Source organism: Acidiphilium cryptum JF-5, assembly GCF_000016725.1.
Classification (GTDB): Bacteria; Pseudomonadota; Alphaproteobacteria; order Acetobacterales; family Acetobacteraceae; genus Acidiphilium; species Acidiphilium multivorum.
The window spans coordinates 3,262,596-3,317,784 of the sequence record NC_009484.1 but is presented as its reverse complement, the minus strand read 5'-3'; the positions used below and the strand labels follow the sequence as shown (position 1 = coordinate 3,317,784).

The window sequence follows — 55,189 nt, the reverse complement described above, 5'->3', positions numbered from 1 at the left end:
GCGCAGCAGCAGGTCCTGCCAGCAGGCAAACGCCAGCGGCACCAGCATCGCGATCTGCACCACATGATCCATCCACCTGTCCGAGACTTGCGGCGGCGCCGCTGTTGATGCGGCGCAGATTGGCAGGCGATGACCAAGGATGGGTTAACGCGGCGGCCCGGAAAGCTGGTCGAATGCCTCGAGCGCCTCGGCGGCATACATCGCCGAGGGACCGGCGCCCATATAGACCGCCATGCCGAGCGTTTCGGCGATTTCGGCGCGCGTGGCGCCGGCACGCGCGGCATCGCGCGCATGATAGGCGATGCAGGGCTGGCAGCGCGTCGCCACCCCGATCGCCAGCGCGATCAGTTCCTTGGTCTTGCGGTCGAGCGCATCGCCCGCGCAGGCGGCTTTCGCCAGGGCCGAGAAGCCGGCCATCGCCTCCGGCGCCGCCTTGCGCAGGTCGGCGACACCGCCATTCACCGCGCCGATCAGCGCGCTCCAGTCCTCGATCATCGGTATCGGCTCCTTTAGTCGGACGTGCCAGCCAGCATCAGCGCCACGGCGCAGGAGGCCAGGCGGGTGCGGGCGTCATCGGCCCGGCTGGTCAGAACAATGGGGATGCGCGCGCCGACGACGACGCCGGCGGCATCGGCGCCGGCCAGGAAGGTGAGCTGCTTGGCGACCATGTTGCCGGCCTCGATATCCGGCACCAGCAGGATGTCCGCCCGGCCGGCGACCGGCGACTCGATTCCCTTCTCGGCCGCGGCGCGCGCGTTCACCGCATTGTCGAACGCGAGGGGGCCGTCGATGATGCCGCCGGTGATCTGGCCGCGCTGGCCCATCTTGCAGAGTGCAGCGGCGTCGAGGGTCGAGGGCATCGCCGGGTTCACCGTCTCCACCGCCGACAGCACGGCGAGGCGCGGCGACTCGATCCCGATGGCACGGGCAAGGTCGATCGCGTTCTGGGCGATGTCGCGCTTGGTCGCGAGATCAGGGGCAATGTTGATCGCCGCATCGGTCACCAGCAACGGGCGCGGATAGCTCGGCACGTCCATGACATAGACGTGCGACAGCCGCCGTCCGGTGCGCAGGCCGTTCTCGGCCAGCATCACCTCGTGCATCAGCTCGTCGGTGTGCAGCGCGCCCTTCATCAGCAGCTTCGCCGTGCCGTCGCGAACGAGCTGGACGCCGCGGGCGGCGGCCGCGTGGCTGTGCGGCACCGCTTCGATCCGCATGTCAGCAAGATCGAGTCCGGCCTTTTCGGCGGCGGCACGGATCTTCGCTTCCGGCCCGACCAGGATGGGCACGATCAGCCCGGCCGCGGCGGCATCGAGCGCGCCGCGCAGGCTGACCTCGTCGCAGGGATGCACCACGGCGGTTGCCAGCGGGCCGCGCGCCTTGGCCGTGCCCAGCAACGCGTTGAACCGCTCGTGCCGGCTGAGCCGCACTTCCGGCAGCGGCATCGCCGGCCGCCGCACCTTCTCGGTCGGCGCCGCGACCAGGGCGGTGCCGCGCAGAACCTCGGTGCCCGACTGGTTGACCGCCGTGCACGCGAGGGTGACCCGATGCCGCGCCGGCTCGAGCTCGGTGACCGTCACCGTCGCGGTGATCTCGTCGCCGGGCCCGACCGGGGCGCGGAACTGCAGACTCTGGTCGAGATAGATCGTACCCGGCCCGGGCAGCCTGGTGCCCAGCACCGCCGAGATCAGGCCCGCCGTCCACATGCCGTGGACGATGATGTGGTGGAACATGTCCCCACGGGCGTAGTCGGGGTCGAGATGTGCCGGATTGATGTCTCCTGAGATATAGGCGAACAGCGCAATGTCATCGGCCCGCAGAATGCGGCGCACGCTCGCGGTATCGCCGACCTTCAGCTCGTCGAAGGTGCGGTTCTCGATCATCGGCGCCGCGAGGGAGGCGGGCACCGGCGCGATATCGTTCATGGCGGCCTCCGGTCAGCGTTCGTGGATGTAGTGCCCGGGTGCTGCGCCGAGCACCGGGTAGCCGGCCTCCTCGCGGCCGAGCGGCGGCGGCGCGGCCGGCGGGCCGGAACGAGCGCCGAGAAAGGCGACCCATTCCGGCCACCAGGAACCGTCATGCTTCGGCGCCTCGTCCTGCCACGCCTCCGGCGCGAGATAGGGCTCGCCGGGGGAACGATCGAGAATCGCGTAGTGGCGATGCGGGTGGCCCGGCTCGCTGACGATGCCGGCATTGTGCCCGCCGGAGGTCAGCACGAAGGTGATGGGACCGCGGTTGAGCAGGTGAAGCTTGTAGACCGAATGCCATGGCGCGATGTGGTCGCGCTCGGTGCCGACGACGAAGAACGGCACGTCGATGTCACCGATGGCGACCGGCCGGCCGCCGGCGGAAAGCCGGCCCTCGGCGAGGTCGTTGTGCAGAAAGAGATGGCGCAGATATTCGGCGTGCATCCGGTAGGGCATGCGCGTCGCGTCCATGTTCCAGGACATCAGGTCGTTCGGATGTTCCTGCTCGCCGATAAAGTAGCGGCGGATCATGCGCGACCAGATCAGGTCGTTCGAGCGCAGCATCTGGAAGGCGCCGGCCATCTGCTTGGTGTCGAGATAGCCCTGCTGCCACATCAGGTCTTCCAGGAAGGCAAGTTGCGCCTCGGTGATGAAGAGCTGGAGTTCGCCGGCCTCGGTGAAATCGGTCTGCGCGGCGAAGAGCGTGACGGAGGCGAGGCGGCTGTCATGATCGCGGGCCATGGCGGCGGCGGCGATCGAGAGCAGCGTGCCGCCGAGGCAGTAGCCGGTGGCGTGGATCTTCCGCGCGCCGGTGATGGCGCTGACGGCGTCGAGCGCGGCCATCACGCCATCGGCGCGGTAGTCGTCGAGCGAAAGGTTGCGGTCTTCCTTGTCCGGATTGTGCCAGGAGATCATGAACACCGTGTAGCCCTGCCCGACCAGGTAGCGGACCAGCGAATTCTCCGGCGAGAGATCGAGGATATAGTATTTCATGATCCAGGCCGGAACGATCAGCACCGGCTCCGGCCGCACCGTTTCCGTCACCGGGCTGTACTGGATCAGCTCGATCAGCCGGTTGCGGTAGACCACCCTGCCCGGCGTCACCGCCACGTCGCGCCCCGGCGCGAGCGGGAGCCGGTTCTCCTGGTTCAGCGCGATCTCGGTGTCCTTGAGCAGGTTGCGCAGGCCGGCCCTGACCGAATCCCCGCGGCTCTCGCGGGCCGCGTGCTCGACCTCGGGGTTGAGCATCGGCAGGTTGGCGGGGGCGACCGCATCCAGCGCCTGGCGGATCATGAAATCGACGATGCGTTCATGCGCGGCGTCGACCCCGGCGATGCCGGTCGCGGCATCGTGCCACCAGCGCTCCATCCGGAGGAAATACTCCTTGTAGAGCCGGTAGGGCATGTCCTGCCAGCGGGGATGATCGAAGCGATGGTCATTGTCGCAGGGCGGCGTCACCGCCTCCTCGAGGCCAAAGGCGACGCGCCAGACCGCCGCCCAGTCCTCCATCGCGCGGCGGGCAAGGTCCATCCGCCTTGTCGGCTGGTTGGCGAGATGCACGGCCCAGTCGCGCCAGGCGAGCGCGATGCCGGCCGGGGCGAGGCCTGCGGTCAGCCGTGCTTCGGCCGCATGCAGCGAGCGGTCGAGCGCATCGGTGGTGGAGACCGGCTCGTTCGGCGCCACCGAGGCGGGCGGCGCCGGCGGCGGCAGGGCCGAGACCCGGGCCCGGGCGGCTTCGGCCGGCGGTTTCGCGTGGCCGGTGGTGCGGGAGCGGCTGGTTTCGGTGGTCACTTTACACGTATCCTCGCAGGGTGGAGATCATCAGGCCATGATGTGCTGGCCGCCATCGACCGGGACGACCGTGCCGGTGATGCGGCCGGCGGCAGGACTGGCGAGGAAGGCGGCGAGGCCGCCGACATCCTCGATCGTCACCAGATGGTGTTCGGGCGCGAGGCGTGCGGCCTCGGCCAGAAGATCGTCGAAATGGTCGATGCCGCTGGCCGCGCGTGTAGCGATCGGGCCAGGCGAGAGGGCGTTCACCCGGATGCCCTGCGGGCCGAGTTCAGCCGCGAGATAGCGCACGCTCGATTCCAGCGCTGCCTTCACCGGCCCCATCAGGTCGTAATGCTCGACCACGCGGATCGACCCCTCATAGGAAACGCAGAGCAGCGCCCCGCCGGCGCGCATCAGCGGCTCGGCGAGGCGCGCGCAGCGGATGAAGGAGTGGCACGAGACATCCATCGCCTGGGCGAACCCGGCGGTGGAGGAGTCGATCAGCCTGGCGTGCAAGTCGGCCTTCGGTGCGAAGGCGATGGAATGAAGAAGGAAATCGAGCTTGCCCCAGCGGCGCGCGATCGTGTCGAAAACGGTCTCGAGCGCCCCCTCCTGTTGCACGTCGCAGGGCAGCAGCATCTCGCAGGGCAGGCCGCGCGTGACCGGCTCGACGAAGGATTTCGCCTTGTCGTTCAGATAGGTTGCGCAGAACCGCGCGCCAGCGGCGGCAAAGGCGCGGGCACAGCCGGTGGCGATCGAATGCTCGTTGGCGATGCCGAGCACGAGCCCGACCTTGCCGGAAAGATCGACGACGGGAGGCGCCATCGGCTCAGGCCGCAGTCCGGTCGGTCTCCCGGCGGGCCGCGGTCGGCGGCTGCTGGCCGCCCGAAGACGGAATGCCGGCGCGGAGCATGGCCTCCATCACGCCGAACTGGGCCTGGAAAATCGCCTGCATCAGCGCGAATTCAGCTTCGGCCACGCGCATCATGCTGCCGGCCATCGTCTCGAACAGGACGGGCGAAAAGCTCGATGCGAGGAAGGCGCCCGAGGGTTCGCTCGCATGCTTCGAGTTGAGAGTGCTGGTCATTGTGAACCTCCTTCTTCCCCGAGGCGTCACTGGTGGCACGCAGTCTGGCTGGCGTCGTTGATGCAGGTCAAGCCGGGAACGGGCCTGTCCCGATATGTTCATATCGTCATGTTACACGAGTCCGCGGGACGCTCCGGCGGGCCGGCTGAAAGGAGGCATGATGGGGTGGCGCGCCGGGCTGCGGCGATTGGCGCCGGTCGTGGTGGGGCTGGGTCTCGGGCTCGGCTTCGCGGCACGGCTCGCGGGACAGGAGCGGCTTGCGGCCGGTCTGTGGATCGCGCCGGCCATTCTGGTCGCCGCCGAGGTCGCCGTCGATTTCGCGGCCGGGCTGCTGCGCGGCGCGCTGGGCGTCGACCTGATCGCGCTGCTCGCCATCATCGGCTCGATCCTGCTCGGGCAGAATCTGGCGGGCGTGATCATCGCGGGGATGGTGGCGGGCGGCGCGGCGCTCGAGGATTATGCCGGGGCGCGCGCCCGGCGCGAACTTGCCGCCCTGGTCGGACGCACACCCACCACGGCGCATCGCCACACGGATGGCACGATCGAGGACATTCCGGCCGGCGCCGTCGTCATCGGCGACAATCTGCTGGTCAAGCCCGGCGAGGTGGTGCCGGTGGACGGCGCGCTGGGTGACGCCGCGACGCTCGACGAATCGGCGCTGACCGGCGAGCCGCTGCCGGTGACACGGCACGCCGGCGATGCCGTGCGCAGCGGCGTGCTGAACGCGGGCGGGCCGTTCTCGCTCCGGGCGACGGCGACCGCGGATGCCAGCACCTATGCCGCGGTGATCCGGCTCGTCGCCGCCGCCGAACGCGAACGCCCGCCGATGGCCCGGCTGGCCGATCGCTGGGCGCTCGGCTTTCTCGGCGTGACCCTCACGGTCTGCATCGCCGCCTGGCTGGCGAGCGGCGATCCGGTGCGCGCGCTCGCCGTGCTGGTGGTCGCGACCCCCTGCCCGCTCATCCTGGCCACGCCCGTCGCGCTGATCTGCGGCATTTCGCGGGCGGCCGGGCGCGGTGTGATCGTCAAGGGGGGCGGCGCGCTGGAACGCCTTGCCCGCGCCGACATCGCCCTCTTCGACAAGACGGGCACGCTGACCGCCGGCACCCCGTCGATGACCGGGCTCGCGGCGCTGGACGGGTTTTCTCCGGCCGAGGTGCTCCGCCTCGCAGCCTCGCTCGAACAGGTTTCGCAGCACGGCGTGGCCGAGGGAATCGTCACCGCGGGGCGCGCGGCCGGCCGGCTGGTCACGCCCGTCAACGTGACCGAAACGCCGGGTCTCGGCCTCTCCGGCCTGGTCGGCGCCGACCAGGTGATGGTGGGCGGCGCCCGGATGTTCGAGACGGCGGGAATACCGCTGCCGCAAGACGGGCATGTCGCGGCGCGGGCCAATGGTGCCGAGGCGACCGCCTGGGTCGCCGTCAACGGCCAGCCGGCGGGCGCGATCACGCTGACCGACGCGATTCGGCCGGATGCGCGGCCGCTGATCGCATCGCTCCGCAATCTCGGCTTCCGCCGGCTGGTGATGCTGAGCGGCGATCGGCCGGAACCGGCGGCGCGGGTCGGCGCCGAACTCGGGCTCGATGCCGTTTATGCCGCGCTGTCGCCGGCGGAGAAGATCGGAAGGGCGCGGGAGGAACGCGCTCACGGCATCACGATGATGATCGGCGACGGGATCAACGATGCGCCGGCATTGGCGGCGGCGGATATCGGCATCGCCATGGGCGCGCGCGGCGCCGCGGCGGCGGCAGAAGCGGCAGAGGTGGTGCTGATGCTCGACCGGCTCGACCGCGTCGCCGAGGCGGTGTCGATCGCACGGCGCACGCGGTTCATCGCGCTGCAATCGATCGTCGCGGGCATGGGACTTTCGATGCTGGCAATGACGGTGGCGGCGGCCGGCTACCTGCCCCCGGTTGCCGGCGCGTTGCTGCAGGAGGCAATCGACGTGGCGGTCATCCTGAACGCGCTGCGCGCGCTCGGCGGCGGCGGGCGATAGCGGCCGGGCCGGATTGCCGCGCAGCCGGCCCGCCCTTCGGGTGCGTGATCCTTTGCGCGATCGCCCGAATTGTGGATCATGATATCTCCTGAACGGCGGAGCACCGATCGCGGGATCGGGCGGAGACATGACGTGACGGCAGATGCGGGGCGATCCTCGGCGATGGGATGCGGCGTTGCGGCCGCCGGCACGCCGGCCGGGCCATGACCCTGCCCGCGCGCGAGGACCTCGAATTGCGGGTCGGCGGACGGCGCATCGCCGCGGCGCGCTGGCGGGGTCGTGACGACGCGCCGTCCATCGTCTTGCTGCATGAAGGGCTCGGCGCCATCACGCTGTGGCGCGATTTCCCGCCCGCCCTCGCGGCCGCGACCGGCTGTACGGTGCTCGCCTATGACCGGTTCGGCTATGGCCGTTCCGATCCCGCGCCGCTGCCCTGGCCGGTGCACTACATGCACGATGAGGCACTCGGCGTGCTGCCGCGCCTGCTCGACGCCGTCGGGATATCACGCGCAATCACGCTCGGGCATTCCGACGGCGCGTCGATCGCGCTCATCCATGCCGGGGGCATGCAGGATGGCCGGCTGTGCGGAACGATCCTGATCGCGCCGCATCTCTTCGTCGAGGATATCGCGATCGCGCGGATCGAGGCCGCACGCGGGTCCTATGAAACCACCGATCTGCGCGACCGCCTCGCCCGGCACCATCGCGACCCGGACAACGCCTTTTACGGCTGGAACCGCACCTGGCTGAGCCCGGCATTCCGCGCCTGGCGGATCGACGATCATGTGCCGGCGATCGGGGTACCCGTCCTCGCCGTCCAGGGCAGCGACGACGAATACGGCACGCCGGCGCAACTCGCGCTCCTGGCGGCGAATGCGCGCTGCCCGGTCGAGACCCATCTGATCGCCAGGGCAGGACACGCTCCCCACCTCTCGCAGCGCGACGAGGCGTTGCGCCTGATCATTCGCTTCCTGATGCGGATTTTCCGTCCGGAAAGGTGAACCCGCCGCGACAGCGACCATGCTGCGCGACGGTTTTCATTATGATATCGACACGTTACTGGGACGGTCCATTAGGGCTTGATATAGTCAAAGCCGGCCTTTTCCAGTTGCATGATCCGGACAAGACCGCCCGGAACAATCATCGCCGTGGGCTCCAGTTTCGGCATGTGACCAAGCTTGCGCGCCATCGCCTCCATCGTCTTGTGGCATGCATCGAATTCGATCCCCTCCTGATCCATCGCCGCGACCCGCTTCGCAACGGGCGAGTGCGGAAACAGCATCTTCAATCCCGGGCCGTAGGTGACCACGACGATTTGCACCTTGTCATTACCGAATGCTTCCAGCAGGTTCTGTGCATTGTTCAGCACGAGATTCCAGCGTGCCAGATCGCCCTGGCTGACCTGGATCACCACGTGATGGGTGGCAAAGGCGTGCGGATGTTCGAAAGTCGGATGATCGAAGTTGAAGTTGTTCAGCATCGAGGGATTCGCCCGAGCAATGCCGCGCGACGCGAGAACGGCACAGGCGACGGCAAGCACGAGACCGAAAGCGGATTTCATGGACTGTTCCTCCCAATCCGTTTGTTGATGGAGAACTGTTCCGCCGAGGCAAAACTGTTCTGTTGTGGATCATAGGCGCAACATCGCCGGGGGAACAGCTTAATTGACGCTCCGGCTGGAGCAGTTTCTTATCGGCAAAAACAGGAACGGAATGGAGGAATGCCCATGGACGCAATGGTTTCACCCGCTGCAACCGCGGTTTCCGGCTGGCTCGCCGATTTCGAGGCCGCCCTGGCCAGCGGCGATGCGGCCAAGGTCGCCGCCCTGTTCGGGACCGAATGCTACTGGCGGGATCTGGTCAGTTTCACCTGGAACATCAGGACGATGGAAGGGCATGACGGCATTGCCGACATGCTTCAGGCGAAACTGAGCGAGGTGCAGCCACGGCATTTCGCGATCGACGACATCGCGACCGAGGCAGACGGCGTGACCGAGGGCTGGTTCACCTTCGAGACGGCAGTGGCGCGCGGGCGGGGTCATCTGCGCCTGAAGGGCGGCAAGTGCTGGACGCTGCTGACCACCATGACCGAACTGAAAGGCCATGAGGAACGGCACGGCCGCACGCGCCCGATGGGCGCCGAGCACGGCGTGCATCGCGACCGCAGTTCCTGGCTCGACCGGATCGAGGCCGAGCGCGCCAGCCTCGGCTACACCGAGCAGCCCTATGCCCTGATCATCGGCGGCGGCCAGGGCGGCATCGCCCTCGGCGCGCGGCTCCGCCGGCTCGGCGTGCCGACGATCATCATCGAGAAGAACGAACGCGCCGGCGATTCCTGGCGCCGGCGCTACAAGTCGCTCTGCCTGCACGATCCGGTGTGGTACGACCATCTGCCGTACCTGCCCTTCCCGGATCACTGGCCGGTCTTCTCGCCCAAGGACAAGATCGGCGACTGGCTGGAAAGCTACGTCAAGATCATGGAGCTGAACTACTGGACCAGCACCGAGGCGACCTCCGCGCGCTATGACCAGACGGCGGGCGAATGGGTGGTCGAGGTGATGCGCGAGGGCCAGCCTGTCACGCTGCGGCCGAAACAGCTCGTGCTGGCCACCGGCATGTCCGGCGTGCCGAACCTGCCGGACTATCCGGGCATGGACGAGTTCAGGGGCCAGCAGCACCATTCCAGCAAGCATCCCGGCGGCGAGGCCTGGCGCGGCAGGAAATGCATCGTCATCGGCTCGAACAACTCGGCGCACGACATCTGCGCCGATCTCTGGGAACACGGCGCGGACGTGACGATGATCCAGCGTTCCTCCACGCATATCGCGCGTTCGGAAACGCTGATGGATCTCGCCCTCGGCGGCCTTTATTCCGAACAGGCGCTGGCCAATGGCATCACCACGGAAAAGGCGGACCTGATCTTCGCCTCGATCCCGTACCGGATCATGGCCGACTTCCAGAAGCCGGTCTATGCAGAGATGAAGCGGCGCGACGCCAGCCTCTACGAACGGCTGGAGAAGGCCGGCTTCATGCTCGATTTCGGCGAGGACGGATCGGGCCTGTTCATGAAATACCTGCGCCGCGGCTCCGGGTATTACATCGATGTCGGCGCATCGGAGCTGATCGCCAATGGCAGCATCAAACTGAAATCGGGCGTCTCGGTGAAGGAAATCCGGCCCCATTCCGTCCTGTTCAGCGACGGCAGCGAATTGCCCGCGGACCTGATCGTCTACGCAACCGGATACGGCTCGATGAACGGCTGGGCCGCTCAGCTGATTTCGCAGGAGGTGGCGGACAAGGTCGGCAAGTGCTGGGGCTTCGGCTCGGACACGAAGAAGGATCCCGGCCCGTGGGAGGGCGAGCTGCGCAACATGTGGAAGCCGACGCAGCAGGACGCGCTATGGTTCCATGGCGGCAACCTGCACCAGTCGCGCCACTATTCGCTCTATCTCGCGCTGCAGCTCAAGGCGCGGATGGAAGGGATCGCCGGCAAGGTCTACGGGCTGCAGGAAGTCTACCACAAGGGCTGAGCCGGCTCCGGCACACCGGTGAATCGCCCGGACCGGGTCCGGACGGCTCACCGGCTGCGCCGTTTGCGGGACGTCAATACCCCATCATGCCCGGACCATACCCGCCATAGCCGCCCATCATGCCCCAACCGCCACCGCCGAAGCCGGGATGGCCATACCCCATGCCGAAGCCGTAGCCGATGTTCGAAAGCCCCGGCAGCAGCACGCTGGCCTGGCCTTTCTGATAGTCGGTCAGATGCGGCAACAACGCCTTCGCTGCCGCCTGCTCCCGTTCATAAGCCTTCTTCCGCAGGTCGAACATCTGTTGCATCAAGGCAAGGCGCTGGTCCGGCGAGAGCGACCACATCATGCCTGGCCGCATCACCCCCCGCACGCCGTTCCACACGTTCTGCTGCGCGTCGGTCACGGCCTTGGCGTAGGCATCCCAGGCGGGGCGCTGGCCATCGGTGATCTTGAGCGTCTCGCGCAGCACGTCGAGCCTTGCGCCGGCGAACTGCCGCCCGGCCTTGCCGCTCAAACCGCCGCGCGCCCAGCCGTAGCCCTGCATCATGCCGGGTCCGTAGCCGCCTCCGGGGCCGTAACCGGCGCCCGGACCAGCGCCGGGCCCCTGCGCCACGGCCATCGCCGTGCCCGCCGCCAGCAGGCCTGCGGCGGCCATGGTCTTCCATACCTTGAACATGGACATGCTCCTTCATCGGATGCGGGACGCCAACGGCGTCCATCAACGCGAACAGGCTAGGAGCAAGATGATTTGCGGTCGTTGACCTCGATCAAGCGGCCGTGAGCGGGCGGTTGGCGCGGGCCAGAACCACGTCGAACAGGATCTGCGCGCCGGTCTCCGCCTGATCCTCGGTGATCGATTCCGCCTCGTTGTGCGACAGCCCGTCCTTGCAGGGCGTGAAGATCATGGCGCTCGGCACCACGCGGGCGATATGCACGGCATCGTGCCCCGCCCCGGAGACCATCTCCCGCGCCGCCAGCCCGCGCCGCCGGCAGGCCTCGCGGACGAGATCGACGCAGGCGGCGTCGAACGGCGTCGCCTCGACGCGGAAAACCGGGGTCACCACGATCCCGAGCCCGCGTGCCGCGGCGAGCGCCGCCGCCTGTTCGGGGAATTCCCGCGCGAGGCGGGCGATCTCGGCATCCGACGGGTTGCGGAACTCGGCGGCGAAACGCACCTCGCCGGGAACCACGTTGGGCGAGTTGGGATGAACGCTCAGCCGCCCGACCGTGCCGCGCCCCAACTCACCGCATTCGCGCATCAGCCGCTCGACCAGGAGAACGATCTCCGCGGCTCCGGCCAGCGCATCCCGCCGGGCGGCGGGCGGCGTGGTGCCGGCATGGGAGTCGCGGCCGGTCAGCACGATATCGAACCAGACCTGCGCCTGCGCGCCGGTGACGATGCCGACCGCCTCGCCTCCCGCCTCGAGCAGCGGCCCCTGTTCGATGTGCAGTTCGAAGAACGCATCGGCCGGGCGATGGGTCGCTGGTTCCGCTCCCTCGGCGCCGATCGCGGCCAGTGCCTCGGCGACGGTCACGCCCGAAGCGTCGCGCAGGGCACGGATCGCCGCCTCGGGCTGCACGCCGGCCCAGACCGCGCTGCCCATCATCGCGCGGCCGAAGCGGCAGCCTTCCTCATCGGTCCAGTTGACCAGCTCGAGGGGCGCCTCGGTGACGATGCCGAGCTCATCGAGCGTGCGCATCACCTCGAGCCCGGCGAGAACGCCGAGCGCGCCGTCGAACTTGCCGCCGGTAGGCTGGCTGTCGAGATGCGAGCCGAACATCACCGGCAAGCGGTTCGGATCGCGCCCTTCGCGACGGGCGAACATGTTGCCCATCGTGTCGGTGCGCAGGCTGAGCCCGGCGGCGGCGCACCATTCGGCGAAACGGGCGCGTCCCGCGCGGTCCACCTCGGTCAGCGTCACGCGGTTGACCCCGCCTTTCGGCGTCGCGCCGATCTCGGCCATGTCCATCAGCGCGCGCCAGAGGCGGGCGCCATCGATCCGGTAATTCGTGCCTTGCGTCATGCCGGCATGATGGCCTCCGGCGCCGCCCGCGCGCAAGACCGCCCCTTGCGCAGCCGCGCCGACACGGAACATTATGACGCAACGGAAAACGGGGATACGCCATGAAAACAATCGGTCATTTCATCAACAACGAGACCGTCGCGGGCACGGGGGCGGAGCGTCTGCCCGTCTTCAACCCGGCGACCGGGGCGCAGACCGGCGCGGTGGCGGTGGCGACGGCGGCGGAAATCGAGGCGGCGATCGCCGCGGCGCGCGCCGCCTTCCCCGCCTGGGCCGCCACCCCGCCGCTGCGCCGGGCGCGGATCATGTTCCGCTTCAAGGAACTCGTCGAGCAGCACAAGGACGAGCTGGCGAAGGCGATCACGCTGGAACACGGCAAGGTCATTTCCGATGCCGGCGGCGAGGTCGTGCGCGGCCTTGAAGTGGTGGAATTCGCCTGCGGCATTCCCGAACTGCTGAAGGGCGATTATTCGCGCAATGTCGGCACCAACATCGACAGCTACTCGTTCCGCGCGCCGCTCGGCGTCGTTGCCGGCGTCACGCCGTTCAACTTCCCGGTGATGGTGCCGATGTGGATGTTCCCGATGGCGATCGCCTGCGGCAACTGCTTCATCCTCAAGCCCTCGGAAAAGGACCCCTCGCCCGGCCTGTTGCTCGCCGAACTGCTGAAGGAAGCCGGGCTGCCGGCAGGCGTGTTCAACGTGATCAACGGCGACCGCACCGCCGTCGACGCGCTGCTGACAGACCCGCGCATCGCCGCCGTCAGCTTCGTCGGCTCGACGCCGATTGCCGAGCACATCTACCGCACCGCCTCGCATCACGGAAAGCGCGTGCAGGCGCTGGGCGGCGCCAAGAACCACATGATCGTCATGCCCGACGCCGATCTCGACCAGGCGGTCGACGCGCTGATCGGCGCCGCCTACGGCTCGGCCGGCGAGCGCTGCATGGCGATCTCGGTCGCCGTCGCGGTGGGCGGCATCGCCGACCCGCTGGTCGAGCGCATCGCGAGCCGGGCGCGCAGCCTGAAAGTCGGCCCCGGGCTCGACCCCGAGGCCGAGATGGGGCCGCTGATCACCAGGGAACACCAGGCGAAGGTCGAATCCTATATCGAGGCCGGCATCGCGGAAGGGGCGCGCCTCGTCGTCGATGGCCGCGGCCTGAGATTGCAGGGCCACGAGGACGGCCATTTCGTCGGCCCGACCCTGTTCGACCATGTCCGGCCCGGGATGAAGATCCACCGCGAGGAGATCTTCGGCCCGGTGCTCTCGGTGGTGCGCGAGGCGAATTTCGATGGCGCGGTGAGGATCATCAACGAGCACGAATTCGGCAACGGCACCTCGATCTTCACCCGCGATGGCGACGCCGCGCGCAGCTTCGCCGACCAGATCGAGGTCGGCATGGTCGGCATCAACGTGCCGATCCCGGTGCCGATGGCGTTCCACTCCTTCGGCGGCTGGAAACGCTCGGCCTTCGGCGATCACGGCATGCACGGCCATGAAGGCGTGCATTTCTACACCAAGCTGAAGACCATGACCTCGCGCTGGCCGACCGGCATCCGCGCCGGCGCCGAATTCGCGATTCCGACCATGCGGTAAGCAGAGTCACCGGCCCGATTGTTGCAGGGCCGGCCCTGTGCCGGCCCATCCACGGCTTAACCAGCCTCAGATGACCGACGCGAAATCGGTCCGGTCAGGCGGACCGGGAGCAAAAAGGAAGCGCGCGCGTTCGCCGCCGAGACCGATCAGCGCCGAGGACACGGTGCCGAACCCGCCACGCGGGCCGACATTGAGCGCAGTGTCGGCGGGCGGGGCGCGATCCGCCAGCAGCGCCCGCCAGGCGGTCCACGCATCGGCGGCGGGATCGGGGCGGGGGGCAGCCTCGAACGCACCGCGATAGCGGGCAATGCGCGGGCTGTCCGGATCGTTCGGGTCGTGCGCGGTGATCATGGTGATGCCGGGGTCGAGCCGCATCGTCTCCGGCGCGCCGCGTTCCAACCCGCGCAGGACGTATCCGCCGGCGGCATCGGCGACGAGCAGGTTGAAGCTGCGGTAGCGCCCGGCATCCAGCCGGGCGAGCCGCGCCGCCGCCGCCGCCGCCGAGCGCTCCTCCAGTGCCATCAGCGGCAGCGCGCCCCGGCTCGCCTTGTCCGGCGTGGGGCCGAGGCTGCCGGTGCGGTTGAGCAGGGCGGCGACCACGCCGTGGCGGTTCAGGCCGAGCCAGGTGCCGCCGGCGGTGCGGTCGCGCCCGGCGATCACGCCGGGACGCTCCGGCCAGTGCGCGGCCGGCGGGTCCCACGGCCGCGCCAGCATCTCGTCGCGATTGGCGCCGATCACGACCGGCCAGGCATCGCCCGGCAGGAACGACAGGATCAGCGAGCACATCGCGCGCCGCCGGTCAGTGCGAGCCGAACACCCGGTCGAGAATGGAATCGACCCGGGCGAGATGCAGGCGCGGGTCCATCGCCGCGTCGATCGCCTCCGGGCTGATCCGGCCGGCCACGTCCGGGTCGGCCAGCAGATGGTCGCGGAAGCGGCGGAAATCCGGCTTGCCGAGCGCGGTCCAGGTCGCCATCGCGTTGCGCTGGATGATCCGGTAGGCATCCTCGCGGGAGATGCCGGCGCGGGCGAGCAGCAGCAGCACCTCGCCCGAATGCACGACGCCGCCGAGCGATTCGATATTTTCGGCCATCCGCTCCGGATAGACCGTCAGCTTCTCGATCATGCCGGCCAGCCGGTGCAGGGCGAAATCGAGCGTGATCGTCGCATCCGGCCCGATCACCCGCTCGACCGAGGAGTGGCTGATGTCGCGCTCATGCCAGAGGGCGACGTTCTCCATCGCCGGCACCACGTAGCCGCGCACGATGCGGGCAAGGCCGGTGAGGTTTTCCGACAGCACCGGGTTGCGCTTGTGCGGCATCGCCGACGAGCCCTTCTGCCCGGGGTGGAAGAATTCCTCGGCCTCGCGCACCTCGCTGCGTTGCAGGTGGCGCACCTCGGTCGCCAGCCGCTCGATCCCGGAGGCGATCACGCCGAGGGCGGCGAAGAAGGCGGCGTGGCGGTCGCGCGGGATCACCTGGGTCGAGACCGGCTCGGGCCGCAGGCCGAGCTTCTGCGCCACATGCGCCTCGATCGCGGGGTCGAGATGCGCGAAGGTGCCGACCGCGCCGGAAATCGCGCAGGTGGCGATCTCCTCGCGCGCGGCGAGCAGGCGGGCGCGGTTGCGGGCGAATTCGGCGTAGTGACCGGCGAGCTTGAGGCCGAAGCTGGTCGGCTCGGCATGGATGCCGTGGCTGCGGCCGATGGTCGGCGTGAGCTTGTGCTCGATCGCCCGGCGCTTGAGCGCCGCCATCACCGCGTCGATCCCCTCCAGCAAAAGATCGCTCGCCTGGGTGAGCTGCACGGCGAGGCAGGTATCCAGCACGTCCGACGAGGTCATGCCGAGATGGACGAAGCGCGAGTCCGGCCCGATTCCCTCGGCCAGCCAGGTGAGGAAGGCGATCACGTCGTGCCGGGTCTCGCGCTCGATCTCGGCGATACGCTCGACATCGGCCTCGGTCATCGCGGCGATCCGCGCGCCGCCCTTCTCGCGGATGGCGCGGGCGGCCTCGGCCGGCACGTCGCCGGTGGCGGCCATCGCCTCGGCGGCCAGCGCCTCGATCTCGAACCAGATCCGGTAGCGGTTCAAGTCCTGCCAGATCGCGACCATCTGCGGGCGGGCGTAACGCGGAACCATCGAATTCTCCCATCTTCCAGGCCGGCAGGCGGCGCGGCGCCGTTTTGGGCCGGGGCGGTCCGGTTGACAAGATGGGCCGGCTCCGCGAACCCGATGCAATGGAATTCATGCTCGCCGATGCGCTGGTGCTCGCGCAGGTCCTGATGATCGACCTCGTCCTCGCGGGCGACAACGCGATCGTCATCGGTCTCGCCGTGGCGCGGCTGCCCAAGGCGCAGCAGAAACAGGCGATCCTGATCGGCGTCGCGGCGGCCACCGTCATCCGCATCGCCCTCGCGCTGGTCGCGCTCCGGCTGCTGGCGATCATCGGGCTGACGCTCGCGGGCGGCATCCTGCTGCTCTACGTGGTCTGGAAGTCCTGGCGGGAGTTCAACCACCAGCCGGAGGAGGCGGCGGGAGAAGCCCCCGGCAAGCTGCGCGACGCGGCGCTGCGGATCATCATCGCCGATATCTCGATGAGCCTCGACAACGTGCTGGCGGTCGCGGGGGCGGCGCGCGACCACCCCGCCCTGCTTGCCGCCGGCCTGCTGGTTTCGGTGGTGCTGATGGGCATCGCCGCCAACCTCGTCGCGCGCCTGCTCACGAAACGGCGCTGGCTGGTCTGGGTCGGGCTCGCGATCGTCCTATATGTAGCGCTTGAGATGATCCATGGCGGCATCCTTCAGGTAGCGGCGCGTCTGGGCTGGCACCTTCCGGCCTGGTTCGGATGAGCGAGGCCGCGGTCGAGATCGCGGGCGGCGCGGACGGGCCGGTGATCGCCCTGACCGGGCCGCTCACCGCCGCCGCGCTGACCGAGGCCTGGCCGCGCGCCATCGCCGTCGCCCGCGCGGCGCAGGGGGTGATGACGCTCGACCTCTCGCGCGCGGCGCGGATCGACACCTCGGGCGCGGCGCTGCTGCTCGCCCTCGAACGCGGCCATGACGGGGAAACCCGCTGGCAGGGGCTGACGCCGGCGGCCGAGGGCCTGATCGCCCGGCTGCGCGCCGCCCTGCCCGAGACCGGCGCGCCGCCGCCGCCGCCGCGCACGGTCCGGGGCCCCGGGCCGCTGCGGACGCTGGGCGTGCGCATCGCCTTCTTCGGCGAGACCATCCTCGCCACGACCGGCCTGCCGGCCCGGCGGCGCTTCCTGCGCGGCGGCAATTTCTTCCGCATCGCCGAGCGCGCCGGCGCGCAGGCGCTGCCGCTGGTGATCATGCTCGGCTTTCTCATCGGCATGATCCTCGCCTTCCAGTCGGCGATCCCGATGCGCCAGTTCGGCGCCGACATCTACGTCGCCGCCCTGGTCTCGCTGTCGCTGTTCCGCGAGCTCGGCCCGCTGCTCGCCGCCGTCATCCTCGCCGGGCGCACCGGCTCGGCCTTCGCCGCCGAACTCGGCACGATGATGGTCAACGAGGAAGTCGCGGCACTGACGACGATGGGAATCGACCCCGGCACCATGCTCGTCATTCCCCGGATGGCGGCGGCGATGCTGGTGATGCCGGCCCTCGCCCTCGGGATCGACGTTTCGGGCGTGCTCGGCATGGGCTTCGTGATGGGCATTCTCGGCTTTCCGCCCTCGGCGATCGTCGCGCAGATGCAGATGGCGACCAGCCCGCACGACGTGCTGCTCGGGCTGATGAAATCGGTCGTCTTCGGCGCCGCGGTCGGGCTGATCGGCTGCCGCGCCGGGCTGACGGCCGGCGGCGGGCCGCGCGCGGTGGGCGAGGCCGCGACCTCGGCGGTGGTGGGCGGCATCGTCGCGACCATCCTGCTCGACGGACTGTTCGCGGTAATCCTCTACAGGCTCGGCCAGTGAGCGGCGCCGCCCCCGCCATCCGCGTCGAAGGTGTTGCGCAGAGCTTCGATGCGCGGGTGATCTTCCAGGACGTGAGCTTCGAGGTCGCGCGCGGCGAAGTGTTCGTCGTGCTCGGCGGCTCGGGTTGCGGCAAGTCAACGCTGTTCAAGCAGATGATCGGGCTGCTCCGCCCCACCGAGGGGCGGATCACCGTTGCCGGGCACGACACGGTGGCCGAGGTCGAGGCGGTCCGCCGCGAGATCGGGGTGATGTTCCAGTCCGGCGCGCTGTTCGGCTCGATGACCCTGCTGGAGAACGTGATGCTCCCGCTCACCGTTTTCACCGACCTGCCTTCCGCCGCCCGCGCCGAGATCGCGCGGGTGAAGCTCGCGCTGGTCGGCCTCGCGGAAGCGGCGAACCGGCTGCCGGCGGAGATTTCCGGCGGCATGGCCAAGCGCGCCGCGATCGCCCGCGCGCTGGCGCTCGACCCGCCGATCCTGTTTCTCGACGAGCCTTCCGCCGGGCTCGACCCCATTACCGGCGCCGGGCTCGACCGACTGATCCTCGACCTGCGCGCCGCCCTCGGCTGCACCTTCGTCGTGATCACCCACGAGCTCGCCTCGATCTTCGCGATCGCCGACCGCTGCCTGATGCTCGATCGCGAGGCGCGCGGCATGATCGCGCTCGGCGTGCCGCGCGAGCTCAAGGCCGCGGCCACGCATCCGCGCGTGCGCGCGTTTTTCAACCGCGAGGAGGATCCCGCATGAGCCGGATCACGGGAGGGCGCTGATGGAACCCAGAGGCGCCGCACTGCGCACCGGGCTGTTCGTGATCGGCGCCATCGTCGTGCTGGTCGGGCTCGTCTTCCTGCTGTCGGGCAACATGTTCCGGCCGGGCGCGGTCTATGAATCCTATTTCCGCGAATCGGTGCAGGGGCTCGATGTCGGCTCGGCGGTGAAGTTCCGCGGGGTGACGATCGGCAAGGTGAGCGAGATCGGCCTCGTCGCGGCGGACTATCCGCCACCCGACCCGAAGAACCTTAACGAGAAGGTCTATCACCAGGTCGTGGTCCAGTACCGGATCGACCCGCGCAAGCTCGGGCGCGATGCCGACATCCTCGAAGCGATCCAGCACGGGCTGCGCGTGCAGGTCGCGCCGCAGGGAATCACCGGCCTCGCCTATCTCGAACTCAGCTTCGTCAACCCGCAGAACAACCCGCCGCAGTCCGTGCCCTGGACGCCGCATCATCTCGTCATCCCCTCGGTGCCGAGCACGCTGACCGAGGTGCAGGACGCGGTGCAGGGCTTCCTCAACAACATGCGGCACGTGAAGCTCGGCCGGACGATCGACACGCTGACCTCGATGATCGACACCGTGAACCGCGAACTGACCACCGGCAGCGCTCACGAGGCGCTGGCCAATGTCAACGGGCTGCTGGTCGAGCTCAAGCACCAGGTCAGGCAGGCCGACCTGCCGGCGACGACCCGCTCGATGCGCACCCTGGCCGACGGCACGCAGACCCGCGAGATCCTGCAGCAGCTCGAAACCACGAGTGCCGCACTCGCGAAGGCGAGTGCGGCGATGCCGGCGCTGATCGCCCAGTCGGAGGCGACGATCCGCCACGCCAACGAGGCGACGGCGATGGTCGAGCGGCAGATGCTGCCGATCCTGCAATCGCTGAAGCAGGCCTCGGCCAATCTCGAAGACCTGTCCGACACGCTGAAACGCAATCCCGCCGCCGCGCTGCGCGGCAGGGAACCGCCGAGAGAGACGCCATGACCCCGATCTCCCGCCGCCTCGCCCTCGCCGCCCCGCTGGCCCTTGCCGGCTGCGGCACGGTGCTGTCGGAACAGCCCTACCGCCCGCGCACCGACTGGCCGCTCGCCCCGGCGCCGGATCTCCACCCGGCATCCCGCCCCTCACGCAAGGTGGTGAAGGTTCATGGCCTCGATGCCGGCCCGGCGCTGTCCGATCGCGGGCTGATCACGCTCGAAGCCGATGGGAGCATCCATCGCGGCTATTACAACCGCTGGGCCACGGCGCCGGCGGATGCGGCGACAGCGGCGCTGATGACCTGGCTGCAGGCCTCGGGCGATTTCGCCGCGGTGGTGGGGGATGGATCGTCGGTGACCTCGGATCTGACGGTCGGCGGCACGCTCGACACGCTGCTCGCGGCACCCGCGCGGGGCGAGGCGCGGGCGGCGCTGACCCTGGTGGTCGCGAAGCCGGTCGGCATCGGCGAGCGGCCGCTCGCGCAGAAGCGCCTGACCGCGACGGCACCGCTCGCGGGCGCCGCCCCGGCCGACCTGGTGGCCGCCCAGCGTGCCGCCCTTGCCGGCGTGCTGCGCCAGGCGGTCGCCCTCGTCGCGCGGTTCCGGTAGGCCCGGCCGGTCAGCCCTCTTCCGCGGTATTGGGATCGAGCGTCGCGGCGATGGGCGTGGTGCGCGGCAGGATCTGGTAGGGCTGCTGCTGCTCGTTGGGCACCGGCTCGCGCACGCGCTGGCGCCAGACGCCGAAACCCACCGCCGCCGCGGCCGCGAGGGCCAGGAAATAGAACAGCCCGCCGGGGCCGATCCGCGTCATCGCCATCGCCGCGATGATCGGGCCGATTGCCGCGCCGATGGAATAGACCAGCACGAGGCCGCCGCTGGCCCCCACCCGCTGGTCGGGCTCGAGAAAGTCGTTCGTATGGGCGACGCAGAGCGGGTAGAGGGTGAAGACGAGGCCGCCGAACAGCAGGCCGAGCGTATCCACGACGTCCGGCCGCCGGGCCAGGAGGCCGAGCACGAGGCTGACCAGCCCGGTGCCGGCAAACGTGCCGATGATCACCTTGCGCCGGTCGAACCGGTCGGAAAGCCGCCCGATCGGGATTTGCAGCACCACGCCGCCCAGGATCACGAGGCTCATGAACAGCGCGGTCTGCGGCCTGCCCATGCCGAGCCCGTGCGCGTAGATCGCGCCGAGCGCGTAGAAACCGCCGAGCATCACGCCGGTCACCGCCGCGCCGATGATGCCGAGCGGCGAGATCCGGTAGAGACGGACGAAGGAGAGCGGCGTCGCCCCCCCCAGCGCGGGGCCGGGGATCCGCGTCAGCGCGATCGGGATCACCGCGAGCGAAAGCAGGATCGAGGCGGCGATGAACGGCAGCGCCGGGACGCGGTTGCCAAGGTCGAGCAAAAACTGTCCCGCCCCCTGCCCGGCATAGAGCGCGACCATGTAGAAGGCGAGGATGGCGCCGCGGGTCTGCGGCGTCGCCCGCTCGTTCAGCCAGCTTTCGATGCAGATGAACACGCCGGCAAGCGACAGGCCCTCGATAAAGCGCAGCACCGCCCAGAAGCCGAATTCCTGCCAGACCGTGCAGGCCAGCGTGCTCGCCGAGAACAGCGAGACGAAGGCGGTGAAGGCGCGGATATGGCCGACCCGCTCGATGATCCGCCCGGCGCGCAGCGCGCCCAGCGTCAGCCCGGCGTAATAGGCGGTGCCGATCAGCCCGATGAGCAGCTGCGTCGTGCCCGCGGCTTCGAGCCGCAGGCTCATCAGCGTCGCGAGGAAGCCGCTGCCGGCCATCAGCATGAAGATGGAGAACAGCAGACTGCGGACGGAAAGCAGCGAGGGGACCATCAGAACCTCATCCTGCCGCAAGGCAAAGGAGACGCCAAGGCGACCGACGATCCGTCCCGGACCGGCCCACCGCCTGGAGCACTTCCCGATCCTTCCGGGTCGGCTTTCATGCTCTATTGTATTGATAAATAGAGCATCATCCGATCAGATGACTCCACCCGACCGGATGTTGCTCTAGGCGGTGGGCCGGCTGCGGTCAATGCCGCCGGTGCGGGTCAGCTTCGCCCGCATGCCCGATCAGGCGGCGGTGCGTAGCGTCCCGCCTTTGCCATCCTGCGTCGCCCGGCATTCGACCAGGGCGGCGTGGAGCGCGCGGATCGCGTCGTCGAAGCGGTCGGTATCGAGAATGAACTGGATGTCGACATTGCGCATCTGGTGCTGCATCGCCTTGACCCCGATTCCCGCCGCGCCGAGCGCGTCGAGCGCGCGGCCGACACAGCCCTCCGCGCTGAGATCGCTGCCGATCAGCGCGACCATGGCGAGGCGCGGCGCCGAGACCTCGGCGTTCGGAAATCGCGCCTCCAGATCGGCGATCACCCGGCGCACCGTCGGCCCGCCGGCGGCGAGGTAATGGGTGATGGCGTTGGCGTTGGACGACTTGCTGACGATGCGCGCGCGGTGCTTCGTCAGCGTGTCGAGGATCGCCGCGTCATAGCCCTTCTTGCCGACCATGTCCTGCTCGAAGAACTGAAGCGCGCGCAGCTCGCGGATGCCTGTGACGATCTCGATGCGCGGCGCGGCGGAAACGTAGTCGGCGCAGATCAGCGTGCCCTCGTCGTGCCGGTCGAAGGTGTTGCGCACCCGCAGCGGAATGCCCGCCTGGCGCAGGCCGCGCGCCGCACCGGGATGGATGACCTCGACGCCGAGATTGGCGAGCTGGTCCGCCACGTCGTAATTGGTGCGGCCGATCTTGCGCGCCTTGCCGACGCCGACGACCTTCGGATCGGCGCTGGAGAGATGGAACTCCTTGTGGATGATCGCCTCGCGCGCGCCGGTGAGCACGGCGAGCCGGGCGAAGGTCATCTCGGTGTAGCCGCGGTCGTATTTGCGGACCATGCCGTCGCTGCATTTCACATAGCCGGTGACGATCGGCAGGGTGGTCGCTGAGTCGATCCCGTCGAGCCCGGTGCGGATCCGCTCGTCGAGATCGAGGTTGCGCCCGTCCTGCCAGCCGGTCAGGTCGACGAAGGCCGCGTTGACGCCGCGGGCACGCAGCAGCAGGGCGGTGTTGTGCGCGCTGTGCGCCTCGCCGAGCCCGGCGAGCAGCTCGCGCAGGGTGGCGAGCGGTTCGTCGAGCCGGAAATGGCCGTGGCCGCGCAGGCGGTCGAGATCGTCGAGGCAGGCGCGGGTCTCGCCGATCCGGGCGGCGACGAAGTCATCCGCCACGGCGCGCTCGGGCGACGTGCCGAACACCTCCTCGTTGCGGGCGCGCATCGCGGCGGCGACCGCATCGAGCGCGTCGCGCCAGTCGCCCTTCTCGCCATCGGCGGCGAAGCTGGCATAAAGCCCGGGCGGCTTCGCGGCGTCGGTCTTCTTTTTCGGCTCCAGCAGCAGGTCGGTGATCCCGCCATAGGCAGAGACCACGAAGATCCGCCGGTAGAGATCGCGGCCGGCGCGGCCGGCGATCAGCACGTTGCCGACAACCGCGTCCGTCGCCGCGATCGACGTGCCGCCGATCTTCTCGACACTCGGAGCCATGCTCATGCCGCGCGCTCGCGCCGCACCAGCGGGCCCTTCACGATGTCGACGGTCGTGAACGCGCGGTCGGCGATGAAGTCCGGCCGCCGCGATTTCGGGCCGAACGGCTCGACCAGGCTGTTCGCCTTCGCGTTGAACACGAAGAACGCGTTCGAGCGCGGGAACGGCGTGATGTTGCCGTTCGAGCCGTGCATCGTGTTGCAGTCGAACAGCACCACGGTGCCGGCCTTGCCCGTCGGCGCGACGATGCCGTGATCGCTGGCGAGCGCGGTCAGCATCTCGCGGTCGGGCACGCCGTATTCCTGCTTCTTCAGCGAGGAGCGGTAATGGTTCTCCGGCGTCTCGCCAACGCAGGTGAGATATTTGCGGTGCGAGCCGGGGATGACCATCAGCGGCCCGTTATTCGCGGTATTCTCCGCCAGCAGGATCGACATCGACAACGCGCGCATCCGCGGCATGCCATCCTCGACATGCCAGGTCTCGAAATCGGAGTGCCAGTAGAACTCCTTGCCATCGAAGCCCGGCTTGTAGTTGAGCCGCGACTGATGGATGTAGACGTCGTCATCCAGCAGGAAGCGCGCCACCCCGGCAATCCGCGAATCCGCGGCGAGACGGCCGAGCAATTCGTTCTGCGCGTGGATCGCGAAGATCGAGCGCACCTCGTCGCTGCCGCGCTCGGTGATGATGGTCTCGCGGTCGAGCCCGGCGGGGTTGGCCAGCAGATCCATCGACCCCGACTGCAGCAGCGCGATCTCGGCGGGGTCGAACACGTTCTCCAGCACGAGATAGCCGTTGGTGTCGTAGAACCGCGTCTGCTCGTCGCTCAGCGGCGCGCCGGGCGCCCAGCGCCCATGCACCACCGGATCGTGGCGCGGCAGCAGCGACGGGGTGGGTTCGCGGCGCGACGGATAGAGATCGTCCATTGTCTGTTCTCCCACGTTTCGTTCGTTGCGGACCGGGACCTCAGGCCGCCTCGCCGACCGGGGCGGGCGGATAGGCGCCGGACGCGTCATGCACCTCCTGCCCGGTGACCGGCGGGTTGAACACGCAGGCGGTGACGATATCGGTCTTCGGGCGGACCACGTGACGGTCATGCTTGTTGAGCACGTAGAGCACGCCCGGCTTCAGCTGGTGCGTCTCGCCGGCATCGAGATCCTCGATCATGCCCTCGCCGCTCAGCACGAAGACGGCTTCGTAATGATGCTTGTAGTGCATCCGCAGCTCCTTGCCCGCGTACATCGTGGTGATGTGGAACGAGAAGCCCATGCCGTCGTCGCGCAGCAGCATGCGCACGCTGTCCCAGCCATCGGTGACGACCTTTCGCTCCGAGGCCTGCGCCTCCTTCAGAGTCCGGATGATCATGTTTCTGCTCCTTGCTTCGTGTCGCGGCCCGTCACTCGGCGGCGACGCTGTAGGTGGGCGCGGTGGCCTCGTTCACGGCGCGTTCGAGAATGTCGAGCCCGGCCGCCAGCAGGTCGTCATCGATGGTGAGCGGCGCCAGCACCTTGACGATCTCGCCACCGGCGCCGCTGGTCTCGATCACCAGCCCCTCGCGGAAGGCGATTCCGGTGATGCGCTCGGCCATCTCGCCGGTGCCGGCATCGATGCCCTGCATCATGCCGCGGCCGCGCGTGCCCATCCCATGCCGCGCCGCGATCGCATCGAGCCGGCGGCCGAGCAGGTCGCCGCGCCGGGCGATGTCGGCGGCGAAGGCGTCATCGCTCCAGAAATGGCGGATCGCCGCGGCGGCGGTGACGAAGGCGTGGTTGTTGCCGCGGAACGTGCCGTTGTGCTCGCCGGGCTTCCACTGGTCGAGTTCCGGGCGGAACAGGGTCAGCGCGAAGGGCGCGCCGATGCCGGAGAGCGATTTCGCGAGGGTGATGATGTCGGGGCGGATGCCCATCTCCTCGAAGCTGAAGAAGCGGCCGGTGCGGCCGCAGCCGGCCTGGATGTCATCCACGATCAGCAGCGCGCCGTGGCGCTTCGCGAGCGCGGCGATCTTGCGCATCCATCCGGCGGAGGCGGCGTTCAGCCCGCCCTCGCCCTGCACCGTCTCGACCAGGAACGCCGCCGGCGCGTCGAGGCCCGAGGAGCCGTCGGCAAGGCGCTGCTCCAGCAGGTCGGCGGTGTCGATCTCCGGGCCGTAATACCCGTCATAAGGCTCGTGGCTGACATGGGCGAGCGGCACGCCGGCGCCGCCGCGCTTGCCCTCGTTGCCGGTGCAGGCGAGGGCGCCGAGCGTCATGCCGTGGAAGCCGTTGGTGAAGGCGATCACGGTCTGCCGGCCGGTCACCTTGCGGGCGAGCTTGAGCGCGGCCTCGACGGCATTGGTTCCGGTCGGGCCGACGAACATGGCGCGATAGTCCATGCCCCGCGGCTTCAGGATCACGGTTTCCAGCGCGTCGAGGAACTCGGCCTTGGCGTCGGTATGGAAGTCGAGTCCATGAGCGATGCCGTCGCGGGCGATATAGTCGATCAGCACCCGTTTCAGCACCGGATGATTGTGGCCGTAATTCAGCGACGAGCAGCCGGCGAGGAAATCCAGGTAGCGGCCGCCGTGGCTGTCATGCAGCCAGGCGCCTTCGGCCCGCGTGAACTGGCGCGGGATCGCGGTGCAGTAGCTCCGCACCCTGGACTCCATGCGCTCGTAGATCGCGGTATCCGGCTTGCGCCGGGAGGGGCGCGGCAGATCGGTCATGAGATGTCCTTTCGTGCTGGTTCGGCGACGGGCTGGGGAAGGCCGATCGTCACCTCGAACTCGGTGTCGTGCAGGCCGGCGAAATGGGCGGCGCGGTCGAAGCGCACCGCCCGGGCGAACGAGCCGCCGCGCCGGCGGGCAAGGCTTTCGAACAGCCGCCACGACGCGGTGTTCGCCTCGGTGATGGTGGTGGTCAGGGCGCGCACGCCGGCAATGGCGGGACGGTCGAGCAGCGCATCGAGCATCTGCCCGCCGAGGCCGATGCCCCGCGCCGCGGACGAGACCGCGACCTGCCAGACGAAGATGCGCGAGAGGTCTGACGGCGGGCGGTAGCCCGAAATCCAGCCGACCACCGCGCCCTCGCGCTCGGCGAGCACGCAGGTTTCGGCGAAATCGGTGCATTGCAGCAGGTTGCAATAGGCCGAATTGGCATCGAGCGGCGGGCAGTCCGCGATCAGCGCGGTCACCGCCGGACCGTCGGCCGCGGTCGGCCGACGCAGCGCCACCGCGCTGCCGCACGGTGCCGCCAGATTGTCGATATGGCCCGGAATTATTTCATCCTCCGAAACAGATTTGTCCCGTGTCGCGCCACCACAGGCAGCGACGTGAAACCAGAGATACGAAAATATTTGAAAATATCAAGTTTTTTGTGAATGTTTTCGCCGAAGCGCCCATAATGTCCATGAAATATCTTTCGATTATTGAAATATATTCCCGTTGCAAACGGCGCCGTTCTGAGGCTCCATGCGGGCATGGACGAAGATCTCACCAGCGCGACGCTGCGGGCCATCCGCCGCATTCTGCGGGCCACCGACCAGGGCAGCCACCGCCTCTACGCGGCGACGGGGCTGACCACCTCGCAATTCCTCGTGCTGCAGGAAATCGACCGCCGGGGCGACGCCACGCCGGGCACCATCGCCACGGCGCTGCAATTCGGCCAGGCGACCATCACCAATATCGCCGACCGCCTCGTTGCCGCCGGGCTGATCACCCGCCGCCGCGGCGAGCGCGACAAGCGCCAGGTGATCCTGGCGGCGACGGATGCGGGCCGCGCCGCGCTCGGGCGCGCGCCGGACCTGTTGCAGGAGCGCTTCCGCGACCGCTTCCAGGGCCTGCCGCTCTGGGAGCGGGCGATGATTCTTGCCGCGCTCGAACGCGTCGGCTCGCTGCTCGACGCCAGCGGAATCGACGCCGCGCCACTGATCGCCGCGGGTGCGATCGACCGCGCCGCCGGCCCTCCGGCGGAGGCCGAACCGGCGCCCCGCCAGGACGCGGCCCCGGCAATCGGGCATCCGTCCTGACTTTTTTCGGTCTCCGCCGGCGCCTGCCGGTGAAACAAGGTGATACAATCCATAGATGAGGGTGCGATATGCGGCGCCGGGTCTCGTCGGGCGCCGCTCCGGTCAACCAAGGAGGGGCCATGACCCGGAAGCTGGAACTCCACGTCAACGGGCGGGTGCATACGGTCGAGGCGGAGCCCGACAGCATGCTGCTCTACGCATTACGCGACAATCTCGGCCTGCACGGTCCGAAATTCGGCTGCGGGCTTTCGGAATGCGGCGCCTGCACCGTCATCCTGAACGGCAACGCCGTGCATTCCTGCGTAACACCGCTGCAGGCGGCCGTCGGCCAGAAGATCACCACGCTCGAGGGGCTGTCCTCCGACGGCAAGCCGAACAAGTTGCAGCAGGCTTTCATCGACGAACAGGCCGCGCAGTGCGGCTACTGCATCAACGGCATGATCATGACCGCGCAGGCCCTGATCGATCGCAAGCCGCACGCCACGCGCGACGAGATCAAGACCGCGCTCGAAGGCAATCTCTGCCGCTGCGGCACGCACATGCGCATCCTGCGCGCGGTCGAGCGCGTCACCACGGGTCATGCCGCCCAGGGAGGCACCCCATGAACGCCGTCAACGGCGTCGGCCGCCGCGTCTTCCTGCAGGGCAGCGGCGGGCTGTTCATCGCCTTCAGCCTGTTCGGCCGCGCCGAGGCCGCCGAGGCGCCGCAGAAGATCGGCACCGTCCATGCCCCGCCGCCGGCAGATCGCCTCTATGCCTGGCTCGCCGTGCACCCGGACAACACGGCAACATTGTTCACCGGCAAGGTCGATGTCGGCACCGGCACCGAGACCGCCCTTGCCCAGATCGCGGCCGAGGAACTCGACTTTCCGGTCGATCGGCTCGGCGTGGTGATGGGCAACACCGCGGAAACGGTCAATCAGGGCCCCAGCTATGGCAGCCGCACCATCCGCTATGCCGGCCCGCAGATCCGCCAGGCCGCCGCCGCCGGCCGCGCCGCGCTGCTCGACCTCGCCGCCCGGCATTTCGGCACGAAGGCTGACGCGCTCACGGTGAAGGACGGCGTGGTGTCGGTGAAGGGCGCGCCCGGCAAGACCGTGACCTATGGCAAGCTCGTCGACGGCAAGCGGCTCGACATGAAGATCGGCGCCAGCGGCACCTCGTTCGGCATGAAGGTGGCACCGCAGGCGAAGCCCAAGAACCCGGCGGACTATACGGTCGTCGGCCGTTCGGTTCCGCGCAAGGACATTCCGGGCAAGATCCTCGCCGACTTCACCTATATCCAGGACGTCCGGGTGCCGGGCATGCTGCATGGCCGCGTGGTGCGCCCCTATGGCGTGCATGCGAAGCTGGAAAGCGTCGACGTCTCCGCGGTGAAGGACATTCCCGGCTTCGTGCAGCTTGTCCGGCGCGACAATTTCCTCGGTGTCGTGTGCGAGACCGAGTGGGGCGCCATCCAGGCCGCGGCGAAGCTCGGCTCGGTGCTGCATCCGAAGGGCCCCGATGCCTACCCGGCGAAATGGTCCAAATGGGACGGCCTGCCGCCGATGGACCGGATCTGGGACGTGGTGCGCGATGCCCCCGGCAAGACCACGATGGTCGCCAACCGCGGCTCGGTCGACAACGCGATGGCAACCGCCGCGAAGACGCTGAAGGCCACCTACCAGACGCCGTTCCAGATGCATGGCTCGATCGGCCCCTCCTGCGCGGTGGCCGATGTGAACAAGGAACGGGCGATCTTCTGGTCCGGCACGCAGATGCCGCACGAGGCGCGGCGCGACATGGCGAAGCTGCTCGGCATGAAGCCCGACCAGATCGAACTGCGCTGGTTCGAGGCTGCCGGGGCCTATGGCCGCAACGGGCTCGAACACGCGGTGGCCGACGCGGCGCTGATGTCGCAGGCGGTGGGCCGGCCGGTCCGCGTGCAGTGGATGCGCTGGGACGAGCACGGCTGGGAGCCCAAGGGGCCGCCAATCGCGCAGGACCTCGAAGCGGCGATCGACGCCAAGGGCAACGTCACCGCCTGGCGCCACCGGATGTGGATTCCGACCTTCCTCGACACCACGCTGATCGCCGCCGAGCTGATCGGCCGCCCGGATCTCGTTGGCTCGGTCGGCCACGGCCTGCCGGCGATCACCTATGCCTACCAGTTCGAGAACGCCGAGGTCTCCTCGCATGGCGATGGCAAGGTCGCGCTGCGCACCGCGTGGCTGCGCTCGCCCGCGCAGTACGAGACGACCTTCGCGATGGAATCCTTCATCGACGAACTCGCCGCCGCCACCGGGCAGGATCCGCTGGACTTCCGCCTCAAGCACCTCAAGGATCCGCGCGCGATCGACGTGCTGAAGGCGGCGGCGAAGCAATATGGCTGGAAGCCCCGCCCCGCGCGCGGCCGATCGCCACAGGGCGGCAAGCCCGTCACCGGGCGCGGCATCGCCTGGGTGAACCGCGACGACAGCCGGGTCGCGACCATCGCCGATGTCACGGTCGATCCGCAGAGCGGGACGATCCGGGTCGAGCGCGTCGTCGTCGCGCATGATTGCGGGCTGGTGGTGAACCCCGACGGAATCCGCAACCAGGTCGAAGGCAACGTGATCCAGTCGATCAGCCGCACGCTGCACGAGGAGGTCACGTTCGACCGCTCGCACGTGACCAGCCGCGACTGGGTGGGCTACCCGATCCTGCGCTTCAGCGAGGTGCCGGACAGCATCGAGGTCGTGATCGTCAACAACGATCCGAAATACCCGATGCACGGGGCCGGCGAACCCGCCACCTGCCCGACCGCGGCGGTCATCAGCAACGCGGTCTATGACGCGGTGGGCATCCGGCTCCGCGAACTGCCGTTCCGGCCGGACCGGGTGAAGGCGGCACTCGGCCGGGCCTGACCGCCGGCGCTTCCGCGAGGGCGGCGGGGCGGCCTAGCCGCCCTCCTCCTCCTCGCGGAAGATCGCCTTCGCCATGCGGAAGGCGGAATTCGCCGCCGGCACGCCGGCATAGACGGCAACCTGCATCAGCGTCTCGGCGATTTCCTCCCGGGTCGCTCCGGTGTTGCGGGTCGCGCGCAGATGCAGCTTGAACTCCTCCTCGCGCCCGAGTGACGCGGTGATCGCCAGCACGAGCAGCGAGCGCATCGCCCGCGGCAGGCCCGGCCGGGTCCAGACCTTGCCCCAGGCGGTTTCGGTGATGAAGCGCTGGAAGTCGCGGTCGAACTCCGTCGCCCCGTCCAGCGAACGGGCGACATGGGCGGGGCCGAGCACCGCACGGCGCACGCCGAGCCCGGCCTCATACGCATCGCCGCCGCCGCGGGCGGCGAGGAAGTCGAGCATCGCGCGGGTAACGTCCGCTGACTTCTCGACGGTGGGAATATGCGCGGCATTCTCGATGACGGCGAAGCGCACATCCGGCGCCCCCGCCTCGACCAGCGCCGTCATCAGCGCCTGCGCGCTGGCCACCGGCGTCGAGACATCGCCATCGCCGACCAGCACCAGGGCCGGCACCTTGAGCCGGCGCGTCGTCGGCCCGAGATCGGCCATCGCGATCGCCATCGCGCAGCCCGCATAGCCATCGATGCTGGTGCCGCGCAGCATCGCGCGCAGGCCGCGCGCCGGCGGCGCGTCGATGAAGCCGGGCGTCACCCAGCGCGCCAGCACCCCGTCCTCGATCGCGCTGATTCCCTGCCCGCGCACGCTCGCCACCCGCTCGCGCCAGGATTCGAGCGAGGGGATCGCCATCGCGGTGTCGCAGAGCATCAGCGCCTCGGTGCGGCCGGGATGCCGCGCCGCGAATTCCTGGGCGATCATCCCGCCGATCGAGATGCCGCCGATGACCGCGGCGCCCACGCCGAGCGCGTCGAGCACCGCGGCGACATCGCCGGCGAGTTGCGCCATGGTGTAATCGCCCGGCGTCGACTCGGTCAGGCCATGGCCGCGCATGTCCGGGCGGATGACCCGGAAGCTCCGCGCGAGCGCCGCGGCCTGGTCGTCCCAGACCCGGTGGTCGGTCCCGAGCGAATGCAGCAGAACCAGCGGCGGCGATCCGTCCCGCCCGTCGATCCTGACATGAACATTGATGTCACCCGCCATCACGAACATCGCCCGCTCCTTCCCTCGCGCCGTTGCCCGGACCATAGGGCCGGCGCGCGGCTCCCGGCAACCGCGGACGGGGCTTGATCGCCGCCGCGCCACGTGATCTTGTCATCAATGTGTCACGTTACTGTCATCGCCATGACATGCAGGCGCGTTAACTGGCAGCGCCAATTCAAAAAAGGGGACTCTGCATGAAACGCCGCACCCTGATCGCCTCGGCCCCGGCCACGGCGCTGGTCGCCGCAACCGCGCGCGCCGCAGCGCCCACCCGGGTCGTGCTCTGGCACGCCATGGGTGGCGCGCTCGGCGACAAGCTGCAGTCGATCGTCGACGCCTTCAACAAGAGCCAGGCGGATTTCGCCGTCGACGCAGTCTACAAGGGCTCCTACCCGCAGGTGCTGACGGCCACCATCGCCGCCTGGCGCGCCGGCAAGGCGCCCTCGATCGCCCAGGTGTTCGATGTCGGCACCGCCGACATGCTCGGCGCCGGCCGCGCGGTGGTCGATGTCTACAAGCTCGCGGAGATGACGGGCGTGCCGATCGAGGCATCCACCTATATCCCTGCGGTGCGCGGCTACTATAGCCTCAACGATGGCAAGATGGGCGCTGCACCGTTCAACTCCTCGACCGCGCTGATGTGGATCAACGAGGACGCCTTCGAGAAGGCCGGGCTCGACCCCAAGGCCCCGCTCGCGACCTGGGACGACGTGATCAAGGCCGCCCGCGCGGTCAAGGCGAAGGGTGCCGCTGAAATCCCGGTGATGACCTCATGGCCGACCTGGGTGCATTTCGAGCAGTTCGCCGCCATCCACAATGTCGAATACGCCACGCTGAATGACGGTTTCGGCGGCCCGAACCCGAAACTGCGGCTCGACTCGCATCCCTTCGTGCGCAATCTCGACACGCTGCTGACGATGCAGAAGGAAGGCCTGTTCCACTACGAGGGCCGCGACGGCAAGCCGAGCCCGATCTTCTACGCCGGCAAGGCGGCGATCACCTTCGACAGCTCCTCGATCTACGGCCAGCTGGTGAAGAGCGCGAAGTTCCGCTTCGCCAACGCCTACCTCCCCTACCATCCCTCGATCATCAAGAGCCCGATCAACTCGATCATCGGCGGCGCCGCCTTCTGGGCGATGACCGCGCCGGGCCGTGGCAAGGCGGAATACGAGGCCGTGGCGCGCTTCTTCAAGTTCATCTCCGAACCGCAGAACGATGCCGGCTGGGCCGAGGCCACCGGCTATGTGCCGGTAACGCTGGCGGGGAACGACTACATCGCCAAACAGGGCTTTTACGCAAAGCAGCCGGGCGGCGACCTCGCGGTCAAGCAGCTCACCCGCACGGAGCCGACGAAGTATTCGCGCGGCATCCGCCTGGGCGGCATGCCGGAAGTCCGCGTGATCATCGAGGAAGAGTGGGAAAGCGCGATCCAGAACGGCACGCCGGCCCACAAGGCGCTGGCGCGCGCCCAGCAGCGCAGCCAGGCGGTGGTCGACCGCTTCGCCCGCGCCCTGCACGGCTGACCAGCCGGCGCGATGGAGAGACGCACCCTCTTCGGCGGCCGGCTGCTGCCGGCCGTCCTGGTGGCCCCGCAGCTCGCCATCACGATCCTGTTCTTCCTGCTTCCCGCCTGGCGCGCTTTCTCCGAAAGCGTCCAGGCGACGGACGCCTTCGGGCTGAACACCACCTTCGTCGGCCTCGCCAATTTCCGCGCGCTGCTGGACTCGCCGGTCTATCAGGCGGCGCTGCTGCGCACCGTCGCCTTCTGTGCCGCGGTCACCGTGCTGTCGATGGCGGGCGGCCTCGTCCTCGCCTGCTTCGCCAACCGCGGCATACGCGGCCAGTCGGTCTATCGCGTCCTGCTAATCTGGCCCTACGCGATCGCACCGGCGCTGGCCTCGGTGATCTTCGTCTTCCTGCTCCAGCCGCAGATCGGGCTGCTCTCCAACGGCCTTTCCCGGCTCGGCATCGATTTCAACTACGCCACCAACGGCAACGACGCGTTTGGCCTGATCGTGCTGATCGCCGCCTGGAAGCAGGTGAGCTACAATTTCATCTTCTACCTTGCGGGTCTGCAATCGGTGCCCGCCTCGGTGATCGAGGCGGCGACGCTCGACGGCGCGCGGGGCTTCTACCGGTTCCGCACCGTGATCTGGCCGCTGCTCGCCCCCACCACCTTCTTCCTGCTGGTGATCAACACCGTCTACGCCGCCTTCGACGCCTTCGCGCTGATCTTCGCGCTCACCGGCGGCGGCCCGGGCAGCTCGACGACGACGCTGGTGGTCAAGGTCTATCGCGACGGGGTGATCAATCTCGATCTCGGCGGCTCGGCCGCGCAATCGGTCATCCTGATGGCGCTGATCGTGGTCCTCACCACGATCCAGTTCCGCTATACCGGCAAGCGCGCGACATGAACCGCAAGCCCGACTACCTTGCCCACGCCGTGCTCATCCTCGGCGTGCTGATCTTCATCTTCCCGATCTGGGTCGCCTTTTCCGGCGCCACCCAGTCGGCCGGGGCGATCAACCGCGGCGACCTGTCGCTGATCCCGCGCCTCTCGGGCCTGCCCGTGTTCATAAATGCGCTCGGCTTCGGCAACACGGCGAAGGGCGGCGTGCCGATCTGGCACATGATGATGGTCAGCGCGCTGATGGCGCTCGGCATCGCCCTCGGCAAGATCGCGATCTCCTCGATCTCGGCCTTCGCCATCGCCTTCTTCCGCTTTCCCTTCCGCATGGTCGCCTTCTGGCTGATCTTCATCACGCTGATGCTGCCGGTCGAGGTGCGGATCATCCCGACCTATTCGGTGATGTCGGATTTCCACCTGATCAACACCTTCACCGGCCTGACCATGCCGCTGATCGCCTCGGCGACGGCGACGCTGCTGTTCCGCCAGGTCTTCCTCGCGGTGCCGGACGAGCTGGTCGAGGCGGCGAAGCTCGACGGCGCCGGGCCGATGCGCTTCTTCTTCGACATCCTGCTGCCGGTCTCCGGCGCCAATCTCGCCGCCCTGTTCGTGATCCTGTTCGTCTATGGCTGGAACCAGTATCTCTGGCCGCTGCTGGTCGCGACCAACGGGCGGCTCGACACGATCGTGCTCGGCATCGTGCAGCTGATCACCTCGGACCAGCTCACGCCCTGGAACCTCGTCATGGCGGCGACCATCCTCGCCATCGTGCCGCCGGTCTTCGTCGTGGTGGCGATGCAGCGCTGGTTCGTCGCCGGCCTCACCGAAACGGACAAGTAATGGCAACGCTGGAACTGCAGGGACTGACCAAGAGCTTCGGCCGGACGACCGTGCTGCACGGCATCGACCTGCGCCTCGCCGATGGCGAGATGCTGGTCATCGTCGGCGCCTCGGGCTGCGGCAAGTCGACCCTGCTGCGCCTCGTCGCAGGGCTGGAGGCGCCGAGCAGCGGCCGCATCCTGCTCGATGGGCGCGACATCACCGATGTCGATCCCTCCAAGCGCGACATCGCGATGGTGTTCCAGAACTACGCGCTCTATCCGCACATGAGCGTGTTCGACAACATGGCCTACGGGCTGAAGCTCAAGGGCATGGCGAAGGCCGAGATCGCCCGCCGGGTGGAGGATGCCGCCGACACGCTGGGGCTTTCGGAACTGCTCGGCCGCAAGCCGCGCGCGCTCTCCGGCGGCCAGCGCCAGCGCGTCGCCATGGGGCGCGCCATCGTGCGCGAGCCGAAGCTGTTCCTGTTCGACGAGCCGCTCTCCAATCTCGACGCCCGGCTGCGGGTGCAGGTGCGCGCCGATATCCGCAAGCTGCAGAAGCGCCTCAACGTCACCAGCCTCTACGTCACCCACGACCAGATCGAGGCGATGACGCTCGCCGACCGGCTGATCGTCATGCACCAGGGCCGCGCTGCGCAGATCGCCCCGCCGGTCGAGGTCTTCGCCCATCCGGCCGATACCTATGTCGCCGGTTTCATCGGCGAGCCGGCGATGAATTTCTGCGCCGCCCGCCTCGGGCCCGAGGGCCGCAGCGCGCGGCTCGATGCCGGGCCGGAGATCGCGCTGCCCGCCGGCTCATGGGGGCGCGAGGGCGCGGGGGTGACGATCGGCATCCGCCCGCAGCACGTGACCCTCTCCACATCGGCCGATGCCCTGCGCGTCGCGATCGACCTGTTCGAGCCGCTCGGCTCGGAGACCCTGCTGCACGGCCATCTCGGCAATGGCGAAACCTTCGCGATCCGCGTCAGCGGGCCGGCGCCCGGCGCCGCCGAACTCGGCGCCGAACTGCCCGCCGAACAGCTCCATGTTTTTGACGGCGGGTCCGGCCGGCGCCTCGCGCCCGGCTGACCGTTCAGGCTTTCGGTAGCCGCCCCATCGCGAAGAATTCCGGATTGGGCTGCATCCCGGCCATGTTGGCGAGCCGGTTCGACATCGCGAAGAACGCCGCGATCGCGCCGATATCCCAGATCTCGTCGGCGTCGAACCCCTGTTCGTAGAGTGCCGCGTGATCGTCCGGCCCGACCGTGTCCGAGGCGGTCGCGACCTTCATCGCGTAATCGATCATCGCGCGCTGGCGCGGGGTCAGCCGCGCCTTGCCCGGATTGACCGCCAGCCGGTCGGCGATTTCCGGATCCTTCGCATAGATCCGCAGGATCGCCCCGTGCGCCACCACGCAATAGAGGCAGTGATTGGCGCCCGAGGTCGCAACCACGATCATCTCGCGCTCCGCCTTGCTCAGCCCGGCTGGACGGAGCATCAGCGCGTCGTGATAGGCGAAAAAGGCGCGGAACTCGTCGGGCCGGTGCGCGAGGGCGAGGAACACGTTCGGAACGAAGCCCGCCTTTTCCTGCACGGCGAGGATCTTCTCGCGGATGTCCGCGGGAAGCGCGCCGAGGTCGGGCACCGGAAACCGGCTGATCGCGTCATGCCGCTTGTCGTTCATTGCCACAGCGCCCCTCTCCGGCCTCGTTTCGCGCCACCGCACATTCGGCGCGCGGGGTGGGAAAATCAACCTTGCCGCGGCGGCTCAGAGGCCCCGACCGGCGCGGCAGAGCTTGATGAACCCGGCGACCGCCGGGCCCTGCGGCCGGCCGGCGATCGCGGCGAGGCGCACCTCGCGGCTCAGCGGCGGCTCGGCGAGGCGGCAGGTCACCAGCGGCGAGGGCACCGCCATCCGTTCCGAAAGAAGGGCGATGCCAAGCCCCGCGGCGACGAGATCCAGCATGTGCCCGGTGCCGCCATCGCATCGGCGCAAACGGAACGCCCCGTCGCAGGCCGCGTACAGCGCTTGGGCGAAGCCGCCGCAGCGCTCGCCGTGCAGCAGCACCTCGCCGTTCAGGTCGGCGGCGGTGACGCTTGCGGCATTCGCCAGCCGGTGCTGCGGCGGCATGACCGCGACAGCCCCCTCCTCATAGAGTTTCCAGTGGTTGAAGCGTTCCGGCAGGGCGCAGTCGGCGGGCAGCACCGCGCAGTCGAGCATGTCGGAGAGCATCGATTCGACCAGCATCGCCGCGGCCGCTTCCTCGAAGCGGACCATCAGGTCGGGCATCAGCGTCGCGATCTCGCGCACCGCACCGGCGATCGCCGAGGCGCCGACGCCGGGACCGAGGCCGATCTTCAGACTCGCCATCGGCTGCCGCCGCCGCGCCTCGGCCAGCGCCGCGGCATTGTCGGCCGCGGCCAGCATCGCATCGAGATGCGGCAGCATGGCCCGGCCGAGTTCGGTCAGTTGCGTCAGGTTGCGCTCGCGATAGACGAGCGGGCCGCCCAGCTCGTCCTCCAGCCGCTGGATCGCGCGCGTCAGCGCCGGCTGGCTGACATTGCAGGCCTCGGCGGCGCGCGTGAAGTTCAGCAGCCGGCTCAGCGCGACGAAATAGCGCACTTGGGTCAGCTCCATCGCGTCTACTCCCGTTCCGGCGCGGTGAGGCGGCGCAGCGCGGAGAGGATGCGCTCGGGGGCGGCACGGCGGGTGAAGTCGACATTGACGAAGCGCCAGGCCACGCGGCCATCGGCATCGAGCAGGAACACCGCTGGTATCGGCAGGAATTCCGCGCCGTTGTCATGGCGGTCGGCAAAGTCGATCCCTGCCCGCATCAGCCGCGCCCGGTAGATCGGCGGAATCCTGAACACCACCCCGGCGGCGAGTCCCACCCCGCAATCGACGTCCGACAGCACGTCGAACATCGCGCCGTGGTTGCGCTTCGCCTCCCGCGCCCAGGGACCGATATCGGGGGTGAGGGCCATGAGCGATGCCCCCGCGGCCTCGATCTCCGGCAGGGCGCCCACCAGCGCATCAAGCATCAGCCGGCAAAACGGGCACCATTCGCCGCGAAAGAACTGCACGAGGACCGGCCCCCGCGCGAGGCGGCTGGCGAGCGAGACGAGCCGCCCCTCGGTATCCGGCAGCACGAAATCCGGAAACGTTGCCTCCTCCGGCAGAACGCTGGGCAGGAAGCCGTTGGTGCTGAGTGTGGTGAAGACTTCCTCGTAAGCGAGGCGCACCGCCTCGTCGGCGGTGCGGCGGTCGCGTTCTGCCTGGAGTTGTTCATCTAGGCCCATGGCCGGTTCGGTCTCCGTCACCTGCAGAGTGTAGCAAAGCCGCCATCCCGATCAATTCCCGGCCAGAGCCGGGACGACCGGGCGGCGGCTGCGATGCGTCGGGGCATCGTCCGATCCGACAGGATCGGGCGCGTCCTACGAGGCGGAGTGACCCATTGCGCTGTGACCCATCTTGTCGTGCCCCATCTTGTCGTGACCCATCGCGTTGTGACCCATGGCGGTGCCGTGGCCCATCGCATTGTGGCCCATGGCGGTGGTGTGGCCCATCGCGCTCTGGTGGCTCATCGTGTCATGCCCCATCGCGCTGGTGGTCTGCGCCTGGGCGACGCCGGCGACGAGGCCGAGGGCAAGGGCGGTCGTGGCGAGAATGCGGATCATGGTGGTCTCCTCTGTCTGGGGGGCGGCGCCCCGGTCTGGTTTCTCGCGGACCGGTGATCGTCGTCCGCCCCGCAAACATGACCGGCCCGGCGCAGCCGATCCAATGCCGTTTGGTCATCGTTTCGATACCTCGACCCGGGCACGGCAGCGGGCGCATCACGGCGTCATCGCAACAACAGGCGAGGAAACCGACAATGCGCCGACACCGCCCCATCCACCCCCTGCCGCTGCGCGTCATGCACTGGCTGAACGCGGTCGCCATCATCACGCTGATCGGCAGCGGCTGGGAGATCTACGATGCCTCTCCCTTCCTGCCCTTCACCTTCCCGCAATGGGCGACGATCGGGCAATGGCTGGGCGGGGCGATCGCCTGGCATCTCGCCGCGATCTGGCTGCTGATGCTCAACGGGCTCGCCTATCTCGCCTGGGGCACGGCGAGCGGCCATTTCCGCCGCAAGCTCCTGCCGGTGACGCCCCGCGCCGTGCTGCGCGACATCTGGGCCGCGCTGCGCCTGCGCCTGCCGCACGAGGTCGGCGTCTACAACGCGGTGCAGCGGCTGCTCTATCTCGGCGTCATCGCCCTCGGCATTCTCGCCGTGCTGTCGGGGTTGGCGGTCTGGAAGCCGGTGCAGCTCTGGTATCTCTCCGATCTGTTCGGCGGATTCTTCGATTCCCGCATCGTCCACTTCATCGCGATGGCCGGGATCTCCGCCTTCCTGATCGTCCACGTCCTTCTGGTTGCCCTGGTGCCGCGCGTCCTGCCCGCGATGATCACCGGCGGCCGCCTGCCCGATCCCCTCCCCAAGATGACCGAAGCCGCGGAGTAAGATCCATGAACACGCGCCTCAACCGCCGCGCCCTGCTCGGCCGCAGCCTCGCCTTCGGCGCCGCCGCCAGCCTCACCGGCTGCGACTACGACAACCTCAAACACCCCGACCTCGCCGACCGCGCGCTCACCGCGATGTCCCGCTGGAACGACGAGGTGCAGGCCGCGCTGTTCGATCCGCACACGCTGGCGCCGACCTTCCCGGCCTCCGCCATCACCCGGCCGCCGCGCTTCAACGCCTTCTACGGCATCGACCAGGCGCCCCGCGTCGATCTCGCCACCTGGCGCCTCGGCCTCACCGGCCGCATCGGCGACAAGCGGCCCTGGCGCCTCGCGGAGCTGCGCGCCCTGCCGCAGGAAAGCCAGATCACCCGCCTCGTCTGCGTCGAGGGCTGGCGGGTGGTCGGCCAGTGGGGCGGCGTGCCGCTCGGCCATTTCCTGCGGCGGGTCAATGCCGACCTGAAGGCGCGCTATGTCTCGTTCCACTGCGCCGACGGGTATTACGAGAGCATCGACATGGCCTCCGCCCTGCACCCGCAGACGATCCTGGCGCTCGACTTTCTCGGCGCGCCGCTCACCGCCCCGTTCGGCGCCCCGGTGCGGCTGCGGATTCCGACAAAGCTCGGCTACAAGAACCCGAAATCGATCGTCGCCCTCGGCGTCACCAACACCTTCCCCAGCGGCTACTGGGTGCGGCAGGGTTATAACTGGTTCGGCGGCTCCTGAGCGGCTGCGATGTGTTCGAGCACCACGCGCCGCGGTTCCTCCGGAGCCGCGGCGATCGCCTCGGCCAGCGCGCGCATCCGCCGGCGGGCGTCGTAAAGCTGGTCGAGCAGCGAGAGCACCACCGGCATCGCCTCCTCGTCCACCCGCAGATCGGCGGCGAGCTCGTGGATCAGCCGCACCCGCGCGATGTCGATGCCATGGAACAGCCAGAGTCCCTCCGCCCGCTCCGGCCGCACCCATTCCAGCGCCACCCAGCGTTCGAGATCCGCCCGGGCCAGCCCCGCCACCTCGGCGATCACGACATCGATCGTCACCCCGTCGCTCATGGCGGCACCTCCGTCTCCGTCATCCCGGCGCGCGGATCGGGCGTCTCCTCCGGCGTCCAGCCGCGCAGGAAGGTTTCCAGCGCCGGGTCAGACTTGCCAATCACAACGCGCAGCGTGGCATAGAGATCGCCCGCGGCGGCGGCGCCATGCGCCGGCACGCCGCGCCCGCGCAGCCGCAGCACCGTGCCGCTGTCCGAGCCCGCGGGAATCCGCATCCGCACCGCGCCGCCCGGCGTCGGCACCTCGACCTGCCCGCCCAGCACCGCCTCGGCCAGCGTCACCGGCAGATCGAGCCGGATATCCTGCCCTTCGCGGGTGAAGAAGCGATGCGGCGCCACGCTGACGCGGATCAGCGCATCGCCCGCAGGCCCGCCATTCCATCCCACCCCGCCCTTGCCGCGCAGGCGCAACAGTTGCCCGTCCTCGGTGCCGGGGGGAATCCGCACGTCGAGCGTGCCGCCATCGGGCAGCGACAGCCGCCGCGTGCCGCCGACAACCGCCTCGACGAAGCCGATCGTCATCGAATAATGCCGGTCCTGCCCGCGCCCCGGCCCGCCACGCCGTCCGCCGCCGCCGCCACCGAACATCGAGCCGAACATCGCCTCGAGATCGTCGGTGGTCCAGGCGCCGCCGCCGTAGCGCGCGCCCTCGCCGGTCTCGGCATAGTCGCGCCAGGTGCCGTGCCGCGCGCGTTCCTGCCCCTCGGCATCGATCTCGCCGCGGTCGAAGCGGGCGCGCTGATCGGCGTCGGACAGCAGATGATAGGCCGCCGAGACCTCCTTGAACCGCGCCTCGGCCGCCGCGTTGCCGGGGTTGAGGTCGGGATGATGGTCCTTCGCCAGCCGGCGATAGGCCCGCCTTATGTCATCCTGCCCCGCATCGCGCGCCACACCCAGAACGTCGTAAGGATCCTTCACTCTGCCTCATCCCGGAACAGCGTCGTCTGTCGCGATCAAAGCACGCCGCGGGACGGCTGTCAGCCGCCCCGCCCGGCGGGGCGCACGAGGCTCGCCTGCGGCCCGTCCCGCCCCTCGGCCACGGCGAGGCGCACATCATCGCCCACGCGCAGCCGCGCGAACCCGTTTCCGGCCACGCTGTTGCGGTGGAAATACACCTCGCGCCCGTCATCCGTCGCGATGAAGCCATAGTCGGCATCGGCGACGAACCGGACCACCTGACCATGGACCAGCGCCTCCTCATGGTGCTTCACCGCGTCGTCGAGCCGCCGCGCATGGTCCTCCAGCTTGCGTACCGCGGCATCGAACGCGTCGCGAACCGCGACATACGGATCCTCATGCGCGTGGTTCTCCGGGCTTTCCCGGTTGATCACGATATCGCCCCGCGGCACCGCGATCTCGATCCGTGCGCGGTAGAGCTTGCCCTTGTGGTGATGCCGGTGCGGCGCCTCGATGATGACATGGCAGCGCAGGATCCGCGCCTCGAACCGGCTCAGCGCCTCCGCCTTCTCGCGGATGCGCGCCTCGAGCGCGGGGGAACGGTCGATGTCCTTGAAGGTGATCTGCAGCGGCACGGTCATTGCGACTTCTCCTTGGCTCTTGCCTGTCACATGAACAGCCTAGGCCTTCATCCGCCCGCCGCATTGACCGACGTCAAGACGCGTCCGCCATTCCCAATCTTTCGTTAAGGATTTTCTGTTTCCCTGTGCGCAGTGCACAGACATCGGGAGTATGGCGTGCTTCACAAGCTTTCGATTCGTCATCAATTCGCGGCGATCGGCCTTTTCGGTATCACCATGACGATTGCCGCCCTGGTGATCAGCCTGCTCGGCGCCTATCACCTCGAACTGAACGCGAAGAAGGCGGAAGTCCGCACGCTGGTGAACAATGCCGTCGCCCTCACCGGCTCCTTCGTCCGCCTCGCCAAATACGGCGCCCTGACCGAAGACCAGGCGCAGGGCCTGGCTCTCGAGATTCTCGGCGCCGCCAGGTTCGATCACGGCAACTACTATTTTGTGGACGACAAGGACGGCACGATCATCCAGCACGCCAACAAGGCCCTGATCGGCACGAACCGCAGCAATACCAAGGATGCCTACGGCACCTACATCATCCGGCCGATGCTGAAGGCGGCACTGGCGGGCCACCCGATCTTCCACGAATACTACATTCCGAAGGCCGGCTCGAAGACGCCCGAGGCCAAGATTTCCTACATGGCCAAGGTGCCCGGGTGGAACTGGGTGATCGGCACCGGCATGTATGTCAGCGACCTGCGCACCTCGTTCTGGAGCAACGTTGCCCGTTTCGTCGGCATCTTCATACCGGTCTTCCTGCTCTTCCTGGTCGCGATGTATTTCATCCAGCGCAACATCGCCGGAATCCTGAAGGCCATGACCGGTGCGATGGCGCGGCTCTCGAAGGGCGACCTGAAGGCGGAGGTGCCCTATGTCGCGCGCGCCGATGAAATCGGCGGCATGGCCCGGGCCGTCGAGGTCTTCAAGGCGGCCGGCATCGAGAAAGCCAGGCTCGAAGCCGAGGCGGCCGCTTCACGCGCGGCGCGCGAGGCCGAGGCCGCACGAAGCGCGGCCGAGCGCGAACAAGCGGCGCAGCAACTCGCATTCGTCGTCGAATCCATCGCGACCGGCCTTGAGAATCTCGCTGCCGGGCGAATTACCTATCGCCTCAACACGTCCTTCGCCGCCGAATACGAACGCCTGCGCACCGATTTCAACGCGGCGATGGAGAGGCTTCAGGACACGATGCGGGTGATCGCCGCGAACACCTCGGCAATCCGCTCCGGCACCGGCGAAATCGCCGCCGCCGCCGACGATCTGGCGCGGCGCACCGAACACCAGGCCGCAACGATCGAGGAAACCGCCGCCACTCTCAGCGAAATCACCGAAACCGTCAGCGGCACCGCAACCCATGCCGCCCATGCGCGCGAGGCCGTCAGTGCCGCCATGGCGGATGCCGGGCGCGGAGGCGCCGTTGTCGCCCGCGCCGTGGCCGCCATGGGCGAAATCGAGACCTCCGCCGAGCAGATCGGCAACATCATCGGCGTGATCGACGAAATCGCCTTCCAGACCAATCTCCTTGCGCTGAACGCCGGCGTCGAGGCGGCCCGCGCGGGCGATGCCGGGCGCGGCTTCGCGGTCGTCGCCTCCGAGGTGCGGGCGCTGGCCCAGCGATCGGCCGATGCGGCGAAGGAAATCAAGGCGTTGATCTCGAAATCGAACCAGCAGGTCGCCGCCGGCGTCGATCAGGTCGGGCAGACCGGCAAGGCGCTGGAACGCATCGTGGCCCAGATCGCCGAGATCAACCAGGTCGTCAGCGACATCGCCAGCGGCGCGCAGGGCAATTCCGCCCGCCTGCTCCAGGTCAACGATGCCGTGAGCCAGATGGACCAGGCGACCCAGCAGAATGCCGCGATGGTCGAGGAGTCGACCGCGGCAAGCCACAACCTGGCGCGTGAGGTCAAGCAGCTCGCAGCCCTGATCCACCGCTTCGATATCGAGGAGTCTGCTCCGGCACCGGTGCGCTCTCCGGCTCCGGCCGAACGGCCGGCCGCGGCACCGCCCGCCCGGCGCATGCCGGAACCGACCATGGCCGATGAAGGCTGGGAGGAGTTCTGAGGCGAGGCCGCGCCATCACGCCTCGGCGCGCGGCGCATATCGCGCCAACGCGGCCGACCGGCGCATCACCGCGCGCGCGTCCCCCGCGTGGATGACGCCGAGAGCCTCGGCCTGCAGCAGCAGATTGCCAGAGGTCGTCGCCTCCACCGGCCCGGCCACGACCTCGAGCCCCACCGCATCGGCGATCGCCTGATTGAGCAGCGCCATGCGCGAGCCACCGCCGACGACATGCACGGTCCGGCTCCGCCGGTCCGCCACCCGGTCGACCATGCGCAGGGTGCGGGCGATCGCCTCGCCCAGGCTGTTCAGGATCACCCGCGTCGTCGCCGCCTCGCTCTCGGGCGCGCGTCGTCCGTGCGCCGCGCACCAGCGCGCGATGCGCGCCGGCATGTCCATCCCCGGCTGCAGGAACAGCGGGTCCTCGGCGTCGATCACGGTGTCGGTCGCGACCTTTTCCGCCGCCGCCAGTAGCGCCTCGATCGGCGGATCGCCCCAGCCGCGCATCGATTCCTGCAACAGGAACAATCCGCTCGTGTTGCGCAGCAGCCGCGTCGTGCCCCGCACGCCCTGCTCGTTGGTCACGTTCGCCTCCCGCGCCGCCGCGGTCAGCACCGGCGCCGTCACCTCGATGCCGGTCAGGCACCAGGTCCCGCTCGAGACGTAGCTCCAGGGCAGATCGTCCGCCGCCGGAATCGCGGCGACGGCGCTCGCGGTATCATGCGTCGCCGGGGCCACCACCACGGCGCCCTGCAGCCCGGTATCCGCCGCGATCTCCGGCAGCAACGGACCCAGGACCGTTCCGGGCTCCACCAGTTCCGGAAACATCGCGGGATCGAACCCCGCCGCGGCGATCAGCGCCGTCGCCCAGCCACGACGCACCGGATCGTAGAGCTGGGTCGTGCTAGCATTGGTATGCTCGGCGACGATCCGGCCGGTGAGCCAGAAGTTCAGCAGGTCGGGCAACATCAGCAGATGTGCCGCATGGTCGAACAGGCGGGGCGCATCCCGCCGCGCCGCGACAAGCTGCGGCAAGGTGTTGATCGGCAGGAACTGGATGCCCGTGGCGGCATAGATCGCCTCGCGCGGCAGCCGCGGCGCGATTAGGTCATAGGCCCCCGCGGTCCGCTCGTCGCGGTAGCAATGCACCATGCCGAGCGGCACCCGGTCGGCATCCAGCAGCGCGTAATCGACGCCCCAGGTCGTCACGCCGAGACTGGCGACCGCCCCCCCGCGCGCGACCTTGCGCAGTCCGTCCCGGATTTCCTGCCACAGCCGCAGCACATCCCAGTAGAGATGCCGGCCGAGGCGCACCGGCCGGTTCGGAAACCGGTGGACGATCTCGAAATCCAGGACGCCCTCCGTGACCGCGCCGCAGGCGACGCGCCCGCCGGAAGCGCCGAGATCGATCGCGACGTGGCGCGGCGCCTCAGCGGACATAGGCCGCCGGCACGCCGCCATCGACGGTCAGCACGCCGCCGGTCGTCTTCGCCGAAAGGCCGGAGGCGAAGAAGAACACGGCCTCGGCCACATCCTCCGGCAGAATGTTCACCTTCAGCGTGGTGCGCGCGCGGTAATGCGCTTCCAGCTCGTCATCGCTGATGCCATAGGTCGCGGCGCGATCCGCCCGCCAGGCGGAATTCCAGATCGAGGATCCGGCCAGCACCGCGTCCGGCAACACCGTGTTCACCCGGATCCCGGCGCCGCCGCCCTCCTCGGCGAGGCAGCGGGCCAGGTGCAGTTCCGCCGCCTTAGCCGCCGAATAGGCACCGGCATTGCGCCCGGCCGCGACCGCGTTCTTGCTGGCGACGAACACCAGCGACCCGCCGCCCGCCTGCGCGCGCAGGATGCGGAAGGCGGCGCGGGCGACGAGGAAGTAACCGGTCGCGAGAATGTCGAACTGCACCTGCCAGTCCGCGAGGCTGGTCTCCTCGATCGGCGCGCTGCGGCTGATCCCCGCGTTGTTCACCACGATATCGACGCCGCCATAGGCCAGCACCGTCTCCTCGAACGCCGTGCCGACGGCGGCCTCGTCGGTCACGTCCACGCTCGCCGCCATCGCCCGCCCCGCGCCGCGCGCCGCCACGATGGCGCCGGCGACCTGCGCGGCCCCCTCGCCATTGCGGTCGGCGATGACGACATGCGCGCCGTCGCGCGCGAGCCGCGCCGCCACCGCACGGCCGATGCCGCTCGCAGCACCGGTCACCAAGGCGACATGCCCGTCCAGCGGCTTCGGCGGCGGCTTGCGCGAAAGTTTGTAGAGCTCGAGCGGCCAGTATTCGATGGCGTAGCTTTCCGCATCGCTCAGCGTCTCGAAACCGCCGACGCTGCCGGCATGCCGCATCACCGCGATCGCCCGGCGATAGAGCTGGCGCGAGACCTCGGCAGCGCCGATATCGGCGCCCGAGGTCACCATGCCGAGGCCCGGAACCAGCACGATGCGCGGATACGGCGCCGCCATGCGGTCGCCCACCGCCGCGTGCGCCGCGAAATACGCCTTGTAGGCGTCGACGAATTCGGCGATTCCGGCCTTCGCCGCGGCCAGCAGCGACGCCGCGTCCCGCTCCGGCGTCCAGTCCAGCACCAGCGGCACCCGCTTGGTGTGGACCAGATGATCGGGGCAAGCGGCGCCGCGCATCGCAAGGTCGCGGCATGCGGCGGCGCCGACGAACTCCAGCACCTCGTCATCATCGTCGACGCGCAGCACCACCTTCCGCCCGTCGCTCAGCACGCCGGCCATCGCGCCGCGCAACGCGGGCAGCAGGGCGGCGAACAGGTCTTGCCGGCGCGCCGCCGCCGCGGCCTCAACCCGCGCCGCCCCGAACGGCGCATCCGTGGCACGGGCGGCAAGCCAGGCCTCCGCCTCCTCGATCACCGCGATCGTCTTCGCGTAGCATTCCGCCGAGGTCTCGCCCCAGGTGACCAGCCCGTGCTTGCCCATCACCACGCAGTCGAGCCCCGGATTGTCGCGCACCGCCGCGCCGATCATGCGCGAGAGCGAGAAGCCCGGCCGCACATACGGCACCCAGGCCGCGCGCGCGCCGAAGATCTCGCGCATCAGTTCCTCGCCGCGCGGCGAACAGGCGATCGAGATGATCGCGTCGGGATGGGTGTGATCGACATGCGGCGCCGGCACGAAGGCGTGCAGCAGCGTCTCGATGCTCTGCCGCGGCCGTCCGGGCTCGAACACGGTGCGTTCGAGATAGGCGGTCATCTCCTCATCCGACATCTCTTCGCGCGCGAACAGCGGGTCGATCTCGTCGAGCTTCAGCGCGGCGAAATCGGTCTCGTTTATGCTGCCGAGATCGCTGCCCGATCCCTTCACCCAGAGCACCCTTGTCTTCCGGCCGAGGTGATCGGTCTCGACCGATTTCACCGAGGTATTGCCGCCGAAGATGTTGACGATGCGGCGGTCGGCGCCGAGCAGGCGGGAGCGGTGCGCCAGCGCGGCGAGCCCCTCGCCGGCGGGCGGCGACGAGGCGGCCCAGCCTGCGCATCGTTTATCGGGCACGCGGCCCAGAACGTCCTTCATCGGCTCTCTCCTCAGTCCCCATAGCCGCTGGCGGCGGCGGCGGTGCCGCGGTCGCGGCGGATCTCGCGCAGATACGACCCGTCGCGATGCGCCATCACCGGATCCTCCGGGAGGTTGCGCCGGCGCCGCCAGCCGGCGAGCAGCGGGCGCACATCGGTGCGGAACGCCTCCATGACGATGCGATGCGCGCCCAGCACGTCCCCCGCTTCCTGGGCAGCGGCCAGTGCTGCGCGATCGATCAGCAGCGCCTTCGCATAGGCCTCCTGGCAGTTCAGCACGCTCAGGATCATGCCCTCGATCTTTTCCTCGATGTTGAAGCTCTGATCGATCATGTATGAAACCGCCCGGGCGCAGGCGGCGGTGTCCGTGTCCGCATCCGCCTCGGCGGCGACGAGTTCGGCATAGATCAGGAACAGTTCGAGCGGATTGACCGAGCCGACGATCAGGTCGTCATCGGCATAGCGGCGGGCGTTGAAGTGGAAACCGCCGAGCTTGCCCTCGTCGAGCAGCACGGCGACGATCGATTCGATGTTCACGCCCTGCGCGTGATGGCCGAGATCGACCAGCACCGCCGCCTGCGGCCCGATCGCCCTGGCATGGGCGAGCGCCGCGCCCCAGTCGGCCAGATCGGTGTAGTAGAAGGCGGGCTCGAAGAACTTGTATTCGATCAGCATGCGCGCGCCCTCGGGCAAGAGTGCCGCGCAGGCTTCGAGCCCGCCGCGCAGCCGCCGCCGGCGGGCGCGGAAATCGTCCTGCCCGGCATAGTTGGTGCCATCCGCGAACCACAGGCTGAGATCGGTCGAACCCGTCGCCTTCATGATCGCGATGCATTCCTCGAGATGCGCCGCCGCCTTCGCCCGCACCGCCGCCTGCGGGTGGGTGAGCGAGCCGAGGCGGTAGTCGTCGTCCTGGAACAGGTTCGGATTGATCGCGCCGATGCCGATCCCGCGCGATGCCGCGAAGCGGCCGAGCGCCGCCGGATCGTCCACGCGGTCCCAGGGAATGTGCAGGGCGACGCGCGGCGCGATGCCGGTCTGCCGGTGCACCTCGGCGGCATCCTCGATCTTTTCCCACACGCTGCGGGCCGCGCCCGGCAGCGGGAACGTCTTGAACCGCGAGCCGGTATTGCCGAACGCCCAGCTCGGCGTCTCGATCGCCTGCGCATCGAGCCGCGCCATCACTGCTTCCTGGTCCATGTGTCCTCCCTGCGCCGCCGGCGCGTTCACGGCGCGACGATCACCCTGATGTCGGCTGCCTCGAGCGCCGCCATGTCCGCATCCGCCGGCGGCCGGTCGGTCACCAGCACGTCGATCTCGTCCATCGCCGCGATGGTCGCGAGCGCGCGGCGGCCGAATTTCGATGAATCCATCAGCGCCACGGTCATCGCGCCGGAACGCAGCATGGCGCGCTTCGCCCCCACTTCCGGCAGATGCGAGTCCGTCAGCCCCAGCGCGGCATGAAAGCCGCGCGCCGAAAAGAACACCTTGTCCGGATGCAGGCGCGACATCGATTCCTCGAACAATACCCCGGTGAACGAGCGGGCGGGCCCATGGAACGCGCCGCCCACCATCACGAAGGGCACAGCACTCGCGGCCAGCGCATTGGCGGCGTCGAGCCCGGAGACGATCGCCGACACGTTCCGGTCATGCACCATGCGCACGAGGGCGAGCGCGGTGGTCGAGGCATCGAAGGCGACGGTGTCGCCCGGCGCGATGAGCGACAGCGCCGCGCGGGCGATCGCCGTCTTCGCCTCGGTGTTGCGGGCGGCCCGCAGCTGGTGGCTGATCTCCTCGCCCATCCGCTCGCGCAGCCGCGCGCCGCCGCGCACGCGCTCCATCAGCCCCTGGTCGACCAGCGCGTCGAAATCGCGCCGGATCGTCATTTCGTGAACCCCGAACTCCGCTGCGAGATCGCGCACACGCACCACGCCGCCGCCGAGCGAACGGCGCAGGATGTCCTGCTGGCGCTCCGAGGCCGGAATGTCCTGGCGTTGCGTTTCGCTCATCCTGCTGTTTGAAATCCCTGACAATCTAACATCATCATGTGCGCTATAAGATCATCGCCGTTCAAGAATATCAAGGCTTGAGCATGAATTTTTCGATCTCGAATATTGCACCGCACCAAATCGGCACGAAACTCAGAAATGACTTGACAGATTTATGTGCGCCGATGTTTGCTACATGTGACATCTGGTCGGGCCGTCAATCCGGCGCCGGCCGGGAACGTCGTGGTCCAAGAAACAGAAAGGAAACGCCAATGACCCTCGCGGCCCGACTCCGCCACCAGACCGCCTTCCGGCTCGGCCTCGGCCTCGCCGGCGCGATGATCCTCGCCGCCGGCGCGACGCCGGCCCGCGCCGCCGAGCCGACCATCGCCTTCGTGCCCAAGCTGATCGGCATCACCTATTTCACGGCGATGAAGCAGGGGCTGGATCAGGCCGGGAAGAAGTTCGGCGCGCACATCATCTACCAGGGGCCGACCACGGCCTCGGTCTCCGGCCAGTCGGAAATCGTGCAGAGCCTGATCAACAAGCACGTCACCGCGGTCGGCGTTTCCGCCAACAGCCCGACCGCGCTCGAGGCGCTCGCGAAGCAGGCGAAGGCAAAGGGAATCCTGTTCTATTCGAGCGACTCCCAGGTCGAGGGGCCGGATGTCGCCCTACGCGTGCAGCAGACCAGCAACAAGGCGCTGGCCGACACGGTGGTCGACCAGCTCGCCAAGACGATCGGCGGCAAGGGCGATGTCGCCTTCGTCTCCGGCGGGCCGACCGCGACCAACCTGAACGCATGGATCGCGCTGATGAAGCAGCGCCTCGCCGCGAAATACCCGCAGATCAAGCTCGTCTCGGTCCAGTACGCCGGCGAGGACATCAACAAGGCGACGCAGGTCACCGGCCAGTTGCTGTCGGCCTATCCGCACCTGAAGGGCGTGGTCGGCATCAATTCGACCGCGGTGCCCGGCGCCGCCCAGGCGGTGCTGCGCGCCGGCCTCAGCGGCAAGGTCGCCGTGACCGGCATCACCGACCCGAACAGCATCCGCCCCTTCATCCTCGACGGCACGGTGAAGAGCGTGGTGCTGTGGAACCCGATCTCGCTCGGCTACCTCACCGGCTGGGGCGTGATCCAGGAGCTGGAGCACAAGCCGTTCAAGGCGGAAAACACGGTGCCCGGCCTGAAGCAGAAGGTGAAGTATTTCCCGAAGACCCACACGCTGCTGCTCGGCAATCCGATGGTCATCACCAAGGCCAATGTGAGCATGAATTTCTGAGGCCGGGATGCCCACGCCGTCCTCACCCCGGGTCGAGGTCTCGGGAATCCGCAAGCGCTTCGGCGGTGTGACGGCGCTGGGCGGCGTCGATCTCTCGATCGGGCGGGGCGAGGTGCATGCCCTGCTCGGCGAGAACGGCGCCGGCAAGTCCACCCTGATCCGCGTTCTCACCGGCGCGATCATGCCCGACGAGGGCGAGATCCGGATCGACGGCGCGCCCCGCCGCTTCGCCCACCCGCGCGACGCGCAGGCGGCCGGGATCGCCGCGGTCTACCAGGAGCCGATGATCTATCCGCACCTGACGGTGCTGGAAAACATCTTCACCGGCAACGAGATCGCCTCCGCCGCCGGCATCGTGCGCCGGCAGGAGATGGCCGAGGCCGCGCTCCCCTGGTTCGACCGGCTGGAACTCGACCCCGCCCTGCTGCACCGCCGGATGGGCGAACTCAGCCTCGGCTATCAGCAGCTCGTGCTGATCGCCAAGGCGCTGGTGCAGGACGCGCAGGTGATCATCTTCGACGAACCGACCTCGATCCTGTCCCAGGCGGAGACCGACCGGCTGTTCACCATCATCGGCCGGCTGCGCGCCGACGGCCGCTCGATCGTCTACATCACCCATCGCCTCGACGAGATCCGCCGGATCTCCGACCGCGTGACGGTGCTCACCGATGGCCGCGTCACCGGCAGCGCGGCGGCGGACGATCTCGACGAGGAGCGCCTGCTCGACCTGATGGCCGGCAAGGCGCATCGCGATTACGGCAAGCCGCGCGAGGACCGGCGGATCGCCAACGATGCCGATCCCGCCCTCAGGATCGAGAAACTGACCAGGGCGGGACTTTATGACGGCGTGGACTGGTCGATCCCGCCGGGCACGGTCACCGGCGTCTACGGGCTGGTCGGCTCCGGCCGCAGCGAAGTGGCCCTCGCCGCGTTCGGCGCGCTCCCCGCCGACAGCGGCCGCGTCCTGCTGCACGGCCGGCCGATCAGCCCGCGCGATCCGGCAGAGGCCATCGCCCTCGGCATCGGCTACCTGCCGGAGGATCGCAAGCTGCAGGGCATCTTCGCCACCAAGCCCCTCGAGGCAAACCTGACCGTCAGCACGCTCGACCGTTTCCTCCGCGCCGCGATGAGGCTCGATTTCGCCGCCCTGCGCGGCGAGGCGGCGCGGCTGATCGCCCATTACCGGATCAAGGCGCGGGACGAGACGGTGGCGATCGGCACGCTCTCGGGCGGCAACCAGCAGAAGGCGCTGTTCGCCCGCTGGGCAGGGCAGTCCCTGAAGGTGCTCATCCTCGACGAGCCGACCCGCGGCATCGACATCGGCACCAAGGCCGAGATTCACGACTTCATCCGCAGCCTCGCCGCCGGCGGCCTCGCCGTCGTCGTGATCTCGTCGGACCTGCCGGAGGTTCTGGCGGTCAGCGACCGGGTGATCGTGATGCGGCGGGGCACGGTCGTGCAGGTCGCCGAAGGCGAGGCGATGCAGGCCGAGACGATCCTCGCCGCCGCCGTCGGCGCCGCCGCGCGCGCGGCCTGACCCGGCGGCCCGGCGCAAGATGCAGGAAACGGACGCAAAACGCATGTCAGTCGACAACCCGGCGGGAACGCCGCGGACGATCGGGGCGTTCGGCCCCGCCCCCACCACCGGCCGCCCCGCCCCGCGGCCGCCGCGCGACTACCTGCCGCGCGGCCGCGAGGGGCTGCTGCTGGTCACGCTCGCGATCCTCGTGCTCGCGGCCGGATTCGGCTCGCACGGCGCCTTCTGGAGCCGGGTCAATCTCGACAATCTCCTGGTCGGCAGCGCGATCACGCTGATCCCGGCGATCGGCATGACCGTGGTGATCCTCACCGGCGGGATCGACGTCTCGACCGGCTCGATGCTCGGCCTCTGCACCGCGATCGGCGGCACCTGCTTCGCCGCCGGCTGGAGCATCGCCGCGACGATCCCGGTCTTTCTCCTCTCCGGCGCCGCCTTCGGCCTGATCAACGCGCTGCTGATCATCAACGGGCGCATCCCGCCGGTGATCGCGACGCTGGGCACGCTGAGCATCTACCGCATGTTCGTCTTCATCGTGCTCGGCGGCAACTGGATCACCCAGATCCCGCCGGCGCTGACGATGATCTTCGTGGTCGACCACCTGGCCTTCCTGCCGGTGGTCGCCGTCATCGCCCTCGTCCTGCTCGCCGCCGGCATGGTCTTCCTGCGGTATTTCCGCTGGGGCCGGCACGTCTACGCGCTCGGCAACAACGAGGAGGCCGCACGCCTCGCCGGAATCAAGCCCGAGCGGATCAAGCTCGCCGCCTATGTGATGCTCGGCCTGCTCACCGGCCTCGCGGCCCTGCTCACCCTCGGCCAGAGCCCGATGGCGCAGACATCGACGGGCAGCGGCTTCGTGCTGCAGGTGATCGCCGCCGTCGTGCTCGGCGGCACGGCGCTGAGCGGCGGCCGCGGCACGCTGCTCGGCACGCTGCTCGGCACGCTCATCGTGCAGGTCGTCGATGACGCGATCGTGCTGCTGCACATCCAGCCCTTCTGGGGCGGCGTCGCCCTCGGCGCGGTGATCCTGGCCTCGATCGGCGCCGGCGCGAAACGCGAAGCGATGGAGACACGCTGATGCACGCTTCCGGCTTCGAACGAACCCGCCCCGTCCTGCTGCTCGCCATGGCGGTGCTCGCCCTTCTCGGCTTCGCCATCGGCCACCCCGCGATCCTCTCCGGCGCCAATCTCTCGAGCATGGCGGTGTTCGGCGTCGAGATCGGCATGATCGCCCTCGGCCAGACCTTCGTGATCTGCGGCGGCGATACCGGGATCGATCTGTCGGTCGGCGCGACGATGGCGCTCTCCCAGGTGATTCTCGGCCGCCTGCTGCATGGCGGCCTGCCCTGGCCGGTGGCGGTCGGCGGCGCGCTGGCGTCCGGCCTGGCGCTCGGCGGGGTGAACGCCGCGGCGGTCAGCCGCTTCCGCATCCCGCCGATCATCGCGACCCTCGCCACGCTGTTCGCCTATGACGGGCTCGCGCTGGTGGTCACCGGCGGGGTGAATATCGACCTGACGAAATCGCCGCCCGCCTTCCTCGCCATCGGCCAGGGCACGCTGGCCGGCCTGCCCTTCCAGCTGCTGGCGCTCTACCTGCCGCTGCTCGCCGTCTTCGCCTTCGTCCAGCACGGCACACGCTACGGCCGCGCCCTCTACCTCACCGGCACCAACGACCGCGCGGCGACGCTCGCCGGCGTGCGCGTCGCGCGGGTCCGCGGCTGGGCCTATGTCGCCGCCGGGCTGGTCGCGGCGATCGCCGGCGTCGTCAGCGCCGCCCGGCTCGGCACCGCCCGGCCCGATGCCGGCGCGCAGGCGAACCTGATCAGCATCGCCATCGTCGTGCTCGGCGGCACCGGCATTTTCGGCGGCACCGGATCGGTGATCGGCACGGCGATGGCGACCGTCGTCATCGCCATCGTCGATTACGGCCTGAGCTACAACGACTTCAACCCGATCTATCAGGCCGGCGTGATCGGGACGATCCTGATCGCGGTCATCCTGATCGAAACCCCGTTCGTCGCCTGGCGCGCCCGCCGCCCCCGCGCCTGAACGCGAGACGCAGCGCCCGATGGAACAGATCGCCTTCCGCATGCAGCTCGACCCCGCGCAGGCGGCGGAATACGAGCGCCGCCACGACGAGATCTGGCCCGAACTCGTCGCCGCGCTAAAGGATGCCGGGATCAGCGATTACAGCATCTTCCTCGACCTGTCGGACGGCTCGCTCTTCGCCGTGCTGCGCCGCCGCCCCGGCCATGCGATGGACGCGCTGCCCGAACAGGCGGTGATGCGACGCTGGTGGCAGGCGATGGCCGACATCATGCGGACCAACCCGGACGCCTCTCCCACCGCATCGCCGCTGCGCCGCGTCTTCCACCTGCCCTGAAGCCGGCGGCCGACCCGGAGCGCGTTAAGCGTTTCTTCAGACATTCGGCTTAGAACCAGCCGGGGCCGACCAGCGGCAGCGGAAGCCATGTTAGTATTATTTATCAAATTCAAAGCACTATGCGGCGACCGGCGCGGCAATATCGCGATCATCACCGCGCTTGTATCCCTGACCCTGATCTTCATCCTCGGCATGGGGATCGATTACGGCCTCGCGATCGACCGCAAGTCGCAGATGGAATCCTATGCCGACGCCGCGGCCCTCGCCGCCGTCACCCCCGCGATGGTCGCCGCCGGCCAATCCTCCGCCATCACGACGGCCCAGAACGTCTTCAACGCGCAGGCCCTCACGATGACCGGCGTGACCTACAACGCCAACGACGTCACCGTGTCGATCGCCACCAGCGGCGACAAGCGCACCGCGACGGTGCAATACCAGGCCCAGTCGCAAGCCATGCTGCCGGATGTGATGGGGTTCGGTTCCATCAAGATCGGCGGCCAGGCCACGGCGACGACGACGATCGCCCCGAACATCGACTTCTATCTCCTGCTCGACGACTCCCCCTCGATGGCGATCGCCGCCACCCAGAGCGGCATCAACACGATGGTCGCCAACACGACGGCGCAGGGCGGTTGCGCCTTCGGCTGCCATGAAGAGAACCCCTCCGCCGACAAACTCGGCAATCCCTACGGCGAGGACAATTACGCCCTCGCCCGCAGCCTCGGCGTGACCTTGCGGATCGACATGCTCCGCCAGGCCACGCAGGACCTGATGACGACGGCGCAGACGACCGAAACCCAGAAGGGCACCACCTAC

At 68.9% G+C, this 55,189-nt stretch carries 54 protein-coding genes (2 of these 54 only partly in view); 25 read left to right on the top strand and 29 right to left on the bottom strand.

The window, feature by feature from the left end; translation table 11 throughout:
• From ACRY_RS17680 to ACRY_RS17655, 6 genes are all read right to left on the bottom strand, one after another.
• On the bottom strand, positions 1 to 72 hold the 5' end (the start) of the coding sequence (locus ACRY_RS17680) for an A24 family peptidase (protein WP_012040496.1). 432 nt of this gene lie to the left of the window's left edge; the window shows 72 of its 504 coding nt (coding positions 1-72); it begins with the start codon at positions 70 to 72; its stop codon lies off the left edge, out of view.
• 72 nt (positions 73 to 144) lie between these two features.
• The gene (locus ACRY_RS17675; RefSeq protein ID WP_012040495.1) at positions 145 to 495 is read right to left on the bottom strand and encodes a carboxymuconolactone decarboxylase family protein; all 351 of its coding nucleotides are present in this window, start codon (positions 493 to 495) and stop codon (positions 145 to 147) included.
• Between the two features lie 14 nt (positions 496 to 509).
• Positions 510 to 1,925 (bottom strand): bifunctional enoyl-CoA hydratase/phosphate acetyltransferase, encoded by a 1,416-nt coding sequence (locus tag ACRY_RS17670; protein ID WP_012040494.1) that lies wholly within the window; start codon positions 1,923 to 1,925, stop codon positions 510 to 512.
• Positions 1,926 to 1,937: 12 nt separating this feature from the next.
• On the bottom strand, positions 1,938 to 3,758 hold the full coding sequence (locus ACRY_RS17665; RefSeq protein WP_007424274.1) for a PHA/PHB synthase family protein: 1,821 nt from the start codon (positions 3,756 to 3,758) through the stop codon (positions 1,938 to 1,940).
• A 30-nt stretch (positions 3,759 to 3,788) separates the two neighbouring features.
• Entirely contained in the window at positions 3,789 to 4,565 is a 777-nt protein-coding gene (fabI, locus tag ACRY_RS17660; protein ID WP_007424273.1) for an enoyl-ACP reductase FabI, read from the bottom strand.
• A gap of 4 nt (positions 4,566 to 4,569) precedes the next feature.
• A complete protein-coding gene (locus tag ACRY_RS17655; RefSeq protein WP_012040493.1) occupies positions 4,570 to 4,827 on the bottom strand; it encodes a hypothetical protein in 258 nt (85 codons plus the stop codon).
• A gap of 157 nt (positions 4,828 to 4,984) precedes the next feature.
• Here ACRY_RS17655 and ACRY_RS17650 point away from each other — a divergent pair, with 157 nt between their 5' ends.
• Positions 4,985 to 6,823, top strand: coding sequence for a heavy metal translocating P-type ATPase (locus ACRY_RS17650; RefSeq protein ID WP_231295307.1), 1,839 nt, complete (start codon positions 4,985 to 4,987; stop codon positions 6,821 to 6,823).
• 203 nt (positions 6,824 to 7,026) lie between these two features.
• On the top strand, positions 7,027 to 7,824 hold the full coding sequence (locus ACRY_RS17645) for an alpha/beta fold hydrolase (RefSeq protein WP_007424270.1): 798 nt from the start codon (positions 7,027 to 7,029) through the stop codon (positions 7,822 to 7,824).
• A gap of 71 nt (positions 7,825 to 7,895) precedes the next feature.
• On the opposite strand, the gene ACRY_RS17640 is transcribed toward ACRY_RS17645, so the two are convergent.
• Positions 7,896 to 8,384: a DsrE family protein gene (locus tag ACRY_RS17640; RefSeq protein ID WP_007424269.1), complete on the bottom strand. Its 489-nt coding sequence runs from the start codon at positions 8,382 to 8,384 to the stop codon at positions 7,896 to 7,898.
• A gap of 165 nt (positions 8,385 to 8,549) precedes the next feature.
• Between ACRY_RS17640 and ACRY_RS17635 the strand changes: the two genes are divergently transcribed.
• On the top strand, positions 8,550 to 10,352 hold the full coding sequence (locus ACRY_RS17635) for an NAD(P)/FAD-dependent oxidoreductase (RefSeq protein ID WP_012040490.1): 1,803 nt from the start codon (positions 8,550 to 8,552) through the stop codon (positions 10,350 to 10,352).
• A gap of 73 nt (positions 10,353 to 10,425) precedes the next feature.
• On the opposite strand, the gene ACRY_RS17630 is transcribed toward ACRY_RS17635, so the two are convergent.
• Together ACRY_RS17630 and ACRY_RS17625 are read right to left on the bottom strand one after the other, a co-directional pair.
• Positions 10,426 to 11,031: a Spy/CpxP family protein refolding chaperone gene (locus tag ACRY_RS17630; RefSeq protein WP_007424267.1), complete on the bottom strand. Its 606-nt coding sequence runs from the start codon at positions 11,029 to 11,031 to the stop codon at positions 10,426 to 10,428.
• Positions 11,032 to 11,122: 91 nt separating this feature from the next.
• Complete coding sequence (locus ACRY_RS17625; RefSeq protein WP_012040489.1) at positions 11,123 to 12,451, bottom strand: Zn-dependent hydrolase; 1,329 nt, start codon at positions 12,449 to 12,451, stop codon at positions 11,123 to 11,125.
• Positions 12,452 to 12,480: 29 nt separating this feature from the next.
• Between ACRY_RS17625 and ACRY_RS17620 the strand changes: the two genes are divergently transcribed.
• Positions 12,481 to 13,974 carry a CoA-acylating methylmalonate-semialdehyde dehydrogenase gene (locus ACRY_RS17620; protein ID WP_012040488.1) on the top strand — a complete coding sequence of 498 codons (1,494 nt, stop codon included), beginning with the start codon at positions 12,481 to 12,483 and terminating at the stop codon, positions 13,972 to 13,974.
• Positions 13,975 to 14,040: 66 nt separating this feature from the next.
• Here ACRY_RS17620 and ACRY_RS17615 read toward each other — a convergent pair whose 3' ends face one another.
• The gene (locus tag ACRY_RS17615) at positions 14,041 to 14,760 is read right to left on the bottom strand and encodes an NRDE family protein (protein ID WP_012040487.1); all 720 of its coding nucleotides are present in this window, start codon (positions 14,758 to 14,760) and stop codon (positions 14,041 to 14,043) included.
• 13 nt (positions 14,761 to 14,773) lie between these two features.
• Positions 14,774 to 16,111 (bottom strand): adenylosuccinate lyase, encoded by a 1,338-nt coding sequence (gene purB / locus ACRY_RS17610; RefSeq protein ID WP_012040486.1) that lies wholly within the window; start codon positions 16,109 to 16,111, stop codon positions 14,774 to 14,776.
• Between the two features lie 71 nt (positions 16,112 to 16,182).
• On the opposite strand from purB, the gene ACRY_RS17605 reads away from it, so the two are divergent.
• Genes ACRY_RS17605 through ACRY_RS17585 form a run of 5 tightly spaced genes read left to right on the top strand, consistent with a single transcriptional unit; the run spans position 16,183 to position 20,266 of the window.
• The gene (locus ACRY_RS17605; protein ID WP_007423711.1) at positions 16,183 to 16,821 is read left to right on the top strand and encodes a YjbE family putative metal transport protein; all 639 of its coding nucleotides are present in this window, start codon (positions 16,183 to 16,185) and stop codon (positions 16,819 to 16,821) included.
• A complete protein-coding gene (locus ACRY_RS17600) occupies positions 16,818 to 17,906 on the top strand; it encodes an ABC transporter permease (protein WP_012040485.1) in 1,089 nt (362 codons plus the stop codon). The genes ACRY_RS17605 and ACRY_RS17600 overlap by 4 nt, the downstream gene beginning before the upstream one ends.
• Positions 17,903 to 18,652 carry an ABC transporter ATP-binding protein gene (locus tag ACRY_RS17595; RefSeq protein ID WP_012040484.1) on the top strand — a complete coding sequence of 250 codons (750 nt, stop codon included), beginning with the start codon at positions 17,903 to 17,905 and terminating at the stop codon, positions 18,650 to 18,652. The genes ACRY_RS17600 and ACRY_RS17595 overlap by 4 nt, the downstream gene beginning before the upstream one ends.
• 22 nt (positions 18,653 to 18,674) lie before the next feature.
• Entirely contained in the window at positions 18,675 to 19,664 is a 990-nt protein-coding gene (locus tag ACRY_RS17590) for an MlaD family protein (RefSeq protein ID WP_007423491.1), read from the top strand.
• Entirely contained in the window at positions 19,661 to 20,266 is a 606-nt protein-coding gene (locus ACRY_RS17585) for an ABC-type transport auxiliary lipoprotein family protein (RefSeq protein ID WP_012040483.1), read from the top strand. Before ACRY_RS17590 ends, ACRY_RS17585 begins: the two co-directional genes overlap by 4 nt.
• Before the next feature lie 10 nt (positions 20,267 to 20,276).
• On the opposite strand, the gene ACRY_RS17580 is transcribed toward ACRY_RS17585, so the two are convergent.
• The 6 genes from ACRY_RS17580 to ectA all read right to left on the bottom strand — a co-directional run bounded on the left by ACRY_RS17580 (position 20,277) and on the right by ectA (position 26,408).
• On the bottom strand, positions 20,277 to 21,506 hold the full coding sequence (locus ACRY_RS17580; protein WP_012040482.1) for an MFS transporter: 1,230 nt from the start codon (positions 21,504 to 21,506) through the stop codon (positions 20,277 to 20,279).
• Positions 21,507 to 21,743: 237 nt separating this feature from the next.
• Positions 21,744 to 23,210, bottom strand: coding sequence for an aspartate kinase (locus ACRY_RS17575; RefSeq protein ID WP_012040481.1), 1,467 nt, complete (start codon positions 23,208 to 23,210; stop codon positions 21,744 to 21,746).
• Positions 23,207 to 24,127, bottom strand: coding sequence for an ectoine hydroxylase (gene thpD, locus ACRY_RS17570; RefSeq protein ID WP_012040480.1), 921 nt, complete (start codon positions 24,125 to 24,127; stop codon positions 23,207 to 23,209). Before thpD ends, ACRY_RS17575 begins: the two co-directional genes overlap by 4 nt.
• Before the next feature lie 40 nt (positions 24,128 to 24,167).
• Positions 24,168 to 24,566 carry an ectoine synthase gene (locus tag ACRY_RS17565; protein WP_012040479.1) on the bottom strand — a complete coding sequence of 133 codons (399 nt, stop codon included), beginning with the start codon at positions 24,564 to 24,566 and terminating at the stop codon, positions 24,168 to 24,170.
• 31 nt (positions 24,567 to 24,597) lie between these two features.
• On the bottom strand, positions 24,598 to 25,902 hold the full coding sequence (gene ectB, locus ACRY_RS17560) for a diaminobutyrate--2-oxoglutarate transaminase (protein ID WP_012040478.1): 1,305 nt from the start codon (positions 25,900 to 25,902) through the stop codon (positions 24,598 to 24,600).
• Complete coding sequence (gene ectA / locus ACRY_RS17555; protein WP_012040477.1) at positions 25,899 to 26,408, bottom strand: diaminobutyrate acetyltransferase; 510 nt, start codon at positions 26,406 to 26,408, stop codon at positions 25,899 to 25,901. The genes ectB and ectA overlap by 4 nt, the downstream gene beginning before the upstream one ends.
• Positions 26,409 to 26,654: 246 nt before the next feature.
• Here ectA and ACRY_RS17550 point away from each other — a divergent pair, with 246 nt between their 5' ends.
• From ACRY_RS17550 to ACRY_RS17540, 3 genes are all read left to right on the top strand, one after another.
• Complete coding sequence (locus tag ACRY_RS17550; protein ID WP_007424000.1) at positions 26,655 to 27,203, top strand: MarR family winged helix-turn-helix transcriptional regulator; 549 nt, start codon at positions 26,655 to 26,657, stop codon at positions 27,201 to 27,203.
• Between the two features lie 119 nt (positions 27,204 to 27,322).
• Entirely contained in the window at positions 27,323 to 27,808 is a 486-nt protein-coding gene (locus tag ACRY_RS17545; RefSeq protein WP_013641154.1) for a (2Fe-2S)-binding protein, read from the top strand.
• Positions 27,805 to 30,087 (top strand): xanthine dehydrogenase family protein molybdopterin-binding subunit, encoded by a 2,283-nt coding sequence (locus tag ACRY_RS17540; RefSeq protein WP_007424002.1) that lies wholly within the window; start codon positions 27,805 to 27,807, stop codon positions 30,085 to 30,087. The genes ACRY_RS17545 and ACRY_RS17540 overlap by 4 nt, the downstream gene beginning before the upstream one ends.
• A 33-nt stretch (positions 30,088 to 30,120) precedes the next feature.
• Here the strand turns inward: ACRY_RS17540 and pcaC are convergent, their stop codons facing one another.
• A complete protein-coding gene (gene pcaC, locus ACRY_RS17535; protein ID WP_012040475.1) occupies positions 30,121 to 31,293 on the bottom strand; it encodes a 4-carboxymuconolactone decarboxylase in 1,173 nt (390 codons plus the stop codon).
• 185 nt (positions 31,294 to 31,478) lie between these two features.
• On the opposite strand from pcaC, the gene ACRY_RS17530 reads away from it, so the two are divergent.
• Genes ACRY_RS17530 through ACRY_RS17515 form a run of 4 tightly spaced genes read left to right on the top strand, consistent with a single transcriptional unit; the run spans position 31,479 to position 35,601 of the window.
• On the top strand, positions 31,479 to 32,807 hold the full coding sequence (locus ACRY_RS17530) for an extracellular solute-binding protein (RefSeq protein ID WP_007424004.1): 1,329 nt from the start codon (positions 31,479 to 31,481) through the stop codon (positions 32,805 to 32,807).
• Between the two features lie 12 nt (positions 32,808 to 32,819).
• The gene (locus ACRY_RS17525; RefSeq protein WP_012040474.1) at positions 32,820 to 33,698 is read left to right on the top strand and encodes an ABC transporter permease subunit; all 879 of its coding nucleotides are present in this window, start codon (positions 32,820 to 32,822) and stop codon (positions 33,696 to 33,698) included.
• Positions 33,695 to 34,531: a sn-glycerol-3-phosphate ABC transporter permease UgpE gene (gene ugpE, locus ACRY_RS17520; RefSeq protein ID WP_012040473.1), complete on the top strand. Its 837-nt coding sequence runs from the start codon at positions 33,695 to 33,697 to the stop codon at positions 34,529 to 34,531. Before ACRY_RS17525 ends, ugpE begins: the two co-directional genes overlap by 4 nt.
• On the top strand, positions 34,531 to 35,601 hold the full coding sequence (locus ACRY_RS17515; protein WP_012040472.1) for an ABC transporter ATP-binding protein: 1,071 nt from the start codon (positions 34,531 to 34,533) through the stop codon (positions 35,599 to 35,601). The genes ugpE and ACRY_RS17515 overlap by 1 nt, the downstream gene beginning before the upstream one ends.
• A 4-nt stretch (positions 35,602 to 35,605) precedes the next feature.
• Here the strand turns inward: ACRY_RS17515 and ACRY_RS17510 are convergent, their stop codons facing one another.
• The 4 genes from ACRY_RS17510 to ACRY_RS17495 all read right to left on the bottom strand — a co-directional run bounded on the left by ACRY_RS17510 (position 35,606) and on the right by ACRY_RS17495 (position 38,190).
• Complete coding sequence (locus ACRY_RS17510) at positions 35,606 to 36,196, bottom strand: peroxidase-related enzyme (protein ID WP_012040471.1); 591 nt, start codon at positions 36,194 to 36,196, stop codon at positions 35,606 to 35,608.
• Positions 36,197 to 36,280: 84 nt separating this feature from the next.
• Positions 36,281 to 37,150 (bottom strand): LysR family transcriptional regulator, encoded by an 870-nt coding sequence (locus ACRY_RS17505; protein ID WP_007424009.1) that lies wholly within the window; start codon positions 37,148 to 37,150, stop codon positions 36,281 to 36,283.
• Positions 37,151 to 37,155: 5 nt separating this feature from the next.
• A complete protein-coding gene (locus tag ACRY_RS17500) occupies positions 37,156 to 37,812 on the bottom strand; it encodes a peroxiredoxin-like family protein (RefSeq protein WP_012040470.1) in 657 nt (218 codons plus the stop codon).
• Positions 37,813 to 37,947: 135 nt separating this feature from the next.
• Positions 37,948 to 38,190 carry a hypothetical protein gene (locus ACRY_RS17495; protein ID WP_007424011.1) on the bottom strand — a complete coding sequence of 81 codons (243 nt, stop codon included), beginning with the start codon at positions 38,188 to 38,190 and terminating at the stop codon, positions 37,948 to 37,950.
• A 194-nt stretch (positions 38,191 to 38,384) separates the two neighbouring features.
• Here ACRY_RS17495 and ACRY_RS17490 point away from each other — a divergent pair, with 194 nt between their 5' ends.
• Positions 38,385 to 39,017, top strand: coding sequence for a cytochrome b/b6 domain-containing protein (locus tag ACRY_RS17490; protein ID WP_012040469.1), 633 nt, complete (start codon positions 38,385 to 38,387; stop codon positions 39,015 to 39,017).
• Between the two features lie 5 nt (positions 39,018 to 39,022).
• Positions 39,023 to 39,742, top strand: coding sequence for a molybdopterin-dependent oxidoreductase (locus ACRY_RS17485; RefSeq protein WP_012040468.1), 720 nt, complete (start codon positions 39,023 to 39,025; stop codon positions 39,740 to 39,742).
• Here the strand turns inward: ACRY_RS17485 and ACRY_RS17480 are convergent.
• The 3 genes from ACRY_RS17480 to ACRY_RS17470 are packed head-to-tail and all read right to left on the bottom strand — an operon-like array spanning position 39,718 to position 41,605.
• Positions 39,718 to 40,068 (bottom strand): chaperone modulator CbpM, encoded by a 351-nt coding sequence (locus ACRY_RS17480; RefSeq protein ID WP_007424014.1) that lies wholly within the window; start codon positions 40,066 to 40,068, stop codon positions 39,718 to 39,720. The genes ACRY_RS17485 and ACRY_RS17480 overlap by 25 nt on opposite strands.
• Positions 40,065 to 40,985: a DnaJ C-terminal domain-containing protein gene (locus tag ACRY_RS17475; RefSeq protein WP_012040467.1), complete on the bottom strand. Its 921-nt coding sequence runs from the start codon at positions 40,983 to 40,985 to the stop codon at positions 40,065 to 40,067. The genes ACRY_RS17480 and ACRY_RS17475 overlap by 4 nt, the downstream gene beginning before the upstream one ends.
• A gap of 59 nt (positions 40,986 to 41,044) precedes the next feature.
• Complete coding sequence (locus ACRY_RS17470) at positions 41,045 to 41,605, bottom strand: HPF/RaiA family ribosome-associated protein (RefSeq protein WP_012040466.1); 561 nt, start codon at positions 41,603 to 41,605, stop codon at positions 41,045 to 41,047.
• 156 nt (positions 41,606 to 41,761) lie between these two features.
• Here ACRY_RS17470 and ACRY_RS17465 point away from each other — a divergent pair, with 156 nt between their 5' ends.
• Positions 41,762 to 43,657, top strand: a complete 1,896-nt coding sequence (locus tag ACRY_RS17465) for a methyl-accepting chemotaxis protein (protein ID WP_012040465.1) — start codon at positions 41,762 to 41,764, stop codon at positions 43,655 to 43,657.
• 15 nt (positions 43,658 to 43,672) lie between these two features.
• Here the strand turns inward: ACRY_RS17465 and ACRY_RS17460 are convergent, their stop codons facing one another.
• Genes ACRY_RS17460 through ACRY_RS17445 form a run of 4 tightly spaced genes read right to left on the bottom strand, consistent with a single transcriptional unit; the run spans position 43,673 to position 49,191 of the window.
• Positions 43,673 to 45,094, bottom strand: a complete 1,422-nt coding sequence (locus ACRY_RS17460) for a rhamnulokinase (RefSeq protein WP_012040464.1) — start codon at positions 45,092 to 45,094, stop codon at positions 43,673 to 43,675.
• The gene (locus ACRY_RS17455; protein WP_012040463.1) at positions 45,084 to 47,186 is read right to left on the bottom strand and encodes a bifunctional rhamnulose-1-phosphate aldolase/short-chain dehydrogenase; all 2,103 of its coding nucleotides are present in this window, start codon (positions 47,184 to 47,186) and stop codon (positions 45,084 to 45,086) included. Before ACRY_RS17455 ends, ACRY_RS17460 begins: the two co-directional genes overlap by 11 nt.
• 11 nt (positions 47,187 to 47,197) lie before the next feature.
• A complete protein-coding gene (gene rhaI / locus ACRY_RS17450; RefSeq protein ID WP_012040462.1) occupies positions 47,198 to 48,382 on the bottom strand; it encodes an L-rhamnose isomerase in 1,185 nt (394 codons plus the stop codon).
• Positions 48,383 to 48,408: 26 nt separating this feature from the next.
• Positions 48,409 to 49,191, bottom strand: a complete 783-nt coding sequence (locus ACRY_RS17445) for a DeoR/GlpR family DNA-binding transcription regulator (protein ID WP_012040461.1) — start codon at positions 49,189 to 49,191, stop codon at positions 48,409 to 48,411.
• Between the two features lie 251 nt (positions 49,192 to 49,442).
• Between ACRY_RS17445 and ACRY_RS17440 the strand changes: the two genes are divergently transcribed.
• The 6 genes from ACRY_RS17440 to ACRY_RS17415 all read left to right on the top strand — a co-directional run.
• Entirely contained in the window at positions 49,443 to 50,453 is a 1,011-nt protein-coding gene (locus ACRY_RS17440; RefSeq protein WP_007423655.1) for an autoinducer 2 ABC transporter substrate-binding protein, read from the top strand.
• Positions 50,454 to 50,460: 7 nt separating this feature from the next.
• On the top strand, positions 50,461 to 51,990 hold the full coding sequence (locus ACRY_RS17435) for a sugar ABC transporter ATP-binding protein (RefSeq protein WP_012040460.1): 1,530 nt from the start codon (positions 50,461 to 50,463) through the stop codon (positions 51,988 to 51,990).
• A gap of 43 nt (positions 51,991 to 52,033) precedes the next feature.
• Positions 52,034 to 53,068: an ABC transporter permease gene (locus ACRY_RS17430; protein WP_231295306.1), complete on the top strand. Its 1,035-nt coding sequence runs from the start codon at positions 52,034 to 52,036 to the stop codon at positions 53,066 to 53,068.
• Positions 53,068 to 54,039, top strand: coding sequence for an ABC transporter permease (locus ACRY_RS17425; protein WP_012040458.1), 972 nt, complete (start codon positions 53,068 to 53,070; stop codon positions 54,037 to 54,039). The genes ACRY_RS17430 and ACRY_RS17425 overlap by 1 nt, the downstream gene beginning before the upstream one ends.
• Positions 54,040 to 54,058: 19 nt before the next feature.
• Entirely contained in the window at positions 54,059 to 54,373 is a 315-nt protein-coding gene (rhaM, locus tag ACRY_RS17420; RefSeq protein ID WP_012040457.1) for an L-rhamnose mutarotase, read from the top strand.
• Positions 54,374 to 54,460: 87 nt separating this feature from the next.
• Positions 54,461 to 55,189, top strand: partial view of a pilus assembly protein TadG-related protein gene (locus ACRY_RS17415; RefSeq protein WP_012040456.1) — the 5' portion only. Its footprint extends 567 nt past the window's final position; 729 of the gene's 1,296 nt are visible here — the first part of the coding sequence; it begins with the start codon at positions 54,461 to 54,463; its stop codon lies off the right edge, out of view.

What these genes read in the sequence shown, in the direction of transcription:
- ACRY_RS17675 (WP_012040495.1), bottom strand. Translation starts at nt 495, where the DNA reads ATGATCGAGGACTGGAGCGCGCTGATCGGCGCGGTGAATGGCGGTGTC.
- ACRY_RS17670 (WP_012040494.1), bottom strand. Translation starts at nt 1,925, where the DNA reads ATGAACGATATCGCGCCGGTGCCCGCCTCCCTCGCGGCGCCGATGATC.
- fabI (WP_007424273.1), bottom strand. Translation starts at nt 4,565, where the DNA reads ATGGCGCCTCCCGTCGTCGATCTTTCCGGCAAGGTCGGGCTCGTGCTC.
- ACRY_RS17655 (WP_012040493.1), bottom strand. Translation starts at nt 4,827, where the DNA reads ATGACCAGCACTCTCAACTCGAAGCATGCGAGCGAACCCTCGGGCGCC.
- ACRY_RS17650 (WP_231295307.1), top strand. Translation starts at nt 4,985, where the DNA reads ATGATGGGGTGGCGCGCCGGGCTGCGGCGATTGGCGCCGGTCGTGGTG.
- ACRY_RS17645 (WP_007424270.1), top strand. Translation starts at nt 7,027, where the DNA reads ATGACCCTGCCCGCGCGCGAGGACCTCGAATTGCGGGTCGGCGGACGG.
- ACRY_RS17640 (WP_007424269.1), bottom strand. Translation starts at nt 8,384, where the DNA reads ATGAAATCCGCTTTCGGTCTCGTGCTTGCCGTCGCCTGTGCCGTTCTC.
- ACRY_RS17635 (WP_012040490.1), top strand. Translation starts at nt 8,550, where the DNA reads ATGGACGCAATGGTTTCACCCGCTGCAACCGCGGTTTCCGGCTGGCTC.
- ACRY_RS17630 (WP_007424267.1), bottom strand. Translation starts at nt 11,031, where the DNA reads ATGTTCAAGGTATGGAAGACCATGGCCGCCGCAGGCCTGCTGGCGGCG.
- ACRY_RS17625 (WP_012040489.1), bottom strand. Translation starts at nt 12,451, where the DNA reads ATGTTCCGTGTCGGCGCGGCTGCGCAAGGGGCGGTCTTGCGCGCGGGC.
- ACRY_RS17620 (WP_012040488.1), top strand. Translation starts at nt 12,481, where the DNA reads ATGAAAACAATCGGTCATTTCATCAACAACGAGACCGTCGCGGGCACG.
- ACRY_RS17615 (WP_012040487.1), bottom strand. Translation starts at nt 14,760, where the DNA reads ATGTGCTCGCTGATCCTGTCGTTCCTGCCGGGCGATGCCTGGCCGGTC.
- purB (WP_012040486.1), bottom strand. Translation starts at nt 16,111, where the DNA reads ATGGTTCCGCGTTACGCCCGCCCGCAGATGGTCGCGATCTGGCAGGAC.
- ACRY_RS17605 (WP_007423711.1), top strand. Translation starts at nt 16,183, where the DNA reads ATGGGCCGGCTCCGCGAACCCGATGCAATGGAATTCATGCTCGCCGAT.
- ACRY_RS17600 (WP_012040485.1), top strand. Translation starts at nt 16,818, where the DNA reads ATGAGCGAGGCCGCGGTCGAGATCGCGGGCGGCGCGGACGGGCCGGTG.
- ACRY_RS17590 (WP_007423491.1), top strand. Translation starts at nt 18,675, where the DNA reads ATGGAACCCAGAGGCGCCGCACTGCGCACCGGGCTGTTCGTGATCGGC.
- ACRY_RS17585 (WP_012040483.1), top strand. Translation starts at nt 19,661, where the DNA reads ATGACCCCGATCTCCCGCCGCCTCGCCCTCGCCGCCCCGCTGGCCCTT.
- ACRY_RS17580 (WP_012040482.1), bottom strand. Translation starts at nt 21,506, where the DNA reads ATGGTCCCCTCGCTGCTTTCCGTCCGCAGTCTGCTGTTCTCCATCTTC.
- ACRY_RS17575 (WP_012040481.1), bottom strand. Translation starts at nt 23,210, where the DNA reads ATGAGCATGGCTCCGAGTGTCGAGAAGATCGGCGGCACGTCGATCGCG.
- thpD (WP_012040480.1), bottom strand. Translation starts at nt 24,127, where the DNA reads ATGGACGATCTCTATCCGTCGCGCCGCGAACCCACCCCGTCGCTGCTG.
- ACRY_RS17565 (WP_012040479.1), bottom strand. Translation starts at nt 24,566, where the DNA reads ATGATCATCCGGACTCTGAAGGAGGCGCAGGCCTCGGAGCGAAAGGTC.
- ectB (WP_012040478.1), bottom strand. Translation starts at nt 25,902, where the DNA reads ATGACCGATCTGCCGCGCCCCTCCCGGCGCAAGCCGGATACCGCGATC.
- ACRY_RS17550 (WP_007424000.1), top strand. Translation starts at nt 26,655, where the DNA reads ATGGACGAAGATCTCACCAGCGCGACGCTGCGGGCCATCCGCCGCATT.
- ACRY_RS17545 (WP_013641154.1), top strand. Translation starts at nt 27,323, where the DNA reads ATGACCCGGAAGCTGGAACTCCACGTCAACGGGCGGGTGCATACGGTC.
- ACRY_RS17540 (WP_007424002.1), top strand. Translation starts at nt 27,805, where the DNA reads ATGAACGCCGTCAACGGCGTCGGCCGCCGCGTCTTCCTGCAGGGCAGC.
- pcaC (WP_012040475.1), bottom strand. Translation starts at nt 31,293, where the DNA reads ATGTTCGTGATGGCGGGTGACATCAATGTTCATGTCAGGATCGACGGG.
- ACRY_RS17530 (WP_007424004.1), top strand. Translation starts at nt 31,479, where the DNA reads ATGAAACGCCGCACCCTGATCGCCTCGGCCCCGGCCACGGCGCTGGTC.
- ACRY_RS17525 (WP_012040474.1), top strand. Translation starts at nt 32,820, where the DNA reads ATGGAGAGACGCACCCTCTTCGGCGGCCGGCTGCTGCCGGCCGTCCTG.
- ugpE (WP_012040473.1), top strand. Translation starts at nt 33,695, where the DNA reads ATGAACCGCAAGCCCGACTACCTTGCCCACGCCGTGCTCATCCTCGGC.
- ACRY_RS17515 (WP_012040472.1), top strand. Translation starts at nt 34,531, where the DNA reads ATGGCAACGCTGGAACTGCAGGGACTGACCAAGAGCTTCGGCCGGACG.
- ACRY_RS17510 (WP_012040471.1), bottom strand. Translation starts at nt 36,196, where the DNA reads ATGAACGACAAGCGGCATGACGCGATCAGCCGGTTTCCGGTGCCCGAC.
- ACRY_RS17505 (WP_007424009.1), bottom strand. Translation starts at nt 37,150, where the DNA reads ATGGAGCTGACCCAAGTGCGCTATTTCGTCGCGCTGAGCCGGCTGCTG.
- ACRY_RS17500 (WP_012040470.1), bottom strand. Translation starts at nt 37,812, where the DNA reads ATGGGCCTAGATGAACAACTCCAGGCAGAACGCGACCGCCGCACCGCC.
- ACRY_RS17495 (WP_007424011.1), bottom strand. Translation starts at nt 38,190, where the DNA reads ATGATCCGCATTCTCGCCACGACCGCCCTTGCCCTCGGCCTCGTCGCC.
- ACRY_RS17490 (WP_012040469.1), top strand. Translation starts at nt 38,385, where the DNA reads ATGCGCCGACACCGCCCCATCCACCCCCTGCCGCTGCGCGTCATGCAC.
- ACRY_RS17485 (WP_012040468.1), top strand. Translation starts at nt 39,023, where the DNA reads ATGAACACGCGCCTCAACCGCCGCGCCCTGCTCGGCCGCAGCCTCGCC.
- ACRY_RS17480 (WP_007424014.1), bottom strand. Translation starts at nt 40,068, where the DNA reads ATGAGCGACGGGGTGACGATCGATGTCGTGATCGCCGAGGTGGCGGGG.
- ACRY_RS17470 (WP_012040466.1), bottom strand. Translation starts at nt 41,605, where the DNA reads ATGACCGTGCCGCTGCAGATCACCTTCAAGGACATCGACCGTTCCCCC.
- ACRY_RS17460 (WP_012040464.1), bottom strand. Translation starts at nt 45,094, where the DNA reads ATGTCCGCTGAGGCGCCGCGCCACGTCGCGATCGATCTCGGCGCTTCC.
- ACRY_RS17455 (WP_012040463.1), bottom strand. Translation starts at nt 47,186, where the DNA reads ATGAAGGACGTTCTGGGCCGCGTGCCCGATAAACGATGCGCAGGCTGG.
- rhaI (WP_012040462.1), bottom strand. Translation starts at nt 48,382, where the DNA reads ATGGACCAGGAAGCAGTGATGGCGCGGCTCGATGCGCAGGCGATCGAG.
- ACRY_RS17445 (WP_012040461.1), bottom strand. Translation starts at nt 49,191, where the DNA reads ATGAGCGAAACGCAACGCCAGGACATTCCGGCCTCGGAGCGCCAGCAG.
- ACRY_RS17440 (WP_007423655.1), top strand. Translation starts at nt 49,443, where the DNA reads ATGACCCTCGCGGCCCGACTCCGCCACCAGACCGCCTTCCGGCTCGGC.
- ACRY_RS17435 (WP_012040460.1), top strand. Translation starts at nt 50,461, where the DNA reads ATGCCCACGCCGTCCTCACCCCGGGTCGAGGTCTCGGGAATCCGCAAG.
- ACRY_RS17430 (WP_231295306.1), top strand. Translation starts at nt 52,034, where the DNA reads ATGTCAGTCGACAACCCGGCGGGAACGCCGCGGACGATCGGGGCGTTC.
- ACRY_RS17425 (WP_012040458.1), top strand. Translation starts at nt 53,068, where the DNA reads ATGCACGCTTCCGGCTTCGAACGAACCCGCCCCGTCCTGCTGCTCGCC.
- rhaM (WP_012040457.1), top strand. Translation starts at nt 54,059, where the DNA reads ATGGAACAGATCGCCTTCCGCATGCAGCTCGACCCCGCGCAGGCGGCG.